Annotated in this window: 52 protein-coding genes (2 of these 52 running past the window's edge); 22 read left to right on the forward strand and 30 right to left on the reverse strand. The window is 62.8% G+C overall.

The window, feature by feature from the left end; all coding sequences use genetic code 11:
• Together AC07OO_RS07135 and AC07OO_RS07140 are read left to right on the forward strand one after the other, a co-directional pair.
• Window positions 1-330, forward strand: the 3' end of a protein-coding gene (locus AC07OO_RS07135; RefSeq protein ID WP_495081352.1) for a response regulator. It extends 357 nt beyond the left edge of the window; the window shows 330 of its 687 coding nt (coding positions 358-687); the start codon falls outside the window, past its left edge; it ends in the stop codon at window positions 328-330.
• Between the two features lie 83 nt (window positions 331-413).
• Window positions 414-2,291 carry a potassium transporter Kup gene (locus tag AC07OO_RS07140; RefSeq protein ID WP_495081353.1) on the forward strand — a complete coding sequence of 626 codons (1,878 nt, stop codon included), beginning with the start codon at window positions 414-416 and terminating at the stop codon, window positions 2,289-2,291.
• Here the strand turns inward: AC07OO_RS07140 and AC07OO_RS07145 are convergent.
• Entirely contained in the window at window positions 2,260-3,459 is a 1,200-nt protein-coding gene (locus AC07OO_RS07145) for a metallophosphoesterase family protein (protein ID WP_495081354.1), read from the reverse strand. The genes AC07OO_RS07140 and AC07OO_RS07145 overlap by 32 nt on opposite strands.
• Before the next feature lie 25 nt (window positions 3,460-3,484).
• Window positions 3,485-5,791, reverse strand: coding sequence for a TonB-dependent receptor (locus AC07OO_RS07150; RefSeq protein WP_495081355.1), 2,307 nt, complete (start codon window positions 5,789-5,791; stop codon window positions 3,485-3,487).
• A gap of 112 nt (window positions 5,792-5,903) precedes the next feature.
• Between AC07OO_RS07150 and AC07OO_RS07155 the strand changes: the two genes are divergently transcribed.
• From AC07OO_RS07155 to AC07OO_RS07180, 6 genes are all read left to right on the forward strand, one after another.
• Complete coding sequence (locus AC07OO_RS07155; RefSeq protein WP_495081356.1) at window positions 5,904-6,950, forward strand: TPM domain-containing protein; 1,047 nt, start codon at window positions 5,904-5,906, stop codon at window positions 6,948-6,950.
• A gap of 106 nt (window positions 6,951-7,056) precedes the next feature.
• Window positions 7,057-8,037, forward strand: a complete 981-nt coding sequence (locus AC07OO_RS07160) for a potassium channel beta subunit family protein (RefSeq protein ID WP_495081357.1) — start codon at window positions 7,057-7,059, stop codon at window positions 8,035-8,037.
• Between the two features lie 93 nt (window positions 8,038-8,130).
• Window positions 8,131-9,054 (forward strand): DUF2785 domain-containing protein, encoded by a 924-nt coding sequence (locus AC07OO_RS07165; RefSeq protein WP_495081358.1) that lies wholly within the window; start codon window positions 8,131-8,133, stop codon window positions 9,052-9,054.
• Window positions 9,051-9,512 (forward strand): hypothetical protein, encoded by a 462-nt coding sequence (locus AC07OO_RS07170; RefSeq protein ID WP_495081359.1) that lies wholly within the window; start codon window positions 9,051-9,053, stop codon window positions 9,510-9,512. The genes AC07OO_RS07165 and AC07OO_RS07170 overlap by 4 nt, the downstream gene beginning before the upstream one ends.
• Before the next feature lie 2 nt (window positions 9,513-9,514).
• Complete coding sequence (locus tag AC07OO_RS07175; protein WP_495081360.1) at window positions 9,515-11,362, forward strand: radical SAM protein; 1,848 nt, start codon at window positions 9,515-9,517, stop codon at window positions 11,360-11,362.
• A gap of 15 nt (window positions 11,363-11,377) precedes the next feature.
• Window positions 11,378-11,827 carry a hypothetical protein gene (locus AC07OO_RS07180; protein ID WP_495081361.1) on the forward strand — a complete coding sequence of 150 codons (450 nt, stop codon included), beginning with the start codon at window positions 11,378-11,380 and terminating at the stop codon, window positions 11,825-11,827.
• 43 nt (window positions 11,828-11,870) lie between these two features.
• On the opposite strand, the gene AC07OO_RS07185 is transcribed toward AC07OO_RS07180, so the two are convergent.
• From AC07OO_RS07185 to AC07OO_RS07210, 6 genes are all read right to left on the reverse strand, one after another.
• Window positions 11,871-12,812: an FAD:protein FMN transferase gene (locus AC07OO_RS07185; RefSeq protein WP_495081362.1), complete on the reverse strand. Its 942-nt coding sequence runs from the start codon at window positions 12,810-12,812 to the stop codon at window positions 11,871-11,873.
• A gap of 13 nt (window positions 12,813-12,825) precedes the next feature.
• Entirely contained in the window at window positions 12,826-14,025 is a 1,200-nt protein-coding gene (locus AC07OO_RS07190; RefSeq protein ID WP_495081363.1) for a DUF3570 domain-containing protein, read from the reverse strand.
• Between the two features lie 23 nt (window positions 14,026-14,048).
• Window positions 14,049-14,276: a DUF4266 domain-containing protein gene (locus tag AC07OO_RS07195; protein WP_495081364.1), complete on the reverse strand. Its 228-nt coding sequence runs from the start codon at window positions 14,274-14,276 to the stop codon at window positions 14,049-14,051.
• Between the two features lie 53 nt (window positions 14,277-14,329).
• Window positions 14,330-14,833, reverse strand: coding sequence for a TlpA family protein disulfide reductase (locus tag AC07OO_RS07200; RefSeq protein ID WP_495081365.1), 504 nt, complete (start codon window positions 14,831-14,833; stop codon window positions 14,330-14,332).
• Window positions 14,823-15,332 carry a hypothetical protein gene (locus AC07OO_RS07205; RefSeq protein ID WP_495081366.1) on the reverse strand — a complete coding sequence of 170 codons (510 nt, stop codon included), beginning with the start codon at window positions 15,330-15,332 and terminating at the stop codon, window positions 14,823-14,825. The genes AC07OO_RS07200 and AC07OO_RS07205 overlap by 11 nt, the downstream gene beginning before the upstream one ends.
• A 107-nt stretch (window positions 15,333-15,439) precedes the next feature.
• Entirely contained in the window at window positions 15,440-16,357 is a 918-nt protein-coding gene (locus AC07OO_RS07210; protein WP_495081367.1) for a tetratricopeptide repeat protein, read from the reverse strand.
• Between the two features lie 222 nt (window positions 16,358-16,579).
• On the opposite strand from AC07OO_RS07210, the gene creB reads away from it, so the two are divergent.
• From creB to AC07OO_RS07240, 6 genes are all read left to right on the forward strand, one after another.
• Window positions 16,580-17,338: a two-component system response regulator CreB gene (gene creB, locus AC07OO_RS07215; protein WP_495081368.1), complete on the forward strand. Its 759-nt coding sequence runs from the start codon at window positions 16,580-16,582 to the stop codon at window positions 17,336-17,338.
• Window positions 17,339-17,383: 45 nt separating this feature from the next.
• A complete protein-coding gene (creC, locus tag AC07OO_RS07220; protein WP_495081369.1) occupies window positions 17,384-18,874 on the forward strand; it encodes a two-component system sensor histidine kinase CreC in 1,491 nt (496 codons plus the stop codon).
• 153 nt (window positions 18,875-19,027) lie between these two features.
• Window positions 19,028-21,157, forward strand: coding sequence for a VIT and vWA domain-containing protein (locus AC07OO_RS07225; RefSeq protein WP_495081370.1), 2,130 nt, complete (start codon window positions 19,028-19,030; stop codon window positions 21,155-21,157).
• Window positions 21,158-21,183: 26 nt separating this feature from the next.
• A complete protein-coding gene (xrtQ, locus tag AC07OO_RS07230) occupies window positions 21,184-22,029 on the forward strand; it encodes an exosortase Q (RefSeq protein ID WP_495081371.1) in 846 nt (281 codons plus the stop codon).
• Window positions 22,026-22,613 carry a hypothetical protein gene (locus AC07OO_RS07235; protein WP_495081372.1) on the forward strand — a complete coding sequence of 196 codons (588 nt, stop codon included), beginning with the start codon at window positions 22,026-22,028 and terminating at the stop codon, window positions 22,611-22,613. Before xrtQ ends, AC07OO_RS07235 begins: the two co-directional genes overlap by 4 nt.
• A complete protein-coding gene (locus tag AC07OO_RS07240; protein ID WP_495081373.1) occupies window positions 22,610-23,986 on the forward strand; it encodes a biosynthetic peptidoglycan transglycosylase in 1,377 nt (458 codons plus the stop codon). The genes AC07OO_RS07235 and AC07OO_RS07240 overlap by 4 nt, the downstream gene beginning before the upstream one ends.
• On the opposite strand, the gene AC07OO_RS07245 is transcribed toward AC07OO_RS07240, so the two are convergent.
• Window positions 23,965-24,954, reverse strand: coding sequence for a hypothetical protein (locus AC07OO_RS07245; RefSeq protein WP_495081374.1), 990 nt, complete (start codon window positions 24,952-24,954; stop codon window positions 23,965-23,967). The two genes, AC07OO_RS07240 and AC07OO_RS07245, sit on opposite strands and share 22 nt — an antisense overlap.
• 312 nt (window positions 24,955-25,266) lie before the next feature.
• Here AC07OO_RS07245 and AC07OO_RS07250 point away from each other — a divergent pair, with 312 nt between their 5' ends.
• On the forward strand, window positions 25,267-27,369 hold the full coding sequence (locus AC07OO_RS07250; protein WP_495081375.1) for a diguanylate cyclase: 2,103 nt from the start codon (window positions 25,267-25,269) through the stop codon (window positions 27,367-27,369).
• On the opposite strand, the gene AC07OO_RS07255 is transcribed toward AC07OO_RS07250, so the two are convergent.
• The 15 genes from AC07OO_RS07255 to gcvA form a co-directional block, all read right to left on the reverse strand.
• Window positions 27,366-28,415 (reverse strand): MBL fold metallo-hydrolase, encoded by a 1,050-nt coding sequence (locus AC07OO_RS07255; protein WP_495081376.1) that lies wholly within the window; start codon window positions 28,413-28,415, stop codon window positions 27,366-27,368. The genes AC07OO_RS07250 and AC07OO_RS07255 overlap by 4 nt on opposite strands.
• 73 nt (window positions 28,416-28,488) lie before the next feature.
• Window positions 28,489-29,349 carry an SDR family oxidoreductase gene (locus tag AC07OO_RS07260; RefSeq protein WP_495081377.1) on the reverse strand — a complete coding sequence of 287 codons (861 nt, stop codon included), beginning with the start codon at window positions 29,347-29,349 and terminating at the stop codon, window positions 28,489-28,491.
• Window positions 29,350-29,491: 142 nt separating this feature from the next.
• Window positions 29,492-30,256: an enoyl-CoA hydratase gene (locus AC07OO_RS07265; protein ID WP_495081378.1), complete on the reverse strand. Its 765-nt coding sequence runs from the start codon at window positions 30,254-30,256 to the stop codon at window positions 29,492-29,494.
• A 102-nt stretch (window positions 30,257-30,358) separates the two neighbouring features.
• The gene (locus AC07OO_RS07270) at window positions 30,359-31,180 is read right to left on the reverse strand and encodes an acyl-CoA thioesterase (protein ID WP_495081379.1); all 822 of its coding nucleotides are present in this window, start codon (window positions 31,178-31,180) and stop codon (window positions 30,359-30,361) included.
• 64 nt (window positions 31,181-31,244) lie between these two features.
• Entirely contained in the window at window positions 31,245-32,438 is a 1,194-nt protein-coding gene (locus AC07OO_RS07275) for an acetyl-CoA C-acyltransferase (RefSeq protein ID WP_495081380.1), read from the reverse strand.
• 37 nt (window positions 32,439-32,475) lie between these two features.
• Window positions 32,476-33,027, reverse strand: coding sequence for a DUF4442 domain-containing protein (locus AC07OO_RS07280; protein WP_495081381.1), 552 nt, complete (start codon window positions 33,025-33,027; stop codon window positions 32,476-32,478).
• A 4-nt stretch (window positions 33,028-33,031) separates the two neighbouring features.
• Window positions 33,032-35,431: a 3-hydroxyacyl-CoA dehydrogenase/enoyl-CoA hydratase family protein gene (locus AC07OO_RS07285; protein ID WP_495081382.1), complete on the reverse strand. Its 2,400-nt coding sequence runs from the start codon at window positions 35,429-35,431 to the stop codon at window positions 33,032-33,034.
• 25 nt (window positions 35,432-35,456) lie between these two features.
• A complete protein-coding gene (locus AC07OO_RS07290; protein WP_495081383.1) occupies window positions 35,457-35,891 on the reverse strand; it encodes a DUF2147 domain-containing protein in 435 nt (144 codons plus the stop codon).
• A 49-nt stretch (window positions 35,892-35,940) separates the two neighbouring features.
• Window positions 35,941-37,737 (reverse strand): acyl-CoA dehydrogenase C-terminal domain-containing protein, encoded by a 1,797-nt coding sequence (locus AC07OO_RS07295; RefSeq protein ID WP_495081384.1) that lies wholly within the window; start codon window positions 37,735-37,737, stop codon window positions 35,941-35,943.
• A 36-nt stretch (window positions 37,738-37,773) separates the two neighbouring features.
• Complete coding sequence (locus tag AC07OO_RS07300) at window positions 37,774-38,478, reverse strand: TetR/AcrR family transcriptional regulator (protein ID WP_495081385.1); 705 nt, start codon at window positions 38,476-38,478, stop codon at window positions 37,774-37,776.
• A gap of 109 nt (window positions 38,479-38,587) precedes the next feature.
• Window positions 38,588-39,289, reverse strand: a complete 702-nt coding sequence (gene slmA / locus AC07OO_RS07305; RefSeq protein WP_495081386.1) for a nucleoid occlusion factor SlmA — start codon at window positions 39,287-39,289, stop codon at window positions 38,588-38,590.
• A 58-nt stretch (window positions 39,290-39,347) separates the two neighbouring features.
• The gene (locus tag AC07OO_RS07310) at window positions 39,348-40,799 is read right to left on the reverse strand and encodes a sensor histidine kinase (RefSeq protein ID WP_495081790.1); all 1,452 of its coding nucleotides are present in this window, start codon (window positions 40,797-40,799) and stop codon (window positions 39,348-39,350) included.
• Window positions 40,800-40,831: 32 nt separating this feature from the next.
• Window positions 40,832-41,560: a response regulator gene (locus tag AC07OO_RS07315; protein WP_495081387.1), complete on the reverse strand. Its 729-nt coding sequence runs from the start codon at window positions 41,558-41,560 to the stop codon at window positions 40,832-40,834.
• A gap of 62 nt (window positions 41,561-41,622) precedes the next feature.
• A complete protein-coding gene (argB, locus tag AC07OO_RS07320) occupies window positions 41,623-42,513 on the reverse strand; it encodes an acetylglutamate kinase (protein WP_495081388.1) in 891 nt (296 codons plus the stop codon).
• Window positions 42,514-42,870: 357 nt separating this feature from the next.
• Window positions 42,871-43,782 carry a transcriptional regulator GcvA gene (gene gcvA, locus AC07OO_RS07325; protein ID WP_495081389.1) on the reverse strand — a complete coding sequence of 304 codons (912 nt, stop codon included), beginning with the start codon at window positions 43,780-43,782 and terminating at the stop codon, window positions 42,871-42,873.
• A gap of 164 nt (window positions 43,783-43,946) precedes the next feature.
• Between gcvA and rarD the strand changes: the two genes are divergently transcribed.
• Window positions 43,947-44,843: an EamA family transporter RarD gene (rarD, locus tag AC07OO_RS07330; RefSeq protein WP_495081390.1), complete on the forward strand. Its 897-nt coding sequence runs from the start codon at window positions 43,947-43,949 to the stop codon at window positions 44,841-44,843.
• A gap of 100 nt (window positions 44,844-44,943) precedes the next feature.
• Here the strand turns inward: rarD and lysA are convergent, their stop codons facing one another.
• Window positions 44,944-46,197, reverse strand: a complete 1,254-nt coding sequence (gene lysA / locus AC07OO_RS07335) for a diaminopimelate decarboxylase (RefSeq protein WP_495081391.1) — start codon at window positions 46,195-46,197, stop codon at window positions 44,944-44,946.
• 81 nt (window positions 46,198-46,278) lie between these two features.
• On the opposite strand from lysA, the gene AC07OO_RS07340 reads away from it, so the two are divergent.
• The gene (locus AC07OO_RS07340) at window positions 46,279-47,340 is read left to right on the forward strand and encodes a LysR family transcriptional regulator (protein ID WP_495081392.1); all 1,062 of its coding nucleotides are present in this window, start codon (window positions 46,279-46,281) and stop codon (window positions 47,338-47,340) included.
• 21 nt (window positions 47,341-47,361) lie between these two features.
• Here AC07OO_RS07340 and AC07OO_RS07345 read toward each other — a convergent pair whose 3' ends face one another.
• Window positions 47,362-48,651, reverse strand: coding sequence for an NHL repeat-containing protein (locus AC07OO_RS07345; protein WP_495081393.1), 1,290 nt, complete (start codon window positions 48,649-48,651; stop codon window positions 47,362-47,364).
• Between the two features lie 236 nt (window positions 48,652-48,887).
• Between AC07OO_RS07345 and AC07OO_RS07350 the strand changes: the two genes are divergently transcribed.
• A complete protein-coding gene (locus AC07OO_RS07350) occupies window positions 48,888-49,712 on the forward strand; it encodes an ABC transporter ATP-binding protein (protein WP_495081394.1) in 825 nt (274 codons plus the stop codon).
• 23 nt (window positions 49,713-49,735) lie between these two features.
• Here AC07OO_RS07350 and AC07OO_RS07355 read toward each other — a convergent pair whose 3' ends face one another.
• Together AC07OO_RS07355 and AC07OO_RS07360 are read right to left on the reverse strand one after the other, a co-directional pair.
• Window positions 49,736-50,407: a hypothetical protein gene (locus AC07OO_RS07355; RefSeq protein ID WP_495081395.1), complete on the reverse strand. Its 672-nt coding sequence runs from the start codon at window positions 50,405-50,407 to the stop codon at window positions 49,736-49,738.
• Between the two features lie 20 nt (window positions 50,408-50,427).
• Window positions 50,428-51,264: a phytanoyl-CoA dioxygenase family protein gene (locus tag AC07OO_RS07360; RefSeq protein WP_495081396.1), complete on the reverse strand. Its 837-nt coding sequence runs from the start codon at window positions 51,262-51,264 to the stop codon at window positions 50,428-50,430.
• A 167-nt stretch (window positions 51,265-51,431) separates the two neighbouring features.
• Here AC07OO_RS07360 and AC07OO_RS07365 point away from each other — a divergent pair, with 167 nt between their 5' ends.
• A complete protein-coding gene (locus AC07OO_RS07365; protein WP_495081397.1) occupies window positions 51,432-51,638 on the forward strand; it encodes a hypothetical protein in 207 nt (68 codons plus the stop codon).
• Here the strand turns inward: AC07OO_RS07365 and AC07OO_RS07370 are convergent.
• Window positions 51,605-52,435 carry a DUF72 domain-containing protein gene (locus AC07OO_RS07370; protein WP_495081398.1) on the reverse strand — a complete coding sequence of 277 codons (831 nt, stop codon included), beginning with the start codon at window positions 52,433-52,435 and terminating at the stop codon, window positions 51,605-51,607. The two genes, AC07OO_RS07365 and AC07OO_RS07370, sit on opposite strands and share 34 nt — an antisense overlap.
• Window positions 52,436-52,598: 163 nt before the next feature.
• Here AC07OO_RS07370 and AC07OO_RS07375 point away from each other — a divergent pair, with 163 nt between their 5' ends.
• Entirely contained in the window at window positions 52,599-53,888 is a 1,290-nt protein-coding gene (locus AC07OO_RS07375; RefSeq protein ID WP_495081399.1) for a hypothetical protein, read from the forward strand.
• A 13-nt stretch (window positions 53,889-53,901) separates the two neighbouring features.
• Here AC07OO_RS07375 and AC07OO_RS07380 read toward each other — a convergent pair whose 3' ends face one another.
• Entirely contained in the window at window positions 53,902-54,810 is a 909-nt protein-coding gene (locus AC07OO_RS07380; RefSeq protein WP_495081400.1) for a hypothetical protein, read from the reverse strand.
• A 283-nt stretch (window positions 54,811-55,093) separates the two neighbouring features.
• Here AC07OO_RS07380 and AC07OO_RS07385 point away from each other — a divergent pair, with 283 nt between their 5' ends.
• Window positions 55,094-56,068: an ABC transporter substrate-binding protein gene (locus AC07OO_RS07385; protein ID WP_495081401.1), complete on the forward strand. Its 975-nt coding sequence runs from the start codon at window positions 55,094-55,096 to the stop codon at window positions 56,066-56,068.
• A gap of 17 nt (window positions 56,069-56,085) precedes the next feature.
• Window positions 56,086-56,598, forward strand: partial view of an ABC transporter permease gene (locus tag AC07OO_RS07390; protein WP_495081402.1) — the 5' portion only. The gene runs 312 nt beyond the window's last position; the window shows 513 of its 825 coding nt (coding positions 1-513); the start codon lies at window positions 56,086-56,088; its stop codon lies beyond the right edge, outside the window.

Genomic DNA, 56,598 nt, shown 5'->3' on the forward strand with positions numbered 1-56,598 from the left:
CGGGGCACCGCATTGGCAGCGGCCGTCACCGTGCATGCGCTGGATGACCTGCGGGTGGACCTGGGGTTGCACCAGGTGCAAAGGGCCGGAGAAACCCTGCACCTGACACCCACCGAGTTCAAGCTGCTGGCCCGCCTGGTGCGCAGCGCCGGCCGTGTCGTCACGCACCGGCAACTGCTGACCGATGTCTGGGGCCCCGAGTACACCGAGCACACGCACTACCTGCGCCTCTACATGGGCCAGCTGCGCGCCAAGATCGAGCAAGACCCGGCCGAACCGCGCCACCTGCTGACCGAAACCGGCGTGGGCTACCGCCTGGCCGTCGATTGACGCGATTCCGCCTATGCCCGCACTTATGCGTTCCTGATGCCCGTACGCCGACAGTGCGATCCTCTTCACAAGAATAGTTTGCAATGGCCAACACCACCCACAAGGAAAGCCTGGCGGCACTGACACTCGGTGCGCTGGGCGTCGTCTACGGCGATATCGGCACCAGCCCGCTGTACACAATGAAAGAAGTCTTCAGCCCGGCCACGGGTATCCCGTTGGATGCCACGCATCTGATCGGCGCCGTCTCCACCATCTTCTGGGGGCTGATGCTGGTGGTCACGCTCAAATACGTGGTGTTGATCCTGCGCGCCGACAACCGGGGCGAAGGCGGCATCATGGCGCTCACGGCGCTGGCCGTCAAAACCGCGGGGCAGACCCCACGCGCCCGGACCATCTTGCTGTTGACCGGCGTGCTGGGCGCGGCTCTGTTTTACGGTGACAGTGTCATCACGCCCGCCATCTCGGTACTCAGCGCCGTAGAAGGCCTGGAGGTGGCAACGCCTGCCTTCAAGCCCTATGTGCTGCCGATTTGCATGGCCGTCATCGTGGGCTTGTTTGCCGTGCAGCGCTTTGGCACCGGCGTGGTCGGCAAGCTGTTCGGCCCGGTGATCGTCGTCTGGTTTGCCGTGCTGAGCCTGGTGGGCGTGGTGGAGATTGCGCAGCAGCCCGCCATCCTGGCGGCTCTGAATCCCTTGAATGGCTTGGCATTTTTGTACGACCAGGGCTGGCATGTGTTCGTGGCGGTAGGCGCCATCGTGCTAGCCTTTACCGGCGCCGAGGCCTTGTATGCCGACATGGGCCACTTTGGCAAGCGCCCCATCCAGATCGCCTGGACCGGCCTGGTACTGCCCGCGCTGGCCATCAACTACATGGGCCAGGGCGCCTTGCTGATGCGCGACCCCACGGCACTGGAGAATCCCTTCTTTCGCATGTTCCCTGCGCTGTGGCTGATACCCATGGTGGTGCTGGCCACCATCGCCACCGTCATTGCCTCGCAGGCCGTGATCTCCGGCGCCTACTCCATGACCAAGCAGGCCGTGCAACTGGGCCTGCTGCCCCGCATGCAGGTCCTCTACACCAATGTGAAGGAGGCCGGACAGATCTACATGCCCGGCGTGAATTGGCTGCTGCTGGTCTCCGTGCTGCTGGCCGTGGTGGGCTTTGGCAGTTCGTCGGCCATGGCCGCGGCCTATGGCATTGCGGTCACCGTGACCATGCTGATCACCACACTGCTGACTTTCTTTGTGGTGCGCTATGGCTGGAACTACCCGCTGCCCGTGGCCCTGGCCGCCACTGGTGCCTTTTTGGCCTTGGACGCCTTGCTGGTCGCATCCTGCTCCATCAAGCTCCTGCAGGGCGGCTGGTTCCCTCTGGTGTTGGGCATGGCCATCTTCGCCATCATGGCTACCTGGCGGCGGGGCCGCGCGCTGTTGATGGACAGCATCCGCCAGGACGACCCCGAGCTGCTGCCTTTCATCACGGCGTTGTCGTCCGACACCACGCACCGTGCCTCGCGCACGGCCGTGTATGCGGTGGCCAACCCCGGCACCGTGCCCCAGGCGCTGATGCACAACCTCAAACACAATCAGGTGCTGCACGAGCGCAACCTGATCCTGACCGTGGTCTTCCACGACGTGCCCTGGATCGCCTTTGACGAACGCGTGCAGGTGGAGGCCCTGGTGCCCGGCTTCTGGCGGGTGCAGGTGAACTACGGCTTCAAGAACACGCCCGACATTCCCAAGGCCCTGGAACTGTGCAAGGCCCAAGGACTGGCGATCAACCTGTTCGAGACGTCCTACTTCCTGAGCCGCGAGATCATCGTTCCCACCAAGGGCTCGGGTATGAGTCATTGGCGCGAAGCACTGTTTGCGCTGATGTCGCGCAACTCGGGCAGCGTGGCGGACTTCTTCCGCCTGCCCAACAACTGCGTCATCGAATTGGGGACGCGGGTGCAGATTTGACCAGGCGCACGCGCTGCAACACCTTGGTGGGGCCGAAGGCGTCGCTGAAGCCATAGGCCGTGAGGTCGACCCGCCCACTGCGGCGCACATCGACCATGGCCCAGGCATAGGCGCGGTCGCTCTTGGGGTGCAGCGTCTCCTCCGTCGGCTTGGCCTCCCACGGAGAGCCGCCGGTGCCTGCCAGCACCTGCCATGCACCGCCCTGCGGTTGCACCAGATTGAACATGTGCTGGTGGCCACAGAAATAGGTGGCGCCGTACTGCTCGATGACGCGCCAGAATGCATCACGCGGGTCAGGAAGTTTATCCAGGCCCGAGCCTTCGGCCTTCTTGGGCTTGCGGGTATAGACGTAGGTGAAAGCCTGCTTGTGCCCAAACACGAAGAAGTGCCGTGCGCCTCGCGCCTGGGCCGCCTGCAGGTCACTAGCCAGCCAGGCAGTGGGGGCGGTGCCGTCCTTGCCAACGGGGTCGGTGTTGATGACCGCGAAGTGATTGTCCGCCACATCAAAGCTGTAGCTGAGCTGGGATTGGTCACTGACCAAACCGTCTTGCGCGGCATTGTTCTGCACATTGACGTTGGTGGCGTCTTGGCCGACCAGGGCTTTGAAGCGCTGGGTGTCGATGATCAGATCACCCATATTGGCGCGCCACGCGTCTTCGTTCTCCGACACGGCCTTCTTGCCCGCGGCCTTGGACTGCACTTCGTGGTTACCCGGCACCGGGACCACATAGGTCCCAGCCTCCATCAGGGTCGCCACCATGCCGCGCCAGAAGCCGTACTGGCGATAGAACGCCATCAAGTCTGACCCCACAACATCCGCCACAGCGGTAGATGCTGTGGGACCGGCCACGCCATAGCCCATGACCATGTCGCCGTTGAAGAAGAGCAGTTGGTTCTTCTGTTGGCCCACCTCGCGCAGGATGCGGCTCAAGGCCTTGCTGTTTTGCAGCCAGATGCTGTCTTGCGCAGACAAGGGGCCGGTGGTCGGGTCAAAGCCCACCGGGTCCTGGCGCGAGTCCCCCACGGTGGCAAAGCGCAGAACCACGGGGTCGGTCTTGGCTTTGCCATGCGGGGCGGTGTGGGTTGCCGCCTTTCCCTGGTGGGCTGCACCGACCAAGGCCAGGCCCAATACCAGGGCCCGTGCGAGTGTTTTTGCGACCATGCTCATGGTGTTTCCAGGACAAGCGGCTGCGTCAGAAGTCTGCCTTCAGCGACACCTGGAAGCTACGCGGCGTCTGGTAGACGTAGGTGTCGTAGTTGGTGGTGGTCCCCGTGCTGATGGCGGTCACGGCATTGCCATCCAGCACATTGAACACATTGAACTGCAGCTTGAGCTTCTTGCCAAAGGCGTTGGCACCGTTCAAGGTGTAGGCCACCGCTAGGTCCAGCGTGCCGTAGCTGGGCGTCTGGTAGTAGTCGTAGTAGGCCACGCCGTTGATGGGCGCCTTGCTGGCGGTGAAGTCCTTCTGGCGCACCGGCCCTGTCACCTTGTAAAGCAAGGAGCCCGACCAGGCTCCATCGTTGTACAGCGCCCCTAGCGCTGCGGTGAACTCGGGTGCGTTGGCCAGCTGCAGGCCGGTGTCCGTGGACTTGGCGTCATTCAGCGAGGCGTTCGCATAAGTCGAGAAGCCGCCGCCCAGCACGTAGGCCATCTGCCCTTCCAGCCCCTGGTACGTGGCGCCGCCGATGTTGGTGAAATAGCTGTCCGTGCCCACCGTCACCGACTGCAGCTTGTTGGTGAATTCAATACGGTAGATGTCGGCATCCCAGGTCATGCGGTCGGACTTGCCGACGATGCCGAACTGGTAGTTTGTGGTCTTCTGCGGATCGGTGCTGTTCAAGCTGGGGTTGGCCACGTACAGCGTGTTGAGGTCGGGTATCTGAAAGCCTTTGGCGTACTGGGCGTACACCGCCAAGCCATCGCCGATCTTTTGGTTGACAGTCAGAAAGGGCAGTGTGGAGGTATAGGTCACCGAACCGGAGTCGTTGACCAGGCGCGTGGTCTGCGCAACCGGCGAAGTGTGCGAACGGGTGATGCTGATGTACTTGACGCCTGGTGTGATCTGCAGGTCCGAGGTCACCATCCACTCGTATTCCACAAAGGGCTGCGCGGTACGTATCGTGGACTGCTGGTCAAACTTCACGCTGTTGATGGGGCGGGTGCTACCGGGCAGCGTGGCACTGGTCGGCACGCCGACAATCGCCTTTTCAATGCCGTTGTAGGCCATGTTGAGCACGTTGATGTCGTACTGGTGGCGATCCGTGGTGGATGTCTCCAGCCACACGCCGCTGCGCAATTGACCCACATCCCCTTGCTTGGTGAGCTTGAAGATGTCGCCCCACACCCGGTATTTGTTCTGCTTGTCGATACCGGGGATGACGGTCACCACACCGCCCACCAGGGTGCGCGGGTCTTTGGTGGTGGCCGGTGTGGTGCCGGTCCAGGTGGGGTCGTTGCTGGAAATGGTCTGGTTGTTGTAGGCGTAGCTGTACAGCGCGTTGTCGGTCTTCCAGCCATTGCCCCAATCGCTGCGCAGGCGCAGGTAGTCGAAGTCCGTGTCTTTGTTCGTGAAGTTGTAGCCCCAGTAGTTCAGGCTGCTGGGGTCGTTGTCCAACTGGAAGTTGCGGCCATACAGTGCGGTCTGCGATTGGGTTGCACCCTTGTTGCTGTCAGGCTGCTGGTACTTGGTGTTGTTGACCGATGAGAACAGGGTCAGCACCGAACTGTCGCCGATTTTGCGCTCGTATTTCAGCGTCAGGTTCTGCGCCTTGATGGGGCTGTAGCTCAAGTACCCGTCGGACTGCAGGTTCTGGTAATTGAGTTGCAGAGTCCCCTCGCCTGCGCCCTCCATGCGGCCACTCTCATAGCCCGCGCCCAGCAGGCGGGTGTTCCAACTGCCCAGTGTGGTGAAGAAACTGGCGGACGTTTCCTTGGACGGCTTCTTGGAGAACAGGTTGATGGAACCGCCAAACGTGGCATAGCCCAAGTTGCTGGCGTTGCCAGGGCCGCGTTCGACCACGGCACCCCCGATGATGGTGCCCGGGAAAAACGATGTGGAGTGGTGGGCCGGATTGTTGGTGTCACCCCAGGGGATTCCGTCAAAGGTGATGTTGTACTGATCATCACCAAAACCGCGCAGTGACACTTTGGTCTCCCCCAGGCCGGGGCCATTGGCCGCTTCCCCTGAAACACTGGGCGCGATGTTGACGATGCGGCTGTACTCGGTGGTCGGCGCCACCGACAGGTCCATGAAGTCCCGGGTGATGACGGATTGGGGTTGGGTCGCGTCCAGGCTGGCTTGGGTGGGTGCTATGGCTGACGCCGTACCTTTGGCGGCCGTTCCATAGGCGCCGGACTGCACGGTCACGCTGACGGGCGCCAACTGCAAGGTGGGTTCAGCGCCATCGGCGTAGGCGTTCTGGATGCCCAGGGCCAGGGTCGTGAGGGCAACGGCCAGAGGGGGGCCGTATTGGCGTGCAAAGCGCAATGGATGTGTCATGGTTAGGGGGTTGGTGGTTACTGTGCAAAGCCACCGACTATCCGAAATGGATGTGACAGCACCAAGACAATCAACGCGCGCCGTTGCGCAATGTTTTCTATACTGCAACACCGTGAAAGCCAAGCCCAAGAAAAAACCGCCCACCGCGTCGTCGACGCGTCTGCGGCGTGGGTGGTGGGTGGGGCTTGCGGTCGGTACCCTGCTGGCCGCGCTGGCTTCGCTGTTGCTGCAACGGCCACAAGCATCGGACATTCCCCCGGCGCCGGCCCATTACCTTGACGACCAGGCAGGCCTGCTGTCACCCGCATTTGCCGCAGCCAAGGACCAATACATCCAGCACCTGTCGCGGACCATGCGCATTGCACAAATCAATGTGGTCATACTGCCAACGGTGCCAGACGGTGATTTGGAGGGCTTCACCATCCGCGCCGCAACGGCCTGGAAAGTGGGGGTGGGTGGCGTGGACAACGGGCTGCTGCTGTTCATCTTTCGCGATGCGCGCATGCTGCGGCTGGAGGTGGGTTATGGACTGGAGTCGGTGATAACCGATGCCATGGCCTCTCGCCTGCTATCGGAGCAAATGGTTCCAGCATTTGCACAGGGGCGGTATGAAGTTGGAGTCGAAGACTTCTTGGACGCACTCGACAAGACCCTGGAAGCCTCGGAGGCGGCAGACCACCGCGCGTCACCCATCGCGGCCATGCTGCCCTTCGTGCTCAATGTCCTGCGCAACGCGCCACGTGTTGCGGCACAGGCCTGGCGAATGTTCGTTGCCGCAGACACCCAGGGGCGTATGGTGATGTCGCTGTTCGGCTTGGTATTGGCGGCCGTGCTGGTGCGCGCACTCGTGGGTGCGCTGGTTGGTATTCCCGCCCTGTTGATGCTCCCCGTTCGGCTGTACTCCAGCCCGTTGTGGCGTGACATCGGTACGGCGTCCGTGCGAGCACAGTTTTCTTCCAAGAATTTTCTCGCCCGACCACCACCCTTCTTGCTCACCGTATTCGAGGAGCTCCAGCTCGGCGAGATCATCCATGCGGTCTACCTTCTGGTGGGGATCGTAGTTGGCATTGCATTTCTATTCGTGGGTTCCAGCGCACTGATAGGGGGTTTGGGCCACTACGGCGGTGCGGGTGCTACGGTGCAATGGCCAACGCTCTAGGCAGCAAAACCCCTGCAGTTGGCTACTCTGCGCATCCACACCGTTTTGGCACTATGCTGAGACAATCCGTCCATCCGATTTACAAGCTATTTTCATAGGTGCATGCATGCAATACCGCCGTCTGGGCCGCAGTGGCCTCCAAGTCAGTACGCTGTCGCTGGGTTCCTGGGTCACGTACCACAACCAGGTTGATGTGGCCGCCGCCAAGGAGATGCTCGCCGCGGCCTATGACGCCGGCGTCAACTTCTTCGACAACGCCGAGGTCTACGCCATGGGCAAGAGCGAGACCGTCATGGGCGAGGCCATCAAAGCGCTGAACTGGCCACGGCTCAACTACGTGGTGTCCACCAAGTTCTTTTGGGGCTTGTCACGCGATGCCCAGCCCATCAACCGCAAGGACACGCTGAACCGCAAGTACCTGATGCAGGCCATCGATGGGTCGCTACAGCGCATGGGGCTGGATTTCATCGACCTGGTGTACTGCCACCGGCCCGACCCACACACCCCCGTCGAAGAAACGGTATGGGCCATGAGCGACATGATCACCCAGGGCAAGGCCCTGTACTGGGGTACCAGCGAATGGTCGGCCAGCGATATCCGGGCTGCCTGGGAGATCGCCGAGCGCCACCATCTGCACAAACCGGTCATGGAGCAGCCGCAGTACAACGTCTTGCACCGCAAACGTGTGGAGGTGGAGTACGCCCGCCTGTACGAAGACATCGGCCTGGGCCTGACCACCTGGAGTCCGCTGGCCAGCGGACTGCTGACAGGCAAATACCGCAGTGGCGTGCCCGAAGACAGCCGCGGCGCGATGAAGGGCATGGACTTTTTGCTCAAGGGCCTGACCGATGCCGCCCGCAACGCGGCTGTCGGCAAACTGGAAGCTGTCGCCTCCGAGTTGGGCTGCACCTTGGGCCAACTGGCGATTGCCTGGGCAGCACACAATCCCCGCGTCAGTACAGTCATCACCGGGGCATCGCGCATGGCCCAGTTGCAAGAGAACCTGGGCGCCTTGGATGTGGTGGCCAAGCTCACACCCGCGGTGCTGGAAAAGATCGACGCCGCGACCCTGTCACTGGCGGAGTAAGACGGCCGGAGCCCATCCCGGGCACGCCCGTCATGGCGGGCGATGCCCCCGCATGGCAAGTTTGCTACAGTGCGGCGGTATCTTGGAGCCACCATGCGACGCCGTCTGATGCAAAGCTTCCTGCTCTATGCCCTGGCCTGCGGGGCCTTGGCTTGCGCCAACGCGCAGGCACAATGCCCGCCCGCCCAGTGGCCCCGTACCGAGTTGGTACGCCTGAAAGCTGACAACTGGAAGCTGCCTGACGAGGCGCAACGCCAAGCGTTGGCATTGGCCTTGCTGCCTTGTCTGCGTCATCCCGATCCCGAACTGCGTGACGGCATGGCCTTTGAGGCACTGAGCACCCTGTTGCGTGGCAAGCAGTTGACACCGGCCAGCCAATTGGCCATTTACCAATCCCAACTGGCGCAACTGCAACCCACGGCCGGTGACCCCGCAGGTTTTACCAAGCCATTTGCCGCGCTGGTTTTGTCCGAGATCGCGCGGGCCGACAGGCTGGCCCCTTTCTTGAGTACCGAGCAGCGCGCCAAGCTGGTCGACACGGGCACGCTGTACTTGCGCAGCACCACTGACTACCGCGGCTTTACCACCGGCGAGGGCTGGCGCCACGCGGTGGCCCACGCCGCGGACCTGATGCTGCAATTGGCCTTGAACCCTGCCATCGATGCACCCCAACTGGAACGCCTGCTGCTGGCCGTGCAAAGCCAAGTGGCGCCCGCCGGTGAACACTTCTATGTCTACGGCGAGGCAGACCGCCTGACCCGCCCCGTCATCTATGCCGCCCGCAGAGGCCTGCTCGGCGCCGATTTTTGGAATCGCTACGTGGCCACGCTGGCATCGCCCACGCCCTTGCTCTCCTCGTGGGACGATGCGTTCACCACCCAAGCTGGCCTGGCCCGCTTGCACAATACCAAAGCCTTCCTGCGGGCGCTTGACGCTGCCGTGCGTGCCAGCGGCGATGCCGGCGTGCAGGCCGTTTTCGATACCGCCCTGCCACTTGCTCTGAAAGGACTGCCATGACACCCACTGCCTTCGCAACCTTCAAGTACCAGCACGCTGACAAGGCCCACCGCAGCAAGACCCGTATGGGGATCGCGTTGGGGTGTCTGCTGGTCGCTGTATTGTTGCTGGTAGCGGCCGGCTCCCCGTTCGGGATCATGTTGCTGGTCATCGCCGCGATCGCGTGGTTTTCTGCGCCACGGCAACTGCTACTGGGGCCGCGCTATTTGCTGTGCGGCAACACCATCGTCTACTTCGGCAACGTCAAACGCATGACGCTGGCGCCCGGACAGGGCAAGCTGCGGCTGGAATGCACCAATGGAAAATCTTTTGTGCTGGAACGTGACAAGTTTCCAACCGGCGCACGCAAGACCGACAAGATCGCCAAGAACAGGGCCAAGAAGTTTGACAAGGTGTCTTCCAAGATCATCGACAAGGTGAAGTCCGCTTCGACCAATGTTGTGCTGACGGGAGCTTGAGCATGAACGCCGCCCTGCCCACAACTGCTGTGCCCCCCCCTCCGGCCAAGGCTTTCAGCCGCTCCGTTCACCTGCTGTATGTGCCTACCCTGTGTTGCAACCTCAGTTGCAGCTACTGCTACCTGGGCAAGCAAACCACGGAAGCGGCACTCAAGCTGGATACACAGCGCGCGGTGCACACGCTGCGCCATGCGTTGACCGCGATGGAAGAGGCTGGCGTGCTGGCCTTCAACGTATCCCTGCATGGGGGCGAAGTCACGACGCTACCCCAACCCGTGTTGGCCGAGTTGTTTGAACTGATACGCGGCCACTACCTTGCAAACTTTGATGCCTTGAATGCCATGGGGCACAAGAAGTCATCACCGCACATCAAGACCAATCTGTTCAAGTTCGCATCGTTGTACGAGCTGCTGGACCAGCACAAGGTCTCGATCAGCGCCAGCATTGACCTACCCCTGGCCCTGCATGCCAAGCACCGCACCACGCGCGGCGGCACCGACTGGCTGCCCCGCACGCTGGACAACATCCGCTTGCTGGCCCAGTACCCCCATGCCAAGAAGATATCGGCCACGCTGTCCAGCGAGCACCTGCAAGACATACCGGCGCTGGTGAAGGACATCTGGTATATCCACCGCGAGCTGGGGTTTGACATGAACCAGTTCAACCTGATGTTTGCCTTCGGGTCCGAACTGAACCGGGCTGCCAAGGGCGAAGCTACCTTGACACCCACCACGCCGGCGCAACAGCAAGCGTTGTACGAGGCGCTGAAAGCCGAATTCACCGGCACCGAGTTGGAAGAGGGCTTGCTGCGCAACTGGTTTGACGAGTTCAAACCCTCGTACTGCACCAATGCATCCAACTGCGGCGAGCGCTTCTATTTGCTGCAAAGCGACGGTGCCGTTTACTCCTGCGTGCGCGGCCAGGGCATTGCGGAGTTCCGCTATGGCAATGTGTTCGAGGAGCCGATACTCGACATTCTGGACAACGGTGCACGCAAGATACGCCAGGTGCACCAATCGCTGGGTTTTGACAAGTCGTGCCAAGGCTGCGGCCATTTGTCGACCTGCCACACGGGCTGCCCGGTGGTCAAATACCAAAGCCGCAAGGCGCGCTCTTACACCTGCGGTCTGCAGAAGTCGATCTATGCGGACAACCCGCTGTCCTACCCGGCCGACAGCCCCGACGCGCAGCGGGACTATGCCCAACAGTATGCGCACAGCATGCACCCCAGTCTGGCCTTTGCCAATGTGCCCAAGTTGCCCTTACCCGACCGCCTGATGCTGCCCAACGATCTGGCAGATGCCAAGAACACGCTGCAGGCTCTGATAGCCAATGACGCCGTGCTGCAAGCCCTGTACAGCCCCACGGCCTTTGTATTGGAACTGGGTGAAGAGAGCTTAGCGCTAGACTCCCAACTCTTCAAACAGCAGCGCACCCAGCACACCCTGGTGGCGGGCGACCGCGTGGTGCTGCACCTGCGCCGCGACATCCTGCAGGCGCATTGCGACGAACCCGTACGCAACACGCTGTACCTGCAAATGCTGCGCGACACACCGGTGGTGTATGGCGATGAGCAGCGCACCAAGCAAGAGCATGTGTTCACCTACCAGATCTACAACAACTGCCTGCAGCCCAGCCAGCGCTATGGTGCGGACTACCTGGAATGCGATGTGTCCGGGCTGCTCGCACTGCACAGCGCCCACTACCTGCGTGGCGTGTTGAACAACCTGTTTGTGACCACCGGCTATTTGCGCGACTACCACTACCAAAAGCAGAAGAACAACGCCTTTTACCATGTGCAAACGGCCAATCTGCCGTTCCAGAATTTCGAGTTCCACTACCTGCCCTGACCTGGAGCCCACACCATGCCGTCCAACGACCTGCAACGCACCGCCTACACCGTCGAATGCTTTCTGAACGCCTTGCGTTTGGAAGATGGCTCGCACCGCACCGAACTGGAAGAGACCCTGGTGCGCTGGCTGATGGACGGGTCCCGACTGAAAGACGACCACCTGATCTACCAGGAGGGCGTCGTGTCCTGCTACAGCCGCGGCCAAGTGACCGCGCAACATGAAGTACCACTGGCTCGCCAAACCAAGACTCTGTGGTGCAATGCCGCCAAGTTGTCGGCCATTGACGGGCCGGCCTTTAGCCAGAACGCACAATTGGTGATGTTGGGGACGGGTGGATTGCTGCTGGCCATGCCGGGCTTGGCCGGTGCCAGTGCCAGTGCGGCAACATCTGCCAAAGACAAGCAACGAAGCAGTAATAACAATAACAACAATAATAACAACAACAATAACAACAACGGTTAGCCAGTCACCGGGCACGCCCCGTCTGCACGAGGCTCATGCGGCGTCAGGCCACAGCCGTATGCGAATCCTGCTGGGTGAAGACCCGCCCATCCTGCTGCACCGCCAGGTAGTGCACGCCCTGGGCCTGCAACCACGGCAGCGCGTCACCACCCTTGAGCATGGCGATCGTTGTCAATGCACCGGCCGATGTGGTGTTGGCGGCCAATACGCTGACCGACTGCCAATGGGCCACCGGCCAACCGGTGCGCGGGTTCAGCACGTGGCAGTAGCGCTGGCCATCCACCACGCAGTAGCGCTCGTAATCACCGCTGGTAGCCAGCCCACCCCGCGCCAGGGCTAACACGGCCAAGGGTGCGCTGTCCGCTTGTGTATTGGCGCGCGGATGCTGGATATGCACTTGCCAGGGCGCGTCCTGGCATTCCGGCAGCCCCCGCCCGCCCAGAGCATGCAGATCCCCACCCAGGTTGACCAGCGCATGGGCCATGCCATGGCTTTGCAGCACCGCGGCGGCGCGGTCCACCGCATACTCCTTGCCAAAGCCGCCAAAATCCAACTCCATGCCGGGCAGGGCCAGGCGCACGTGCTCAGCATCGCGCTCCACATGCTGCCAGCCGATCTGGGCCAATACCACTTGCAAGGCGTTGGGGTCGGGTAGGCGGCCGGCCTTGAAGTCCCAGACGCGACGCAACACACCGGAGGTGATGTCGAACAGCCCGCCGCTCTGCTCCCACAGCGCATGGGCAAAATCCAGCAGGCCGACGGTCTCCGCATCCACCGCTACGGCCGCGCGGCCTGCGGAGCGGTTGATGCGGCTGACAACACTGTCTTTGGTATAGCGCGAATATTTGCGCTCAATGCGCCGCACTTCATCAATGGCGGCTGCAGCGGCCTGGCGCATGACGGGCTCATCCTGGCCATCAATCTGCACACTGCAGGGCGAGGCCATGGCCGAAAACTCAAAACACAGGTTGCGCCAGCGGCCCATCGCTGTTGGTTTCTTAGAACCGGCGCGTCCAACCCAACTGCACAAAGTTGGCCCGGAACGGATCCAATCCGGGACTGCCCTCGCCACCCCAGTGCCAGCCCGCGGTTTGCTTGTAAGTCTCCAGCTTCAAGTCCAGCGTGGTGTCGGGCGACCAAGCGTACGCCAGCTTCAACGACAGTGTCAGCGCCCCAAAGGCGGCCAGGCGTTGGTCCGTGGACTGGTTGTCACCCTGGCGGCGGATGGCGCGCAGCAGCACGGCCAGGTTGTCGTACTGGCCTTGGGCATTGAGAATCGGGTCCAGATAGAAGCTGGCCGCGCTTTGGCTGTAGTAGCGCAGGCCGGGCGTCCAAGTCCAGGCGCCGGTGCTCTGCACCCACTCCACGCCCACCGTGTGGGACTGCACACCAAAACTGTCGTTGTAGTAGCGGTAGCTGCTGCGCAAGGCCGCGTCAAACGGTTCCAGGTAGTGATTCCAGCGGGCCAGCGCCACCCAGGCGTTGCGGTAGTCGGGCCGCGTGTCCAGGGTCTTGTAGGGGTCGTTGAAATAGCCGCTGCCCAGGCTGCGCGTCAGATTGAATTGCAGAATGTCGTTGGTGCCTACTACCTCGGTCCAGCCCAGCATGGCTTCGCTGGTCGTCTTGTGCTGGCCCACTGCGGCACCACCGGTGGAGGTGGCATCTATGGTGTCGTTGGCGCGGCCCAGGCCGAATGACCACGTCCGGTTGTTGTCATCGCTGGACCAGCGGGCCTCCACGCCCAGGGCGTTAGAGACATAGTCGTTTTCGACCGAACGCGCCACGTTTACGGCCAGGGCAGAGCGCGCCCAGTAACGCGTGAGCTTGACATCCCCCGCTCGGCGCTGCTCGTGCATCTGGCTGGCGCCGGACACGGCCGTGCCCTGGGTATGCCAGCGCGGGCTGGCGCCCGATACCGTGTCCATCGCAGCAGTGGCCTCCAGCGCCCAGTCCCCGGCGATGGGTGTCTGCAGATAGACCTGGGGCGAGACCGCGGTGACGCGCTCCCAACCCGGCTGGCTGTCGGTGTAGCTGCCGTATTTGATGGCCAGCGTGGTCTTGTCGGGGGCCGTCTCGGCCTGGACCGTGGCAGGCGCCACACAAGCCAGTGCGGCCAGGCCAGGCAGGACCAGGGAGGCCAAGAGCACCGTGGAGGTGGCAGTCGGTTGTTGCGTTTGGGTGGAGGGTTCTGTGGGCATGAATAGTGCGTCTCTATACATCATCAATTGCAACCGCAGCCACCGCCGCCCACGCCGTTGCCACCACTGGAGTTTTCCTTGCTGGTGTAGATGTGCTGCACAAAGCGCTGGTCCAGCGGATCGGCGTCAAAGGCCATGCCCGGCTTACTCAGATTGCCCTTCTCCCACGCCTGTACGGGTGCCATGTTGCTGCAGGCGCCCAAGCCCAGTACGGCACTCAGGGCCAGCAGGCTTGTCAAAATTCTGTGCATTTTCGTCACTCTTGTCTTTCTGTTTCAGAATGGGTTGGACCGCTCGGCCAGGCTTATGGCGGTAGCGCTTGCTGGATATCCTGCTCACGCTGCACGCGTTCGGCTTCGGTAAAGCCACGGTGCACCTGCAAGACCTTGCCATCGGGGCCAATCAACACCGAAGTCGGCATGCTCTGCACGGCGTAGCTCTTGGGCGTTTGGCCCGCGGCATCGAATGCGATATCAAAGCTTGCGGTATGGGTCCGCAAAAAGGCGCTGGCATCATCGGCCTTTTTGTCTACATTGATGGCCAGCACACGCAGGCCCCGGGCGGCGTAGCGGGCCTGCAGAGCATTCATCCAGGGGAATGACTGCTTGCAAGGGCCGCACCAGGATGCCCAGAAATCCAGGTATACGGTTTGCCCCTTGTAGTCACCGAGCTTGACTGTGGCGTTGCGGCCCGCGAGCTCAAACGCCGGTGCGGTATCACCCGCCACGACGGCCGCTGCGGGCAGACCCATCAACGCACCGCTGGTGAACAACGCAACGGTATGCCGCCAGCCGCGCTCAACGGCCATTGGGCAGCTGGTCCAGATAACTGCGTACCGTTCCCAGGTCCGTAATAGGCGCATTGGGCGTGCGGCTGTAGTAGATCCAGGCGTGGCCGTCCTTGGTCCCTACGTAGACGCCGGTGTCGGGGTAGAAGCGGTAGGTATAGCCCAGTTGCTGGCCCGTCTTCTGGCGGCGGGGGGACAGCAATTGGGGGAAGGTGTCTTCGCCCCAGTCCAGCAGGCGATCGGTATCGGTGCTATTGGGCAGGGCCAGGTAGGCGGCGAGATCCGAGATGGTCTGCGTGCCCAGGTCCACATAGACATTCATCTGCGGTGTGCGCTGGAAAGCTGCTGTCAGCTCGATGGGGTTGAAGCGGTAGGGCGTAAAGCGCGACGCCGTCACAGGATCGGTGTGGCAGCTTTGGCACACCGGGAAAACCAGCTTGCCCGCATCCACACTGCCGCTGGCCCAGGCCGGCAGCACCACGGCGACCGATACCGATAAACATGCAAAAAAACGTTTCATGGTCATCATCGTTTGTAAGTGAATGGCGCCGCGACGCGGCCCCCTATCCTACAAACGATGATGCCTAACAATCGGATGCAATAAATCAAATTTTTTAATCTAACCCATCAGTTATCCCAATCGCCGCCGCCATCTGAGCCGCCGCTGTCCCAGGAGCCACCGTCACTGATACCAAAGTCAGCACCACCCATATCGGGATTGCTATTACTCAAGGGTTGGTAGTCGTTGTCGTGCGTGCCATTGTTGTTCCACTGTCCGGCATCCGCATTGTTGTGGTGGCCCATCAGGTTGCGGCCGATGGCTTCGGCGGCCATGACACCGGCGCCCACGGCCAAGCCGGTTGCCACACCACCCAGGATGCGCCCACCCAACCCCGAACCGTTCGTTTGGGGGTTGCCGCCGGCTGGCGGATAGCCCGCGGGTGCAGCACCGCCACCCATGCCAAAGGTCTGCGGACCGTTCAAGCCACTACCCTGTGGGCCATAGGCGGCTTGGGGCACAGGTGCCGGATCACGGCGCCGGAAGATGAAGTAGGCGGCCAACAGGGCACCTCCCACCAGCAGCAGTGGCATACCCCAGGAGGTGGAAGATGCCCGAGGGCTGGACGGCGCTGGGCTGGTGTAGCCTGTATCGGGCAGGGTCGTCTGGCTAGGCGTTAACCCGCTTTGGACCCGCGGCGCGCTGCGGGCCGAAAGCTGCGCGCGCAGCGCCTGCACGGATTCCGGTTTAGCAAAGCCCAGACCGGGCTTTAGCTTGTCGGCCTTGGCCAGCGACTCGCGGGCATGATCCAGGTCGCCCTGGCGGGCATACAACTCGGCACGCACGTAGTGCGCCTTGGCGCTGTTGGGGTGGCTGATCAGCACCTGCTGGATCATGGTCTGCGCCTGGTCCAGCTTGCCGGCCTGCGCCGTGGCATAGACCTCATTCAACGTGGGTTCGGCCTGGGCCATGGCCAAGCCGGTACCCATGAGGGCGCCGACCAGAAGCCACTGGGCTACGCGTCGGGACAGGGAAGAAAACTGCATGGATTCATCTCCTTCGTCAAACAGGGTTGTTTGTGCTCCCCAGATGGCGGCGGGTGGGCTCAAATTCAAGGGTGTGGCGCGGTGCCACCGGCGGCTTCTATGCAGAATACTACGCTTTTAATAGCAATACAGGTATATTCCACGCGGGCTATAGGCTATTTTCACCAATGCCGTTTGCCGCAAAACGCCTGCTGGCAGGTCGCCCGTTACCATAGCGTCCATATGACGCCCAAACCCCGCATTCTTTTGGTGGAAGACGAATCCGGCATCGCCGACACGTTGCAGTACGTGTTGTCCACCGACGGCTTTACGCCGGTCTGGTGCAGCACAGCCACCGAGGCCCTGGCCCAGTTTGCTGCCGAACCACCCGCCTTGGCGGTGCTGGATGTGGGCCTGCCTGACCTCAATGGCTTTGAGCTGTTTCGCCGCCTGCAGGCCCTGCCCGGTGGCAACCAGGTGCCCATGCTGTTCTTGACGGCACGCAGTGACGAGATCGATCGGGTCGTAGGCTTGGAGCTGGGGGCGGACGATTACATTGCCAAGCCCTTCTCGCCGCGTGAACTGGTGGCCCGCGTGCGCACCATTTTGCGCCGCAGTGCCCGCCCGGCGGGGGCACCGACACAACCAGCGGCGCCCCCCGTGCCGGCGGTACCTGCAGCACCAAACCCCGGCGCGGCAACGTGGCTGCTGGATGAAGAGCGCCACCAGATCCGCTTCTATGGCCGTTTGCTGGAGCTCTCCCGCTACGAGTATGGCGTGCTGCGCCTGCTGGTGCAAAAGCCCGGCCGCGTGTTCACCCGCGACGAATTGCTACAAAAGGTCTGGGGCGATGCCAACGACAGCTTCGACCGCACGGTGGATGCCCACATCAAGACCCTGCGCGCCAAGCTCAAGACCGTAGCCCCTGGGCTGGAGCCGATACGCACGCTGCGCGGCACCGGCTATGCGCTGAATGAGGATCTGCCGGGAGTTCCACAGTGACGGGTGGGGGCAGCGACCCGTGCAGCGGCGAAGCGCGGGGGCCTATTGAGTAAAAGAACCCGTATCTTCCTGGGCATTCTGCTGATCTACGCGATCGGCATGGCCACCGTGCTGTACCACGTGGTCTCCGACCTGGACCCGCGCTACCGTGAGTCGGCCGAAGAGTCGCTGGTGGAAACCTCGCAATTGCTCGCCGCGCTGGTGGAGCAGGATGTGCGCGACGGAGCCTTGGATACCGGCCGCCTGGACACGCTGTTCAAGGCCGTCTACGCCCGCCAGTTCGAAGCCCAGATTTTCGACGTGCGCAAGACCCATGTGGAACTGCGGGCCTATGTCACCGACCGCCTGGGTACGGTTGTGTATGACTCCACCGGCCAGTCGATGGGTAAGGACTTCTCGCAATGGCGCGACGTGCGCATGACGCTGCGTGGCGAGTACGGCGCCCGCACCTCGCTGGACATTCCCGGCGACGGCAACTCGGCCGTGATGTACATGGCCGCGCCGGTGCGCTGGGTGGCCCATGGTACGCAAGGTGGCAGCGGCGAAATCATCGGCGTGGTCACGGTGGGCAAACCGGTACAGACCTTCGGCCAGTTTGTGGCCGCCGCGCGCAGCCGCACGCTGTATGCCGGCATGCTGTCGGTGGTGGCCGTGCTGGTGCTGGCGGTCACGGTGTCGGTGTGGCTGGTGCGCCCCTTTGGCCTGATCGCCGACTACGCACGCTATGTCAACGCACAACAAGGCTTTCATCCCTGGCGCCTGGTGCGCCGCGCCTGGCAATTGCTGCGTGCCGCCTATGACGAAATGCGCGACGCGCTGGCGGGGCGCAACTATGTAGCCGACTATGTGCAAACGCTGACCCACGAGGTCAAGAGCCCGCTGTCCGCCATACGCGGCGCGGCCGAGCTGCTGCAGGAGCCGATGGAAGAGGCACAGCGCCAACGCTTCCTGGGCAATATCCAGCGCGAGACGCTGCGCATCCAGGAGATGGTGGACCGCATGATGGAGCTCACCGCACTGGAAAGCCGCCGCGTGCTGGACACCGTGCAAGCCGTGGACTTGCTGCCCCTGCTCGAGGAGTTGGCCTACGCCTCGCAAGGCGTGGCCGCGCAGCGGCGCATCACCATCTCGGTGGCAGCCAGCGCCGACGCGCGGGTCGAAGCGGACGCCTTCCTGTTGCGCCGCGCCGTCAGCAACCTGCTGGACAACGCTCTGGACTTTTCGCCCGAGGGCGGTACGGTAGAGCTGGGTCTGCAGGCTGAGGGTCGCTGGGCCTGCATCTCGGTGCGGGATCAGGGCCCGGGCATTCCCGGCTACGCGCAGGACAAGGTGTTTGAGAAGTTCTACTCACTGGCCCGACCCCATTCGCGCAAGAAGAGCACCGGGCTGGGTTTGAGTTTTGTGCAAGAAATCGCCGCACTGCACCGCGGGCGTATTGAGCTTACCAACCGCCGCGACGCGGGCGACGGGTTAGACACCGTGGGTGCCATGGCCCGTCTGTGGCTGCCGCGCAGCATGGCGGCCAAGACGCACTAGGGGTGGGGTGACCGGGCAGACTCCTCTACGCCGGGTTCACCCGCACTTCACACAGTTTTCACAATCGCCGCCACCGGCTTCAAACTGCTTTCTCCCCCGCGCGGGATGCTCTCTCCACCGTGCAATGTCGCACAGCGTCTGGAGAACAGCACCATGGCCTTCGCAGCCCCGGCATCCGCCACACCAGCCCCGGCTTTTCAATCCACCCTCTCACCCATCGCAGCCCACAGCCCCCGGCACATCTCGCGCTGGCTGTGGCTGCTGACCACCACCTTATCGGCCACCTGCTTTGTGGCCCTGGTGGTGGCCAGCCCGGTCCACGCACAGGACCGTGATGCTGCCCCCCGCACCAAGACCGAAAGCCCCTACTTCTTTGTCAAAAGCGATACGCCCGGTGTAGACGCGCTCCCCCTCAAATCGACCCAAGTGGATGTGCGCGTCAGCGGCGTCATTGCCGACGTGACCGTGGTGCAAACCTACAAGAACGAAGGCCAACGCGCCATCGAAGCCAAGTATGTGTTTCCCGGTTCTACCCGCGCCGCGGTGTATGGCATGAATGTGCGCCTGGCGGACCGCCTGATCACGGCCAAGATCAAGGAAAAGCAGCAAGCCAAGATCGAGTACGACGCCGCCAAGCAGGCCGGCAAGACAGCCGCATTGCTGGAGCAGCACCTGCCCAATGTGTTCCAGATGAATGTGGCCAACATCCTGCCCGGCGACGACGTGAAGGTGGAGCTGCGCTACACCGAGTTGTTGCTGCCGACGGACGGGAACTACCAGTTCGTCTTTCCCACCGTGGTGGGCCCGCGCTACAACAGCCCGCAGAGTGAACAGGCCAACGCCACCTGGGTCGCCCAGCCCTACCTGCCCAAGGGCCAACACACGCCCAGCAGTAGCACGGCGCCGGCCTTTGACATCCACGTGACGCTGAACACGCCCATCGGCATCAAGGAGGTGCGCTCCAGCTCGCACGACATCAGCAGCTACCGCGAACAAAGCGGCGCCACGGTCGTGGGGCTCAAGACGGATGCCGGCCCTACGAACAACCGCGACTTCATCCTGGACTACCGCCTGGCCGGCGATACGATCGAAAGCGGTGTAATGCTCTACAAGGGGCAAGACGAAAACTTCTTCCTAGCCATGGTGGAGCCGCCCAAGGCACCACCAGCCACCGCCATCACACCGCGCGACTACATCTTTGTCGTCGACATTTCAGGCTCCATGCACGGCTTTCCGCTGGAGACCGCCAAGACCCTGTTGCGCGAACTGATCGGCAACCTGCGCCCCAGCGACACCTTCAATGTGCTGCTGTTCTCAGGCAGCAACCGCTTCCTGAATGATCACTCCGTGCCCGCCACCCGCGCCAACATCGACCAAGCCGTGCGCACCATTGAACAAATGGGCGGCAATGGCAGCACCGAGTTGATACCCGCGCTCAAGCGCGCCTTTGCCGAGCCCAAGGCTGCCGATGTTTCGCGCACCGTGGTGGTGGTGACCGATGGTTACGTGACCGTGGAGCGCGAGGCCTTTGAACTGGTGCGCAACAACCTGAGCAAGGCCAATGTGTTTTCCTTTGGCATTGGCTCCAGCGTCAACCGCCACTTGATGGAGGGCCTGGCCCGCGCCGGCATGGGCGAACCTTTCATCATCACCAAACCCGCCGAGGCGGCTGAGCAAGCCGCACGCTTCCGCAAGATGATCGACGCCCCCGTGCTGACGAATGTGAAACTGCGCTTTGAAGGCTTGGACGTGTATGACGTGGAGCCCCGCAACCTGCCCGATGTGCTGGCACAACGCCCGGTCATCGTGTTTGGTAAATGGCGTGGCGAAGCAAAAGGCCAGGTCGTGCTGGAAGGCAACGCCGCCAGCGGCCCCGTGCGCCATAGCATGGAACTGAGCGCCAGCAAGGGCACCGACACCGCCGCACTGCGCCAGTTGTGGGCTCGCCACCGCATTGCCGCACTCAGCGACCAGGAGTCACTGGAGGGTGGTAGCGCCTATGCCAAGGCCATTACCGACCTGGGCCTGCAATACAACCTGCTGACGCAGTACACCAGCTTCCTGGCCGTAGACCAAGTGGTGCGCAATACCAGCCCCGCAGATGCTGCCTCCGTCAACCAACCGTCACCACTGCCCCAAGGTGTAGAGAACACCGCCCTGGGTGCCGAAGTGCCCAGCACCCCCGAACCCGCGACCTGGGGCGCGATGGCCGTCACGTTGTCGGTACTGGCCATGCTGACCACGCGCCGCCGCCGTGCACGGGCTCACCACTTCACCAGTTGAGCATGAACCAACCCCGCGCCAACAAAATGTCCGCTTTACTGCAGAACCCGCAATTCGTGCGCTTCGGCATCACCATCGACTCCGCAGCCGCCTGGCGCTGGCTGGCCTTGCTGGCCGTAGCCCTGTGGCCCACCTGGTGGTGGATGGGCCAGCGCATGGTGGACGGATCCGACGACCCGCTGGGCGTGTTGGCATTGACCGCCTTGGGCGTACTGCTATGGCGGCACCGCACGCGGCTACGGGCCGCCCCGCGCCTAGGTCTGCAGATGGTGGCCCTGGCTGGTGCGGTGCTGACCACGGCCTTGCATGCGCAGTTGCCGGATATGCTGGTAGCGCTGGTGGGACTGTTGTCCCTGGCAGCCGGCCTTATCGCCTTCCTGCCAGCCCGTGTAGCGACCGCACCGGTGTTGGGTCTTTCCGTGCTGTCGTTACCGTTGCTGGCCTCGCTGCAATTTTATGCGGGCTTTCCGCTGCGGGTGGTTACGGCCGAAATCAGCCGCTGGCTGCTGTCGGCGGCGCACGCCGTGGAGCGCACGGGCAGCAGCCTCGTTGTCGATGGCCAATTGATCATTGTCGATGCCCCCTGCTCAGGCGTGCAAATGGCCTGGCTGGGCTACTTCACCGCCTGCGCAGTGGCCTTGGTCGTGGGTCGCAACAACCGCAGCTTTTTGATGCGCCTGCCCGTGGTCAGTGTGCTGGTGCTGCTGGGCAATGTGGTGCGCAACACGGTGCTGGTGGCTTGCCAGGCCACTGGGCAGGCGCTGCCCACGTGGGGGCACGAGGCTGTGGGTCTGTTCGTGCTGGCCATCGTCTGCACTGGCATTGCCGGCGCCATGGCCTGGCGGCCCCGCGCCGTGCTGAGTCACGAATGAGCCATCACACCATGAAGCTGCTGGAAAACCGATTCCTGAACCGCGTGCTGCACAAGGCCCTGTGGGCCACCGTGCTGCCGCTGTGTGCACTGGCGGGTGTGGCGCAGGCCGTCCACGACCACCAGCACGTTGCGGACATCGATGCATCGCGCACGCTGGCGCGGGCCGCAGGCGAACTGCCCATGCAATGGCAAGGCGCCACGCTGCGCCCACTGGCACTCAGCGACGTGGAGCGGCGCTTTGCTTGGCACTTCCCCGGCACCGTGGCCCGCTTGACCGACGAGCAGCACACGGTGGTGCTGCGCACAGTAACCCAGCCCACGCGCATGCTGCACCCCGCCACCGATTGCTACCGCAGCCTGGGCTACCGCATCCACAGTGAGCAACTGGAAGTGCAAGCCCCGAGCCAGGACCGCTGGCGTTGCTTTGTGGCCCAGCGCAATGGCCACAGCCTGCGCGTCTGCGAGCGCATTGAAGACGCCCAAGGCCAGGGCTTTACCGATGCCTCGTCCTGGTACTGGGCATCCATCGCCGGTCAATCCCACGGCCCTTGGAAGGCCATCACCGTTGCCACACCGCTATGAACACCACTTTGTTGTCCTTGCACAGCTTGATCCGTTCCAAGATACGCGCGCTGTACCGCCTGGCCTACTGGGTCGGCGTTGCAACTGCCAGCGTCTTCTGTGCGCTGCTGGTACTGTTCTTCGTGGCCCGTGCAGCAATACGCCCCTCGCCCGGCACCTGGGCCACGACGGTCTATGCAGGACCGGCGCCCGTCGAGATCGGTGTGGCCTCGTTGATCTGGCTGGGCACAACGCCATGGGTTGCTCAGCAGTTGGACGGCCACACACTGCCCTCACCCGCCGGGCCGCTGCACATGGGCTGGGACGCAAACACGCAGACACTGCGCCTGCGCTGCCAGCCCTGCAGCCTGCACAACGCAAGCTGGGGCACGGCCGCATTGCACCTGCCCGCCGTGGATGTACGCGTGCACCGCAGTGGCATGCAATTGCATGGCACCGTGGCCGCCGGTGCCGTCACGGCCACCTGGCACGGGCAATTGACCCATACCAACCTCTTGCTGGACATGGACTTGCCGCCCACACCGGTGCGCGATGGCTATGCCCTGTTTGCCGATGCCATGCCCGAGTTGGCCCAGACCCAGATCGACGGCACATTTGCACTGCGCGCCACCTTGAACCTGCCATCCCGCGCGCTGACGGTGGAGCCGCGCTTGGTGGGCATGGCCGTTCACGGCCTGGGCACCGAGCAATGGGCCAATGCACAGAGCTCCTGTGGCAGAGGGCTTGCGCCGCGCGCCCAAAACGTGGCCTTGGGTGCCAACAGCCTGCTGGCCCGCGCCGTGGTCGCGGCTGAAGACCAGCGCTTTTTTGAGCACACGGGCTATGACCTGGTGGAAGTGGTACATGCATTGAACAGCAACAACCGCCGTGCCACGGAAACCCCCGGCGATCCAGTCACGGGCCTGCGCGGCGCCAGCACCTTGTCGCAACAGGTGGCCAAGCTGTTGGTGACGGGCGGCGAACGCTCGCCTGTACGCAAGCTGCGTGAACTGCTGTATGCAGTGGAGATGGAACAGACGCTGGGCAAGGCCCGCATCCTGCGCCTGTACCTGGACAACGCGCCCTGGGGCGCATCCGGCCTGTGTGGCGCGCAGGCAGCAGCCCACACCTACTTCGCCAAACGCGCCGACCAGCTCACGCGGGACGAGGCCGCATGGTTGGCAGCCATGCTGCACAACCCGGCATTGGAAGCGCGCCGTTGGGCCGACACAGGCCACATCAACGAAGCACGTGCGCAGTGGGTGGCAAACGAGATGCGGATGACCGGTGAGAAGCACCGCGCATGGGTAGTGGGCTGTATCAGGCGTGCCGGTAGTGGGCAACCCTGCGCAGAGGACGTTCCCCGCCTTGGTCAGGTCCAGGTGATCCGATAGTCCAGCGAATGCCCGATGCGCTCCGAGAAACGGGCAACCGACTTGGCCGCCATGCGCTCGGCGACACCCACCGGTATCCAGTTGATGAGCCGAGCGCCCAAGCCCTGGGGCTCGCCCTGCGGCATATGCGCTCCCGACGCGGACGTGTAGCCTACGGCCGCTTCGCGCTTGCCCGCCGTGCCCAGCAACGCGTACAGATCGCGGAACAAAATAAACGATGTATCGTTCTGGTGTACCGACCAGTTGGCCACAGGGAGAAAGTCCACCAGGTGGATGAGCTGGTAGTTCAGCGCGACCCAGAGATCCTCTCCACTGAGCGTGATCCGCGCGTTGTCAATCACCCGGTGGAAGGAGATGGAGGCCATGGCATCGGGGCGGTGGATGTTGTCCCGCAGCTCCCGGCGCAGGGGGCCTGCGTAGAGCAGCCGCAGCACAGAGGGAAAGGCCTCGACCTGCGTCCACTCCCAGGGCGTCATCAGCGGGCGCAGCGCGGGGATCTTGTCCACGGTCATCGCAAAGGTGTTGGTGCCAGTGCCGAGGATGGAGTGCAAGAACATCACCAGCGGTGAGTGCTGGGGGTAGTGCTGCACGCTGTACTCGAAGCAGAAGTACAGGTGGTCCAGAAACGAACCGTCGGCATGCTCCACATCGAAATCGCACTCGTTCACCAGGAATTGCATCAGCTCCGGGCTGACCGCTGGCAACGGGTGCGCCGCGCGGGCGGCCGCATACTCGGCTTGCACAGCCCGGGCCGCAGCAGTCTCCCAGTGGGCCTCCTTGCCCACGCGGCTTTCCATCACATAACGGGCGGCGCGACCCTCCAGGGTCTTGAAGATGGTGCGGTCCAGGTCAAAGTTGGGAATCGGCTTGATCTGAACCTTGCCCGTGTGCTCCAGCGCTGCGCCGCGGGCAATAGCAGCCTTGCGTTGGCTGGTGGGGTCAGGACGTTCGGCTGCGGACTGCTTCATGGGAAAAGCTCCTTGCGAGGGGTGGTGCGGCTACTGTATCTGCCCACAAGGGGCTGGAATATTGTCTTGCATTTTCCAAGTAACCATGGGCCAGTGCCGAGCACCCAAGCCACTACACTAGGCCAACCGCACAACCCCATGGGCATCGCTACGCGCTTTTTGAGTGATCTATCCATGCAATCTATTGAGACCAGACTGCAGCAAGCGATTGAGAGAGCCACATTCCGCCACCCGAAGAAGCTGAGCGCGGTTCTATCCAAACTACGGCTCGCCCAGCAAGCGCAAGGGATCGCAACCCCATTCTCGACCGCCGTGTTGTACGCAAACTTCCGCTGCCTGGAGGTTCTGGGTCAATCGGCGATCTTGCTGGACGAACTGGTCGACGCTGCAGCATTGGCCCGCTCCAACGGCTGGGGTCTGGAGCTTTCCATGCTGTTGTGCGCCATGGGCCGAATTCGCTATACGCAGGGCGACTACCGGGAAGCCGCCACGCTATGGGGCCAGGCCATTGATGTCAGCAGGCTGTGCGGCGCACGCGCAACCGAGGTTGAGGCCCGCATAGGACTGGGCCAGGTCTACGACGCGCTGGGTGACGGCCGCACCGCGGCGCGGCTGCATGCCGATGCCGCTGTGCTCGCAGAGCAAACCCAGGACGCCTACCTGATCAGCAAGGTAGCTCTCAACCAGGGCTTCAACCACCGCATCATCCAGGACCCAACGGGAGCCGGCACATACTTTCAGCGCGCCCTGCAGGCCGCGACCGAAGGCAAGGTGCGGCACTACATTGCGGAAAGCCATTGGCAACTGGCTGCACTCCATCTGGATTTGGGAGACCTGGCGAACGCCCAATTGCACAACACCATGGCCATGAACCGCGCGCAATCCGCGGGTTATGGCTGGCTCATCAGCGGCACCACCCGCACCCAGGCCGACATACTGCGTAAACAAGGGCTCTTGCAAGACGCGGCCTCCAGCTACGAAAGGGCGTTGCGGCTTGCTATTCAATCGGGCGCCAGGCGGCAGCAGGCGGATTGCCATGCGGCTCTGTCGGAATTGATGGAGCAATTTGGTGATTACCCCTCGGCCCTGCAACACAGCCGGGAATCGCACAAGTTGCAAAGCGCCATTGTTCAGCAGTTGAATGTGGCCGAACACCTGGAGGCCCTGCGCCAGTACGACCTGAGTGAGCAGACTCCTTTGGAAACGCTGCTGGCCTTGAGCCATGAGCCCAGTATCCAGGGGGCGGACAAACAGGCCGGACTGCAGTTGCTGTGCAACGTGGGGGTGCGTGTGCTGCAGGCCTATAGCGTTGCGGTGTGGGAGCGCAAGGACTCTGGCATGCAGCTTGTCGCGCGGGAAGCCGACGCGTTGGAGCCTGCCATGCAGATGACCGACGACCAGATACGGCATCGCAGCACGCTGCTTGCAGAGCTGGAGCAATTGACAGAACCCCGGGTCCTGGACGATGTGCGGCTGCACCCGCGGTATGAGGCCCTGCTGGCCCATGGCTATCCCGACTTCATCCAATCATCCATCGAAGTGCCTCTGCGACGGCAGGGCGAATTCAAAGGCGTCCTGGTCGTTGCCAACCGCCAGGAGCACAGGCCCTGGTCCCGCGAAGGCGTGCTGTTTGCGTCCTATCTAGGTGCGCTGGCGTCCCAACTGCTCGCGGTCCATGAAATCCAAAGCATGGCCAACCAGCTGAGCCTGGCGAACACCGAATTGGAGAGGCGCGTGATCGAACGCACGGCAGAGCTCGACCAAGCCAACGCCGCGCTCGTCCAGGCCAACCAGGCCTTGAATGACGCCAGCCAGACCGATGCACTGACTGGCCTGCACAACCGGCGCTACCTATCGCTGCACATGGACAGCGACGTGGATTTGGCCACACGGGATTGGCCCGCCAGCGAGCGGGGCCTCGTGTTTTATCTGGTGGACATAGACCATTTCAAACGCGTCAATGACGACTTTGGCCACGATGGGGGTGACCGGATACTCGTTCAGGTGGCCGAGCGCTTGCGCCGCTCCACCCGAAAGTCCAGCCATGTCGTTCGCTGGGGCGGTGAAGAATTTCTGGTTATCACGCGCAATGCCGAGGCCAAGCACGCCCATCTCCAGGCAGAGCGCATATGCCAGGCATTCCGCGAACAGCCGTTTGCGGTAACCGCCCAGGAGACGCTTGCAGTCACCTGCTCGATCGGCTTTGCCACCTTCCCCATGCCGCGTGCCAACGGGTTTCTGCCGTGGAATGAGGTGTTGGACCTGGCCGATCAGGCGCTCTACCACGTCAAGCGCCAAGGGCGCAACGGCTGGATGGGGGTGACGCCCCGCGCCGGCTCAGCCCTTCCCGAGGCCAGCCTGCCGCTGGACGCGCTCATTGCCAGCAAGGCCGTCACACCGGTGAACCCCAGCTAGGGCCTACGCCCTGCCACGCTTCGCGTCTCACCGATCTTCAATACCGAAAAAGTCCCTTCACTGATGCCCTTCGCCGCCCGCGCTTGCGCGAGGTCGATCGGCGGCTGGTCCAGTGGCTCATCAGTCAACGCAAACGTGCCCCAGTGCATGGCAACACTGCGCTTGGCGCCCAAGTCCAGGTGGATCTGCACCGCCTCTTCGGGGTTGGCATGCTGCTCACGCATGAACCAGCGTGGCGCGTAGGCGCCTATGGGCAGCAGCGCCAGGTCAAAACCGCCGCCCAAGACTTCGGTCTGGCGCGGTGCGAAGTGGGTACGGGTGTCGACGAAGTCCTTGCTGTAGCCGGTGTCGCCACCAAAGTACCAATGCAGATCGGTGCCCAGTACCGCCCAGCCGCCCCACAGCGTTTCGCTGCGGTCACCCAGGCCGCGGGCGGACCAGTGCTGCACGGGGGTCAGGTGGAATGCAACACCGTTCACGTCGTGGTGTTGCCACCAGTCCAGCTCCACCACGTTGGTGATGTCCAGCTTCTCCATCCAGGGTTTGAGACCCAGCGGTACCAGGAACAGCGTCTTGCCGCCGCCGCGCGCGTTCAGTTGCGCAATGCTGCTGCGGTCCAGGTGGTCGTAGTGGTTGTGCGAGACCACCACCACGTCGATGGGCGGCAGATCGTCCAACGCCACGCCGGGCGGCTGGGCGCGTTGGGGACCCATGATCTGCAATGGCGAGGCGCGTTCGCTGAACACCGGGTCGGTCAGCACGTTGAGGCCGCCGGCCTGCACCAGCAGCGTGGCATGGCCTATCCATGTGACAGCGGGCGGACTGCCTGCACGATATCCCTGGATCAGCGGCAGATCAGGTGCGATGGTGGGCGTGGGCGCCTGCGGCGGCTTGGGATTTCCGTCACGGTAGGCCTCCCACTGCCAACGCAGCACATGCCCCAAGGGCTTCACCACCGTGTCGCTGTAGTTGTTGCGAAAGCCCTCACGCGTGTGGTGGGGCTTGGTGGCGTCGTAGTAGGGGTTGTCGGCGATCGCTTGGGTCATGCTTGTGGCTACCAGTAGGAGCGCCGCCAGCACAGGGTGGAAGGCCGCCATGGCCCAATGTACCGCCTAGCCCTCAGTCCACAAAGAAGTCAGGGACAAAGTTCTTCGTGCCGGGTGTGACCGAATATTTTTCCAGATCGGTGATGCCGTGTTCGGCCAGCAGGCTGTCGTCAATGTAGAAATTGCCGGTGTTGCTGCTGGGGCCGGTGAGTATCAGGTAGGCGGCGTCGGACAGTATTTCGGGCGTGCGGCACAGCGCAATATCCACGCCAGGGATCATCTGCATCGCAGCGGTGGCGATGGCTGTGCGCGGCCACAGGCTGTTGACGCCAATGCCGAACTTCTTGAATTCACCCGCATGACCTAGCGTGCACATGCTCATGCCGTACTTGGCCATGGTGTAGGCCGTGTGATTCTGGAACCAGTGCGTCTTCATGGACAGCGGCGGCGACATGGTCAACACATGGGGGTTGCGGCCGGCGGCGGCGGACTTTTTGAGCTCCGGCAGGCAGGTGGCCGTGCACAGGTAGGTGCCGCGCGCGTTGATGCCGTTCATCAGGTCGAAGCGCTTCATCGGCGTGACTTCGGTATTGGTCAGGCTGATGGCGCTGGCGTTGTTGACCAGGATGTCGATGCCGCCAAAGGTTTCCACCGCCTTGGCCACGGCCGCGGCGACGGCGTCGTCTTCACGGATGTCCACGGCCAGCGGCAGGGCCTGGCCGCCTGCAGCCTCCACCTCCTTGGCCGCGCTGTAGATGGTACCGGGCAGCTTGGGGTTGGGGTCGGCCGTCTTGGCAACGATGACGATGTTGGCGCCATCGGCCGCTGCGCGCTTGGCAATGGCCAGGCCAATGCCGCGCGATGCGCCGGTGATGAACAGGGTCTTGCCCTTGAGACTGCCCGCCGTTGCGGGAGATGCGGTTTTGGTATCCATGCTGGTTGTCTCCTTGTTGTGCAGCAATGCTATTTGCTACTGTTTTAATAGCTACTTAATAAGCCTGGACGAGGGCTACATGCTTTTTTTATTCAGCGCATAGCGATTTAACCCCAATTTGGGTAAGTTTGGGGTATTTACCTTACACCTTGGAGAAGTCAGGCTTGCGCTTCTCTAGAAACGCGGTGAAGGCCTCCTTGGCCGCGGGCTCCTGCAACAGGCGGGCAAAGTTGGCGCCTTCTTCCGAGATCTGCGCCAGCACCTTGTCCATCTGCCCCTTCTTCATCAGGCGCTTGGTTTCGATCAGCGATGCCAGGGGCTTGGCCGCCAGCTTGCGAGCCAGCGTCTGGACGATGTCGTTGACCTCGGTGGGTGGCACGATGCGGTTGACCAGGCCGACCTCCAAGGCCGCCTCGGCCATGAAGGGCTCGCCCAGCAGCAGGGCCTCAGCCGCGCGGTGGTAGCCCATCATCTGCGGTACCAGCAGGCTGGAGCCGGCCTCAGGGCACAGGCCCAGGTTGACGAAAGGCATGGAGAAGGCGGCGTTGTCGCCCGCATACACCAGATCGCAGTGGAACAACAGCGTGGTGCCAATGCCCACGGCCGGGCCGCAGACGGCCGCGACGATGGGCTTGGGATGCGATGCAATGCCGCGCAGGAAGTGGAACACCGGCGATTCTTCGGTGGACGGTTTGCGCTGCAGAAAATCGCTGATGTCGTTGCCGGCGCTGAACACGGTCACATCACCCTGGATGACGGTGACGCGGATGGCGGGATCATTCTTTGCCTGCTCCAGCGCGTCGGCCATGGCGCCGTACATGGCCTGCGTGAACGAGTTCTTCTTGTCCAGGCGGTTGATGGTGAGGGTCTGCACGCCGTCGGCGGTGTGGATCAGTATGTCTTGCATGGTTTCAGTCTCCTGTTTGTTGATAGCGGTCTGTCCCGCAAACCTTAATCAGTTGGGGACAGAGCTTGCCGCTACGCGGCTGCGGTCTGTCCCGCAAACACATTAATTCTTATAGTAAGCAACCTGCTGCGTGGTCACCAGCAGGACACCGGCCTCGTTCCACAGCTGTGCCGTGTGGTCGAAATAGCCGTTGCGAAAGGCCTGGGCCTTGGCCTGGGCCAGCAGGTAGCCGCTACCGGTGGCCTGCAGTTGCGCGGTGTCGGCATGGAAGTACACCGTCATCGTCACCGTACCCACGGGCACAGCGGTGGCGCGGCGCACATACAGGCGCGGGAAGAAGATGTCGGCCAGGCCGATCAGTGACGCAAAGTCCAGCGGGCGCGGTGGCTGGTCGCGAACCCACTGTTGGGTCAGGCTGCTATCACCGCTGCCATCCCACTTGGCGGGCATGCCGCCGGTGATGGGGCGCATCTCGTAGTTCTGCACCCAGGCCATGGGAATGCCGCCCGCGACGAGCGGCACGTCGGCAGGGCGCGGCACAGCCGGCAGCATCTGCTCGTCCAGACTCCAGGTGTCGCGGCGCACGGCGGTGAAGGCCGTGGCAGTCAGCACGGTCTCGCCGTTTTGCTGCACAGAGATGACCCAGTGCTGTGTGGAGCGATTGGTGCGTGCGGGGCGGGCGTCGATGGTGAAGGGGCCGTCGGCCAGCGCCGCCGCAAAGTTGATCGTCAGCGCCACCGGCTCGCCCAGGCGCTGGGGGTGTAGCAGCACCGCGTTCATCACCTGTGCGGCGCTGATGCCGCCAAAAGGGCCGACCATGTTGGCGTAGGCCGGGCTGGTGTGGCCGGCAAAGGTGCCATCGGCCTGCGGCTCCAGCGCTACCGCTGCGTCAAAAGCATGTTGGTGTTGTGTTGCCGTCGTCAAAGTCTTGTCTCCATGCAAGCAAGAAAGAAAAAGGCCACCCGCAGGTGGCCTTGTGCAGCGACGATCAGACGCGCTCGAAGATGCCTGCAGCGCCTTGGCCGGTGCCCACGCACATGGTCACCATGCCGTACTTCAGGTTGTGGCGGCGCAGCGCGTGCACCACCGTAGCGGCGCGGATGGCACCAGTGGCTCCCAGCGGGTGGCCCAGGGCAATGGCACCACCCATGGGGTTGACCTTCTTCGGGTCCAGGCCCAGCGTGTTGACCACGGCCAGCGACTGGGCCGCAAAGGCTTCGTTCAGTTCGAACCAGTCGATGTCGCTGTGCTGCAGGCCGGCATAGCGCAGTGCGGCGGGAATGGCTTCGATGGGGCCAATGCCCATGATCTCGGGCGGCACGCCGCGTGCAGCAAACGATACGAAACGCGCCAGCGGTGTCAGGCCAAACTGCTTGACGGCCTTTTCGCTGGCCAGGATCAGCGCACCGGCACCGTCGCTGGTTTGCGAGCTGTTGCCGGCGGTGACGCTGCCGCGGGCGGCGAACACGGGCTTCAACTTGGCCAGGCCTTCGAGTGAGGTGTCGGGGCGGGGGCCTTCGTCCAGGTTCACGGTGCGGGTCTTGGTACGCACTTCACCCGTCGCCAGGTCGGGCGTGCGCTCGATGACGTCGATGGGTGTGATTTCGTTGGTAAATTCACCAGCCTGCTGGGCCTTGATGGCGCGCAGGTGGGATTCCAGCGCAAAGGCGTCCTGCGCTTCGCGGCTGACCTGCCACTTCTGCGCCACCTTCTCGGCGGTCAGACCCATGCCGTAGGCGATGCCGATATTTTCATCGCGCTCGAACACAGCGGGGTTGAACGATGTCTTGTTGCCACCCATGGGCACCATGCTCATGGACTCGGCACCGCCGGCGATCAGCACATCGGCCTCACCCACGCGGATGCGGTCAGCCGCCATCTGGATGGCGGAGATGCCGGAGGCGCAGAAGCGGTTCACGGTGATGCCGCCGACGGGGTGGTCAAATGCCAGGCCGACCGCGATGCGGGCCATGTTCATGCCCTGCTCACCTTCGGGGAACGAGCAGCCGATGATGGCGTCTTCAATCGCCTTGGGATCCAGCGTGGGCACCTGCAGCATGGCGCTCTTGATGGCGGCCACCAGCAGTTCGTCGGGGCGGGTGTTGCGGAAGTAGCCGCGGCCGGAACGGCCGATGGGTGTGCGCGTGGCCGCAACGATGTAGGCGTCTTGAACTTGTTTCATGGAGTAACTCCTTTTCGGGTCTGGGTGGGTGCCGGCATCAGGCCGGAACACTGCGGGTCTTGGGGGTGGCGGCCGCCTTCTTGGTGGTCGGCACCCAGGCCCAGATGAATTCACACTGGATGGGCTCTTCACCCGAGGCATCGGTCACGGTCACGGGGACCACGACCTCGCCCTTGTCTTGCGTCTGCATCAGCTGGCGCTGCTGCGCGCTCAGCTGCGCCACGGCGCGCATATCACCCTTGGTGCGGCGTTTGAACTGCACCTTGAGTTCCTTGGCCAGCGGCAGGCAGTCGTCGCGCACATTCATGCCGACCACCATGCCAGTGGCCGTTTCGGCCAGCAGGGTCATCGCAGCGGCGTGCACGCCCTGGATATGGTTCTGCACACGGCGCTGGTTGGCTATTGCGATCTCCACCTTTTCGGGCGTCATCACGGCAAAGTCCAGGCGGGCTGTACCGGTGAAGGGCACGGCGCGGCGCAGCACCAGGTTGCGCACCAGCGGGCGCAGCGGTGCAGGCACCTTGTCCAGCTGGGCCAGCGTGCGTGCCAGGCGGTTGGGGCCTGCCTTGGGTGTCTTGGTCGTGGACATGGCGTCAGTTGCGCACGGGCTTGCCAGTGCTCATCATGCCCATGATGCGTTCCTGCGTCTTGGCGTTGGTCAGCAGCGATGTAAAAGCCTTGCGCTCCAGCGTCATGACGTATTCCTCGCTGACCAGGGTGCCGGCATCCACCTGGCCGCCACACACCACCTCGGCAATCAGCTTGCCAATATGGAAGTCGTGCGCGCTGATGAAACCACCGTCGCGCATATTGACCAACTGTGCCGTGATGGTGGCAATACCACTGCGGCCGGCTACCGGGAACAGGCGCTTGTGCGGGGCACGGTAACCACCGGCAGACAAGGCCTTGGCCTCGTTGATGGCGACGAACAGCAACTCGTCCTTGTGTGGCACGATGACGTCGCTGTCCAGCAGATAGCCCAGCTTGCGCGACTCCAGCGCGCTGGTGCCGACCTTGGCCATGGCGGCACACGTGAAGCCTTCGGTCAGGAAGGGCAGCAAGTCTTTCGAAGTGGACAGCGCCATGTTCTCGGCCGCACGGCGGGCGATGTAGGTCAGGCCGCCGGCACCGGGCACCAGGCCCACGCCGACTTCCACCAGGCCGATATAGCTCTCCATGGCCGCCACGCGCTTGCTGGAGTACACGGCCAACTCACAGCCGCCGCCCAGGGCCAGGCCGCGCACGGCGGAGACCACGGGCACGTTGGAATAGCGCAGCTTCAGCATGGCCTGCTGCATTTCATGCTCGGCACCGTCGATGGCGGCGGCGCCACCCACCATGAAGGCGGGCAGCATGGATTGCAGGTCGGCACCGGCGGAGAACATCTCGTCCGGCGACCAGACCACCAATCCCTGGTAGTCCTGTTCGGCAAGCTCCAGGCCCTTCAGCAGACCTTCGACCACACCGGGGCCGATGGCGTGCATCTTGGTCTTGATGCTGGCGATGACGATTTCGTCATCCAGCGTCCACAGGCGGATGTCATCATCCTCATGCAGCGTCTTGCCGGCTGTGGTGGCGGACGGTGCATTCGCACCCAGCACGCTTTCGGGGAAGTGCTGACGGGCATACACGGGCAGGCTGCGCGGGGCAACAAATTTGCCGGTGCTGGGGTTGAACGAACCTTCGGGCTGGTGCACACCACCGCGTTCGGCGACAGGGCCTTCAAACACCCACTTCGGCAGCGGTGCCTTGCACAAGGCCTTACCGGCGTCGATATCTTCCTGAACCATCTTGGCCACTTCCAGCCAACCGGCTTCTTGCCACAGCTCGAACGGGCCTTGCTGCATGCCAAAGCCCCAGCGCATGCAGAAGTCCACATCGCGGGCGTTGTCGGCAATCGATGCCAGGTGCACGGCGGCATAGTGGAAGGCATTGCGCAGAATGGCCCACAGGAACTGGCCCTGCTTGCCTTCAGCATTGCGCAGCAGTTTCAGGCGTTCGGCGGCAGGCTTCTTCAGCATGCGGCCATAGACTTCGTCGGCCTTTTCGCCGGCGGGCACGTACTCTTTACTGGCCAGGTCAAAGCGCGACACATCGCGGCCGACCTTCTTGAAGAAACCGGCCTTGGTCTTCTGGCCCAGGTTGCCCATCTCCAGCAGAGTCTTCAACACCGCAGGTGTTGCAAAACTTTCGTAGAACGGATCGGTCTCGATGGAGAGGGTGTCCTGCAACGTCTTGATGACGTGGGCCATGGTGTCCAGACCGACCACATCCGCGGTGCGGAAGGTTCCCGATGATGCGCGGCCCAGCTTCTTGCCGGTCAGGTCGTCGACCACGTCATAGGTCAGGCCAAAGTTCTCGACCTCTTTCATCGTCGTCAGCATGCCGGCGATGCCGACGCGGTTGGCGATGAAGTTGGGGGAGTCCTTGGCATGGACCACACCCTTGCCCAGGTTGCTGGTCACAAAGGCTTCGAGATCGTCCAAAACCTTGGCTTCGGTCGTGGGGGTGTTGATCAGCTCCACCAGCGCCATGTAGCGTGGGGGGTTGAAGAAGTGGATGCCGCAGAAACGCGGTTTGATTTCTTCGGGCAGCGCTTCGCTCAATTTGGTGATCGACAGGCCCGATGTGTTGGACGCCACGATGGCGTGCGGTGCCACAAAGGGTGCGATCTTCTTGTACAGATCCAGCTTCCAGTCCATGCGCTCGGCAATGGCCTCGATGATCAGGTCGCACTCCTTGAGCACGTCCATGTGCTCTTCGTAGTTGGCCTGCTGGATCAGCACCGCATCTTCGCTCACGCCGAGTGGTGCAGGCTTGAGTTTCTTCAGGCCTTCGACGGCCTTGGTGACGATGCTGTTCTTGGGGCCTTCCTTGGCGGGCAGGTCAAACAGCACCACCGGCACCTTGACGTTGACCAGATGGGCGGCGATCTGCGCGCCCATCACACCGGCGCCGAGCACGGCGACTTTTTTGACTTGGAAACGGGACATGAGGGTGTTCCTGCTATAGGGGGAGTTACTGGACGCGGTTCCAGATTTGCGTGCGGTAGAAGAAGCCGATGTAGCCGCGCATCTGCAGCTTCTTGCCGCCTTCAATAGGGGTTACGGTGGCCTTGTAGACCTTGCCGTTGTTGGGGTCGAGGATGTTGCCGCCTTCCCACAGATCCTTGCCATCGGCCTTCTTCAGGCCGCGCAGGATTTCCATGCCCAGGATGGGCTGGTCCTTGCGTTCGTCGGTGCACTCGTTGCACTTGGCGTCCGGCTTGGACTTGGGGTCAAGGATCTTGTCGATCTTGCCCGAGACCACGCCGCCACTCTCAACGATGCGGATTTCCGACTTGACGGTGCCGTCTTTGTCGTCAATGGTTTGCCACACGCCCACGGGCGACATCTGCGCCATGGCTGAGACGCTGAAACCACACACCAGAACTGCAATGACGGAACGCAACATGGAAACTCCTCGGTAGAAAGTGTGAAAGAAGGGGCGGCGTGCCACCGTATCACGCCAGGGCCAGATCGGTGTCCATCAACACCTTGCTGCCGGCACGTGCGTTGCGCATCAGGGTTGCGGTTTCGGGGAACAGCTTGCCGAAGTAGAAGCGCGCGGTCTGCAGCTTGGCGCCGTAGAACGGGTCGGTGTTGCCAGCCGCGATTTCGCGCAGTGCCACCTGTGCCATGCGGGCCCAGAAGTAGCCGAACACCAGGTGGCCGGCGACGCGCAGGTAGTCCACCGCAGCGGCGCCCACTTCGTCGGGGTTTTGGAAGCCCTTGAAGCCGATCTCGGTTGTGAACTTGGTCATCTGGTCACCCAGGATGGCGATGGGGGTGATGAACTCGGCCATCTTCTCGTTGACGCCTTCTTCTTCCACCAGCTTGCCCACCAGCTTGCCAAACTTCCTCAGCGTAGCACCGTTGTTGGACAAGATCTTGCGGCCCAGCAGGTCCAGCGACTGCACGGTGTTTGTGCCTTCGTAGATCATGTTGATGCGGTTGTCGCGCACGAACTGCTCCATGCCCCATTCCTTGATGAAGCCATGGCCGCCGAAGACTTGCATGCAGGCGTTGGTGGCGATGTGACCGTTGTCGGTGATGAAGGCCTTGACGATGGGGGTCAGCATGGCCAGCATTTCGCCGGCGTCCTTGCGCACCTTCTCATCGGGGTGGCCGTGCTCTTTTTCCAGCAGCATGGAGCAGTAGGCCTGCAGCACGCGGCCACCTTCGGCGTAAGCCTTGGCGGTCAGCAGCATCTTGCGCACATCGGGGTGCACGATGATGGGATCGGCCGGCTTGTCCTTGGCCTTGGGGCCAGACAGCGAACGCATCTGGATGCGGTCCTTGGCATAGGCCAGCGCGTTCTGGAACGCCACTTCGGTCAGGCCCAGGGACTGGTTGCCCACACCCAGGCGGGCGGCGTTCATCATCACGAACATGCCCTGCATGCCCTTGTTGGGCTGGCCCACCATGGTGCCTACGGCGTCTTCCAGCACGATCTGGGCGGTGGCGTTGGCCTTGATGCCCATCTTGTGTTCCAGGCCACCGCAGTAGATGCCGTTGCGCTCACCCAAGGATCCGTCCTTCTTGACGTGAAACTTGGGCACGATGAACAGGCTCACGCCCTTGATACCGGGGGGCGCATCGGGCAGGCGGGCCAGCACCAGATGGATGATGTTGTCGGCCATGTCGTGTTCGCCGGCGCTGATGAAGATCTTGTTGCCGGTGATCTTGTAGGTGCCGTCGGCCTGAGGCTCGGCCTTGGTGCGCATCAGGCCCAGGTCGGTACCGCAATGGGGTTCGGTCAGGCACATGGTACCGGTCCATTCGCCGCTGGTCATCTTGTGCAGGTAGGTCTGCTTCTGCTCGTCCGTGCCGTGGGTGTGCAAAGCGGCATAAGCACCGTGGGTCAATCCGGGGTACATGGTCCAGGCCTGGTTGGCACTGTTCAGCATTTCATAGAACAGGCCGTTGACCACCAGGGGCAGGCCCTGGCCACCAAACTCGGGGTCGCAGCCCAGCGCAGCCCAGCCGCCTTCAATATACGTCTTGTAGGCTTCCTTGAAACCCTTGGGTGTGGTCACCGCATGGGTCTTGGTGTCCAGGGTGCAGCCTTCGGCGTCACCGGAAACATTCAAGGGGAAGATCACCTCGGAGGCGAACTTGCCGCCTTCTTCCAACACCGCATTGATGGTGTCGGCGTCGATCTCCGCGTGCTGCGGAATCTGCTTGAAATCGTCCACGACCTTGAGCACTTCGTGCATCACAAATTGCATGTCACGCAGGGGAGGGGTGTATGTAGGCATGGTGTTTACTCCTTGGGGAACGGTGAACCAGAAAAGTCAGGATTTGGTGGGTGTGGATGGGGCCTTGGCGCCGTATCGCGCCAGGATGTTGTCGAAGCCTTTGTTGGCGCGGGCTATCGAGCCAGGCTTGTTCAGGAAGCGGGCCTCGTAATGCAGGGCCAGGATCAGGCCGTGGATCTCGAAAGCCATTTGTTCTTCGTCAGCATCGGCACGCAGGTCGCCGCAGGTCTTGGCCAGCACGATGGCGCGGTTCATCGCGCCCAGCCAGGTCTGCACCGAGGTGGCCAGTGCATCACGCACCGGGCCAGGCCGGTCGTCAAACTCGACAGCGCCGCTGATGAAGATGCAGCCGGACTGGATTTCGATGGCGACCCGTTTCATCCAGTTGGAGAACAGCGCCTTGACCCGCGGCAGTCCGCGCGGCTCGGACAGGGCGGCGTAGAACACATCCTGCTCAAACTGCGCAAAGTATTGGTGAATAACGGAGATCTGCAGCTCCTCGCGGGAACCGAAGTGGGCGAACACGCCCGACTTGCTCATATTTGTGGCCTCGGCCAGGGCGCCGATGCTCAGGCCCTCCAGGCCGATTTGTGTGGCCAGACCGAGGGCGGCATCCACGATGGCCAGCTTGGTTTGCTGGCCCTTTTGCAGGGCACGCCCGGATGGGGCTTTGGTGCCCGCACGCTTGGCCGCGGGGCTGGCCTTGCGGATCAACTTGGCAGACAGAGACGCGATAGACATGGATGCAATGCATAACAAAATAGAACGATCGTGCTATTTTGCAGCATTACTTGCCACCCTTGCAAGCTTTTTACAGTTCTAGGGGCGTTTTTCTAATCAACAGCCGGGTTTACCCCAGCAGCATCTGCAAAGAAGCCTCCAGGTGCTCGGAGGGCAGGCGCTTGTAACCCGAGCGCACAAAGCGCTGCAGCCGACCACCCACAAAGGCGGCCAGCATGGAGGCCCGCACCTGGGCGTCCACGGTGGGCGTGGCCGAGGCTTGGGCGGCGGCCCCATCACGCAGGCATTGCTTGAGCGTGGCTTCTATCTTGTCGAAAAACTGGTTCATGCGGGCAATCAGGCGCTCGTTTTCGAACACCAGGGCATCGCCCACCATGACGCAGGCCATGCCGGGGTTTTTCTCGGCGAACTGCACGAGCATGGCGATGATCTTGGCAGCCTGGCGCCGGCCCGCATCGGCCGCGCCATCCGGGGCAGCCTGCTCGCGCTCCAGAATCTGGTTGACCAGGGAGAAGACGGTCTGCTCGATGAACTCGATCAGTCCTTCAAACATTTGCGCCTTGCTGGCGAAATGGCGGTACAGCGCCGCTTCGCTGACATCCAGCCGGGCCGCCAGCGCGGCAGTGGTGATGCGGTCGCCGCTGGGCTGCTCCAGCATGCTGGCCAGGGCCTGCAGGATTTGCACGCGGCGTTCACCCGGCTTTGGTCGCTTGCGCACCACCGCGGCGGCTGGCGCCGGTGGCTCCAGCTCCACCGACTGTGCGTGGTCTTCTAGGGGCTCAGTGGGGGACTGGGTGAGGACGTCTGGCATGGTGCGCAAAGCGGTGGTTGTAATTTTTATTCTCGCATAGGGGCGGCAAGGGTTTTGCCTAAGTTGGTATCACCAGCCGCATGCGCAAGCCTCGACCGCCGTGCCCTTCCAGCACCAGCAATTGGCTGTTGTGCACACGGGCGATTTCCTCGGCGATGGCCAGGCCCAGGCCGCTGCCTTCACCCATGGTGCCGGCGACACGGTAGAAGCGCTCCAGCATGCGGGCGCGCTCGTGCACGGGCACGCCGGGGCCGTTGTCTTCCACCTCCAGCATGGGCTGCGTACCCTGGTCCGGCGTCACGGCCATGGCGCAGCGCAGCGTGACACAGCCCCCCGCGGGGGTGTAGCGAATGGCGTTGTCCACCAGATTGCCCATGAGCTCACGCAACAGCCACTCATGGCCGGTGGCGTGCACATCGGCCACCTCCAGCCCCAGGTCGATCTGCTTGGCGCTGGCGGCATCCAGATGGGTCTCCAGCAGCATCTCGCACAGCTGGCGCAAGTCCACGCGCTGCATCGGTTGGGTATTGGCGCTGCGCGCATCGGCGCGCGACAGGGCCAGCAACTGGTTGGCCAACTGCGAGGTGCGCCGCGCGGCCTGGCGCAGCTTCAAAACCTGGCTTGCTTCCAAAGTAATAGCAGCATTCTCAATTTCGACGGGGGCTAGGTGGCTATCTTCTCTGTAGATGTGATCGGGGTGGGCCTGCGCGGCGCTGGAGCCCAGCCCCTGCGCCCAGGCCTCTACCTGGGCCTGCAGACCGGCCAAGGGGGTGCGCAACTGGTGGGCGGCATCGGCCACGAAGCGGCGCTGGCTCTCGGCCTGGGCATTGACCAGATCGAACAAGCGGTTCAGCGACAACACCAGCGGCCGCACCTCGTCGGGCGAGCCCTGCGCGTCCAGCGCCGACAGGTCGCGCGGCGAACGGCGCTCCACCGCCTCCTTCAATTCGATCAGCGGACGCAGTGCGCGGCGCACGGCCCAGTTGACGGCGAAAAAGGCCGCCACCACCAAGACCAGGTTCGGCAACCCGACCTTGACCCACAGCAGGCGCAGCCATTGCTGGCGTGGGTCCGAGCCATCGGCCAGGCGCAACACCAATTCACCGGCCGCCGTGTTCATGCGCTGGCTGACAATGCGGTAGGTCACGCCATCAAACTCCTGGCTGGAGAACTCGGGCTCGCCGGTAGCCGGGGGCATGCCGCTGAGCCAGCTTTCGCCGGCCAGCACGCTGCCATCCTTACCCACCAGCGCAAAGGCCGACATCGCGGGGCGATCGTGCAAAAAATCTTCTATGGGCGGGGCGATCAGCAGCACCGGCGGATCGGACTCAGTCAAGCCGCGCCCTACCACCGAGCCCGCCAGCATAGGCACCAAAGACAAAAGATGCCGGTCTTGCTGCAGCGCCGCGCTGTCGGCCGAGCGCAGGTCGAACCAGGCGTTCAGCGCCCCCAGCAAAAACAGCGGCACCAGCAATAGCAACAGCAACCGCCGCTGCAGGCCTGACGCCATGCCGCTGTGCACCGACGGTGATGGCGGCGTATTCACAAGCCCGACGCGCGGGGTGCGGCAGCCGATGCAGTGGTATTGGGCGCCAACAGTTCCAGCCGGTAGCCAAAGCCGCGGATGGAGCGCAGCGCCAGGCCATGGGGTTCGAGCTTGCCGCGCAGGCGCGAGATGTAGACCTCCACCGCATTGGGTGTGATCTCTTTGTCCCAGCCGGTCAGGGCCTGCAGCAGCTTGTCTTTGTTGGCCGGCTTGGGGGCCTGCAGCATCAGATACTCCATGACCGTCCACTCGCGCGGGCCCAACTCAATGGGCTGGCTGGCGCCATCGCCGCTGCGGATGCTGGCTTGGCGCAGCGCAGTGTCCAGCTCCAGCGGACCGAAGCTCAGCGTGGCCGAAGTCGCTGCTTGTGATCGGCGCAGCAGCGCGCGCAGGCGGGCCAGCAGCTCGGGCAGCTCGAAGGGCTTGACCATGTAGTCGTCACCTCCCATGTCCAGCCCCTGCACCCGATCCTGCAGCGCGTCGCGTGCCGTGAGTATGAGTACGGGCATCGCGTGGCCGGCCTTGCGCAGGCTTTGGGTCAGCACCAGGCCGTCCATGCCGGGCAGGCCGATGTCGATGACTGCCAAGTCAAAGGTTTCGTCCCGCGTAACCTCCAGCGCGCGCTCGGCGCTGCCCACCCAGTCCACCGCATAGCCGGCGCCCGTGAGCCCCAGCTTGATGCCGCTGGCCACCATCACATCGTCTTCCACCAACAAGAGTCGCATGACAGATTGACCTCCAGCCCTCGCGGAATGGGCTTAAGTAGCTATTAAATAAGTAGCGCCACTCAATGCGAGCGGATCATGGTACCGAAAGCCTGGTCCGTGAGGATTTCCAGCAGCAACACGTGGGGCACACGCCCGTCGATGATGTGCACCGCGTTGACCCCGCTCTTGGCCGCGTCCAGCGCGCCAGCAATCTTGGGCAGCATGCCGCCGCTGATGGTGCCGTCGGCAAACAGCTCGTCGATGCGCCGCGCGGTCAGGTCGGTCAGCAGCTCGCCGTTCTTGTCGAGCACACCGCTGATATTGGTCAGCATCATCAGCTTCTCGGCCTGCAGCACCGTGGCCAGCTTGGCGGCTACCACATCGGCGTTGATGTTGTAGCTCTCGTTGTTCTCGCCAAAGCCGATGGGGCTGATGACGGGGATGAAGGCGTCATCTTGCAATGCCTTGACCACGCTGGGGTCCACGCTGATGATGTCGCCGACCTGGCCCACGTCGTGCTCGACATTGGGGTCGGCGTTGTCCAGCATCTTGAGTTTTTGCGCACGGATCATGCCGCCATCGCGCCCGGTCAGGCCCACGGCCTTGCCGCCGGCCTGGTTGATCAGGCCCACGATGTCCTGCTGCACCTCGCCGCCCAGCACCCACTCCACCACTTCCATGGTTTCGGCATCGGTGACGCGCATGCCCTGGATGAATTCGCCCTTCTTGCCCAGGCGCTTGAGTGCGTTCTCGATCTGCGGGCCACCGCCGTGCACAACGACCGGGTTGATGCCGACCAGCTTCAACAGCACCACGTCTTCGGCAAAGTCGGCCTGCAGGCCGGGGTCTGTCATGGCATTACCACCGTACTTGATGACCATGGTCTTGCCGTGGTACTTGCGGATATAGGGCAGGGCTTGGGCCAGGATTTCGGCCTTGTCGCGGGGCGGGATGTGGGCGGTATCAGACATGGTGAATGGTGTCGCTCAGAGGGGTTGGAGGAAATTGACCGGATTGTGCCGCATCATGCGCTGGCAAAGCTGACCGCAAGCCGACAGGGCGGTTTGTGTCATCGCCCGCAACTGGCTTGGCGCCCGTGCCGCCGCTCCGTGTCCCCCGCCCTTCGGGCTCCTCCTTTACCTGCGCGGCGACACGGGCGCCAAGCCAGTTGCTGGGGTTTCGGCTCTCACATCTGCAAGCACAAGCCACGCCGTATCAGTCGGGTAGCGGGTTTTGCGTAGGTAAAGGAGGAGCCCGCATAGCGGGCGGGGGACACGGAGCAAAACCCGCTACCCGACTGATACCAACGCCAGAAGATCAGCTGGAACTTAGGCCACCAGATCCCCCGACCGAGCCCTAAAGCGCTCCACCTCTCCCCGCAGCCATTCCAAAAAAACAGCAACCTGGGGCTTGTCCCGCGCGCCGGGCGGGCAAGCCAGGTAGTAGTGGTTCTCGCTTTTGACCGCCACATCGAACAAGCGCAGCAAGTTGCCCTGTGCAATCTCCTGCTCCGCCACCACATGGCGCACCAGGCCTACGCCTTCGCCATCCAGTGCGGCGCGGATGACGAAAGACATATCCTGGAAACGCACGCCGCCCGTGGGCTCGGCCATGGCCACACCGGCCGCCTGCAACCACGGGCTCCAAGGCTCGTCGGACAGCAGCAGACGCGCCCGCTTGAGCTGGGCCGGCGTCTTGGGCAGATCACCATTGCGGTAACGCGGGCTGACCACCGGGTAGTAGGAGTCGCCCAGCAGCCTCTCCACCTCCATGCCCGGGTACTGGCCGGTGCCAAAGCGTATGCCCACGTCGATGCCGTCGCGCACCAGATCCTGCAGTTGGCCGCTGGACTGCAACACCAGCTCGGTGTCGGGATGCGCTTCGATGAACTGGCCCAGGCGCGGCGCCAGCCAGCGTGCAGCAAAGGACGGCAGGCAAGACACCGTCAGACGCTGTTGCTGCCCATGGGCGCGCACCTGCTGGACACCCTTGGCAATGTCGTTGAAAGCATTGCGAACGGTTTGCGCTAGCAAGGCGGCCTGGGGCGTGATCGCCAGGCGCTTGCCGTGGCGGGTGAACAGGGCCACGCCCAGCTCGGCCTCCAGCGCACGCACCTGGTGGCTGACAGCCCCGTGTGTGACATGGATTTCGGCGGCAGCACGTGAGAAATTCTCATGCCGCGCCGCTGCTTCAAACACACGCAGCGCAGCCAGGTTGGGGAGTCGCAAGGGTGCGTTCATGGCCGCCATCTTAATGTGAGCCATATTCACAAGACAAGCGAAGTTTTATCGTTTAGCAAACCCGGCCAAGCGCCGTACTATTGACAAAGCAAGCCGCCGCGCAGGGCCAGTCGCCCCAGCGCCTTCCCACCAGCGCGCACACGCGCCAAAGCCCAAGAGCAAACATGAATCCTGGAGTCGTTTACGCCCTGCTCGCCTACATGATCTGGGGCATGTTCCCCCTGTATTTCAGGCAGGTCGCCGACGTGCCCGCGCTGGAGGTGGTGATGCACCGCACCGTGTGGTCGCTGTTGTTCGTGATGCTGGTCCTGCTGGTGCTCAAACGTTGGGCCTGGCTAGGCCAGGTTGCGAAACAACCCAAAGTATTGGGCGCCTTCGCGCTGTCAGCGCTGCTGCTGTCGAGCAACTGGTTGATCTATGTGTGGGCCGTGCAAAACCAGCATGTGCTGGATGCCAGCCTGGGCTACTTCATACTGCCCTTGGTCAATGTCTCGTTTGCCTACGCCTTTCTGGGTGAACGGCCGCGCCGCGGCCAGTGGATCGCCGTGGGCCTGGCCGCGCTGGGTGTGGTCTGGCTGACCGTGCAGACCGGGCGCCTGCCGTGGGTGGCCCTGATGCTGGCGCTGACCTTTGGCTTCTATGGCCTGCTGCGCAAGGTGGCGGTGCTGGGCGCGCTGGAAGGGCTGACCCTGGAGACCATGATGCTGGCGCCGATCGCGGCGGCCTATCTGGCTTACGGTGTGTGGCAAGGCGACAGCGCGCTGTTGCATGGCGCCAGCGGCTCGGTGGGCTGGCTGGTGCTGGCCGGACCGCTGACCGCCATTCCCTTGTTGCTGTTTGCGGCAGGTGCCCGGCGCATTCCGATGACCACTCTGGGCCTCTTGCAATACGTGTCACCCAGCCTGTTGTTTCTGCTCAGCGTGCTGGTGTTCAACGAGCCGCTGCAACTGCCCCGCCTGATCGGCTTCGCGCTGATCTGGGGTGCACTGGTGGTCTACAGCCTCGAGGGGCTGTTCAACACCCGCCGTGCCCGGCTGGCACCGGCGGGTGGCACGGCCTGACATCCGCGACCGAAGGGCTATTTGAGGCAAGTGGCTTGAAGAAATTCAGGCTCCAGCCCTCGTCATGCTTACCTCATGCGCTATCACTTAGATAGCAACTCTAGATCACTTCCAGCGCAATCAGCTCCGCCACCGTCTGCTTGCGGCGTATCAGCCGGGCTTGGCCATCGACGTCCACCAGCACCTCGGGAATCAGCGGCCGGGTGTTGTAGTTGGAGGACATGGACGCGCCGTAAGCCCCCGTATCGTGTATTACCAGCAGATCGCCAACCTGGGCGGTCGGCAGGTCGCGCTGCAGCACCACGCCGCCCTCGCCCTGCGTGAACACATCGCCGGATTCGCACAACGGCCCGGCCACGACGGTGGGCTGGGTGGCGCCCGTGGCGGCGGTGCCGTCAGCGTGGATGATCTCCATGCCATGGTGGCTGCCATACATGGACGGACGCATCAGGTCGCTGAAGCCCGCGTCCACCATCACAAAGTGCTGGCTGCCCTGGGCCTTGGTGGCGCGCACCTCGGCCACCAGCACGCCGGATTCGGCAACCAGATAACGGCCGGGTTCCAGCTCCAGCGCAACGGCGTGGCCCAGGTCCTGGGCAATCTGCTGGCGGGCATCGTTCCAGCACGCAAAGTAGTGGGCCGTATCAATCGACGGCTCGCCTGCCTGGTAGGGAATGGATAGGCCACCGCCGGCAGAAATGGCACGCAGATCCATACCCTGCGCCTTGACCGTTTTCACAAGCCCCACCATTGCACCGCAAACTTGCTGCAAATGCCCATAGTCCACGCCCGAACCGATATGCATGTGCAAGCCCTGCAGCGCAAGCCCGTTGCTGCGGACCTTGGCCAGCGCGGTCACGAGGTCGCCATGCCAGATGCCGTGCTTGCTGTGCTCGCCGCCGGTGTTGGTCTTGTTGCTGTGGCCGTGGCCAAAGCCGGGGTTGATGCGCAGCCAAACCGGGTGGCCTTTGCTGACAGCACCCAACTGGTCCAGCATGTCGATGGAGCCGCAGTTGACAGGGATGCCCAGTTCGACCAGACGAGGCAAGGTCGTACGGTCCAGCAGGTCGGCGGTAAAGACGATTTCGGCATGACCGTTGTGCAGGCCGGGCGTGTAGCCAGCCGCCAGCGCACGTTCGACTTCGCCCAGTGACACGGCGTCCACCATCACCCCCTGGCTTTTCAGCAAGCGCAGCAAGTGGGTGTTGGAATTTGCCTTCTGCGCAAAGCGCACCACATCAAACTGGCGCAGCGCCTGAACGCGGGCCGTGATGGTGGCGGCGTCATACACCCACAGCGGCGTGCCGTGTTGTTGGGCCAGGGATGCGAGGGTGGAGGGCGTAAATGGGTTCATAAGACGGATGATCCCAGCCCCTATCTATTCAATCAATGCCAATTTTGTTAAACGATTATTCAAATTGGATATAGTTAACCCATGCCCCGCCCTACCAAGCCAGCAGCGACCACACCCCCAGGAACCTGGGCGACTGGGCGTTTTGCGCAGGTAAAGGAGGAGCCCGCAAAGCGGGCGGGGGACACGGAGCAAAACGCCCAGTCGCCCAGGCTCCGAGCGCGCTCCGACCCAGCTCCATTACTAACCCACCGCCAGCTAACCCAATTCAGAGCCATCATGCTGCACGGCAACCTGAGCCGCGCAGCAGACGCCACCAATTCCAGCCAACCCACCCTGAGCCGTGAACTGGCCAGACTGGAATACCTGCTGGGCTTTCCCCTCTTCGACCGCGTACGCGGCCGCCTGCGCCCCACGGCACGCGCGCTAGCACTGATGCAGGAGGTAGAACGCTCCTTCATCGGCCTGGAACAGATAGCCGCCCGCGCGCAAGAGCTGCGCACCCTCTCCACCGGCCGCCTGCGCCTGGCCTGCCTGCCCGCGCTGGCCCACGCGCTGGTACCCCAGGCCCTGCAGCACTTCAGCAAGGCCCTGCCCGAGGCCAGCGTCAGCGTCGTACCGCTGGAATCCCCCTGGCTGGAGCAGGCCCTGAGCGAGCAGCGTTTTGATTTGGGCCTGGGTGAAACCACCGAGGCACCCACCGGCGTCGAATTACGCCCCCTGCTCACTGCCAACGAAGTCGCCGTATTGCCCACGGGCCACCGCCTGTGCCAGCGCAAACTGTTGCAGCCGCAAGATTTTGAGGGCGAGCGTTTCGTGAGCCTCGCCGAAGGCGATACCTACCGCCAGGCCATCGACGCGATGTTTCTAAAAGCCGGTGTGCAGCGCGCCACACAGCTGGAAACGGTCAGTGCAGTCGCCGTATGCGCCATGGTGCAGCAAGGCCTGGGTGTGGCCATCGTCAACCCGCTGACCGCGGCGGCCATGGCAGGGCCGCAACTGGTGGTGCGGCCCTTGGCTATGGCCATTCCGTTCAGCGTGGGTCTGTTGCTGCCGCAGGTGGCTACACCGCATCCGCTGCGCGAAGCGCTGGTGGCGGCCATTGCGCAGAGCGCAGCAGGTGTGTCCGCCGTAAACAGCGCCTGATCCCCACTGCACAGCCTTGAATCAGGGCCGCACTTTCAAAATGGATTGGCTGACGGTGCCGGCAAAGTAAATCGTGCCCGTACCGTCTATCGCAGGGCCATTGAGTGGCTCGCGCGCTGCGACGCCGATGTCCAGGGATGACACCCGCTTGTCAGTGGCATATTTGAATAGCTGGCTTTTGGAGAAAAGTACTGAATGCCCGCCGCCCGTGTAACGCAAAACAGCCCGGGCTGCGATGTATAGATTGCCGCCCCCATCCACCACGACGCCTGTAGGCAGGCTGTAGCTGCAGGCAAGAAAATCGCAGTCACTGGCAAATGCGGACCCCAATTGCAGGGTTGTAACCTGACCTTCGGGAGATATCTTGCGCACCGCAAGATTGTTGGAATCCACGACATAGACATTGCCACCGGCATCTACGGCAAGCGCCTGCGGTCCGTTGAAGCGTGCGCCTGCGGCCGATCCATCCACGAAACCTGCAGTGGGATCCCCTGCAACTGTTGTGAGCGAACTGCCCGGCACCAACCTCTGAATGGTGTTGTTGCTTGCGATGTAGAGCGTACCAGCACCATCCACTGTGAGGCCTTGCACAGGATCGGGAAGCTGCACCAGGAATACCATGGCGCCGGTTGGCGAGACCTTCCAAATAACCGACGCATCCACGACATAGAAATTACCTGTCCTGTCGGTAGCCACATGTTTCAGCGCGGAGAAGGTCCGCAATGGAAGGCCATACTGGTCGTTCACCACCGTGGTCCCGCCAGACGCAGCAGTCTTGGTGATCGTGTAGGTGTCCGCCGCATACACATTTCCAGCGCTGTCCGCAGCGATGCTTAGCAGGCTGGAAAAGCCCGTTGCCAAGGTGCTGACCGAGGTGGGCGTCGGTGCGGGAGCAGCAGGCGGCGCCGGATCGCAGCGCACGATGACCGATTGCACGGCAGCCGATCCTACAAGGCCCTCGCCGTTAAGAATCTCGCAGCGACGCCCGGAGGGCAGTGGGCTGGCGAGCGTCACGGAGTAGCTGGCGCCTTGCGCAACCAAGTGGGGAAACGTAAAGGATGTGGCTTGCGGGCTGATGCCCAAAAAATCTATGCCATTGTGCAATGCCAGCCCAGCCTCATCACCCAAGCCGCTGATAGTGCCACCGATGCTGTACGACTGGGCGGATGTCGGCGTGGACGTAGGGGTGGGTGTTGACGCAGGGGTTGGCGCAGTCTGCGCGTTGCCAGACCCGCTGCCACCGCCACAGGCCGATAGCAATACGATGGGGCATAGCAAGACGGCGGAACAGAAGTGTTTGAATGCTTGCATGAAGGTCGTGAAAATTGAGAGCCGGGCCAAAAGTCTTGCCGCTACCTGACCTACCGTCCGTAGGGGGCTTCTTTTCCAGGCAGCCCGCGCACTGTAGCGAAGGCGCAAGACATCCGACATCCCATAAACAGGTGGCAACCGAGCCCAAGGTGTAAGCGTTTGTAGGCCCCATACCCGAGGGAGGAATACCGTCGCGGCTATCATCTAGGCCGCAACCCGCACGCCGCTGCTCTTCCATGACAACTCCCTCCACGCACCCCTCCTTGGTTGAATTCCAGGACCTGAGCTTCGCCTACGACGACCACTTGGTCCTGGATAAGGTCTCGTTGCGCATCCCCAAGGGCCAAGTCACCGCGCTGATCGGCCCCATGGGCGCTGGCAAGACGACCACGCTACGGCTGATGGGCGGTGAGCGCAAGGCGCAAACTGGTCAGATGCTGTTTGACGGCCAGGACGTGGGCCGCATGGATACTGAGCAGCTCTATGCCGCACGCCGACGCATGGGCATGCTGTTCCAGTTTGGCGCGCTGTTTGCCGACTCCACGGTGTTCGACAACGTGGCCTTTCCGCTGCGCGAGCACACAGACCTGCCCGAGGCGTTGATTCGTGACATCGTGCTGATGAAGCTCAACGCCGTGGGCCTGCGCGGCGCGCGCGAACTGTTCCCCAGTGAAGTGTCGGGCGGCATGGCCCGGCGCATTGCATTGGCCCGCGCCATCGCGCTGGACCCCGAACTGGTGATGTATGACGAACCCTTCTCGGGCCTGGACCCCATTTCGCTGAAGACGGCGGCCCGGCTGATACGCCAGCTCAATGACTCCATGGGCCTGACCAGTGTGTTTGTGTCGCATGAACTCAAGCAGACGCTGGAGATTGCCGACCACGTCATCGTGCTGGCCAACGGCAAGGTCGCAATGGAAGGCACACCAGACGCCGTCCGAAATAGTACGGACGCCATGGTCTACCAGTATGTGAATGCCAAGCCCGATGGACCGGTGCGCTTCCACTTCCCGGGTCTGGCCGTGGAGGAAGACTTTGCACTGGTGGATAAGGCCTCTTGAGGCGGATAGTTAGCAGACAGAAGTTACCCGCCCCTGCCAACCAGTCCCCGCCACTGCGGGCGCGCAAAGAAACCGACCGCTACCCAGCCCGCGACGATGTGCAGGCCAATCACCGCCGCAAAGATTTGGGGGTGGCCGGCCAACCATTGCTCCGGCCCTGCAATGGTAGGGGCGTAAAAAGTCATGGCCCCGGCATTGAACAGCACGATAACCGCCAACAATACCCAGGAACCCCGAAACACCCACCAGCACCAGACGCCATAGGCGGTCTCCACCGCCAGTGCCAGCAGGGGTAGCGCATACAAGCCGGATCCTAGCTTCGGCGCATCGACACCGGGCGCCCAGGCGATGTCATGCACATGGGTCGCCAAATCCAGCACGATGTGGCTCGCGACCGCTACGGCCAGAGCCGTAGCCCAAGCAGGCTTCTTCCACCATTTGGCGACCACCCACCAGACCACGCATGCCAGCACCACGGTACTGGCGATGGAGTGCGAATACGGCATGAAGGCCAGATGGATATCGTTGATGGCCCGCACTGCGGGTTCGGTCGTCGTCACCTCAATGCCCAGCAGATTGAACGCCACCCATAGCACCTCAACCAGTTGAACCGACAGCAGTACCAGCAACATGGGCACACCAGGCCACTTGCGGTTGATGGCAAGCGCCGTCGCGGCGTGGTTGATGGCATTCATAGGATTGGGGAGGTGCTCATTCAGAAGCCACGCACGGGAAACTCCGCGCCGCGTTGGATCCAGTTAGCCGCGGAATACTGCGCCGTGGCATCCGTCACATGCAAGGTGTAGGCATGGCGTGACGCACTGGAACGGTTGGGCGCGCTGTAGTGCGGCAGCAATCCATGGAACACCACCAAAGCACCTGCCTCTACTTCCAAGGGGATGGCCGTGCTGGTGTCTGGCCATGGTGTCGCGTCCAGCTTTTGCATGGTGACATGATCCCCTTGGCGCACAAAGCGTTCACGCAGCGGGCTGCGGTGGGAGCCCGGTTGGGTCCACAGACAACCGTTGTGGACCGTCGCGTCTTCCAGGGCAAACCAGAAGGTGGTCACGCTGATAGGCGTGGTCTCAAAGAACGTGGCGTCTTGGTGCCACCCCACTTCACCGCCGATACCGGGTTGCTTGAAGATATACATGGATTGCCAGATCTCAGGCCGCGCCAGGCCCAGGTCGTGGGCGAGCTGCCGCAGTTCCGGCCCGCGTGAAAAATCAGAGAAAACGGGGTCTATGTCATGCATGGCATGCCCGATCTTGTTGATGGACAGCGCCTTGGCCTGGCGCAGTTCACCCTCCGGTCCGAAGGCTTCCTCTTCAAAAAAGCAACTCGTGTTGGCAGCCGAATCCAGAAAGTAGCGGTCAATCGACCGGGCCTGGTCATTGGTGGTGAAAATGGTTTTGGTGCCTGACGGTACAAACGCATCCACGATCTCCCCCGCCCGCTGGCGCAGAGCCTGTATGGCAGCGGGAGACTTGAAGTGCGGCAGCACGAGGTAGCCATCGCGTCGGTACGTAGCTTGTTGTTCGGGTGTCAGCATGCTTGGGAGCTCAGTTTTGAGCCGCCCAGTATAGGCAAGCCGGCTGGTGGAGCACCCGACAGATTCTTGTTACGCCGTGTATCTGTGTGGGACACCGTACAGATGCGCGGCGAGGCCGCGCCTACCGTTGGTCTTGCTTTTGACCAACCCACTGACGGACGGACGATATGAACACCCTCATTTCTGACGTTGCCAAGCCACTCCCGGCCAAGCTTGCAGCGCTGTACCACGGCATGCGTGCCCATGTGGTGCAGGCGGTGGCGGGCTCAGACAAAGGTACCGTGCGCGCAACGCTAGCCTATGCGGCCCTGTGGGTATTGGCCGCGCTGTCCGCGCTGGCCTACATCACACATCTATCCGCGCTGTTTCGGTAAGGCGGCGGGTTCACGCCAAGAGCGTGCAGCACGGCCAAGGCATTGGTCAGCGCAGCGCCAGACGCCGTGTTGTCGAAGATCAGCCACGCAGCCTCCGCACTCCGGTGCGCATGCTGGGCCAGCTTTGCCGCCAATTGGGCCAAATAGTCGTCGGGGTAGGACGAGTAGTAGATGTTGGGTGAGCCATGCAAGCGCATGTAAATGGCTGCCGTCGTGGGCTCGTGCTCTCCGGGCTGGCCCTGGGGCGGATCGGCTACCACGCGGGTAATGGCATGGGCCTCCAGTATCGCCGTGGCCTCCGCGCCAAACCACGACGGGTGGCGCGCCTCGCAGGCGAGCATGCAAGGGAATTGCGTGCGCATTTTTTTAAAAAAACTGTCAGCCGCCAGCGTATCGAACTCCAAACTGGGAGGCAGTTGCACTAGCACGCAGCCCAGTTTTTGGCCCAAGCCATCGGTCTCGTCCTTGAACTGCGCAAGCAGCGCATCCGCGCGTGCCAAGCGCAAAGCGTGGGTGACGGTGCGCAGCAGCTTGACGGAGAAACGGAAGTCTGACGGCACAGACGCCGCCCACCGCGCGTACGTGGACTGGCGGTGGGCGCGGTAAAAAGAAGAATTGATTTCAACGGCAGGGAAGACCGCGGCATAGCGCACCAGTTGACTGCCCTCCATGGCAGAAAACAGCGGCGCGCCGGATACCTGGCCCCAACCCGCGCAACCGACCAGCGCTGCCGGGTAGCCAGCCGGCACAGGCAGCGGAGCCACAACAGGCTGTTCCAAAGCGAAGAGCGTATCCATAGCAGAATCAGTCTACGTATTTGCCGTCAACCATCCGTATGGCGGCGCACAGATCAGGCAGACCGGGCCCGCGCGGGACACCAACGGTTACAAAAATCGAGGCGCCCCATGGCAAAACTCCGTATCGACCGACGAAGATTCGTACTGGATTCGAGAGGTCACTATGAAGTCAAAAAACAGCATGCTTGCCTGCACCGCTTGGGCGGCAGCAATGGTGTCGTTGGGCGCGCCCTTGCAGGCGCACGCCGTGGATTCGTTTGACGCGGGCAGCAAGCTGCTGTCGCTGGACAGCGTGTCCTTGGCGGGCACGAGTTACAGCCAGGTGCGGGCCACCATCAATGCCTACACGCTATTGGGTGTGGACGGCGGCACACCGTCGGCCGATACATTCGACGCCTCCACCAATCTGTTGACGCTGGGTGCGGTCAGCTTCCAAGGCACCACCTACAACAATGTACGCGTCCGCATCAACTCCTATGCCTTGCTCAGCGTAGGCAGCAGCGCACCGGGCACCGGTAGTGGCTCTGCGGTCTACGCCAACCTCAGTGGCGCCAGTCTGGGCGCGGGTGCCAGTCTCAATGGCGCCATCCCCTTCCCCGCCAACAACGCCTGGAACACCGATGTCTCGGGCGCCGCGGTAGACCCGAATTCCGACGCACTGATTGCCAGCATAGGCCTGACCCGGGGCCTGCACCCGGACTTTGGCTCCGGCCTGTACGAGGGCGCGCCGATTGGCATTCCTTATGTTGTCGTCTCCTCCGCGCAGGCCAAGGTACCCATCACCTTCACCGACTACGGCGATGAAAGCGACCCCGGTCCCTACCCCGTACCGGCCGATGCGCCGATTGAAGGCCAGTTGGCGAGCGGCGGTGCCTTTGGCGGCGACCGCCATGTGCTGGTCATAGACCGCGATGCCAATCGCTTGTACGAAATGGGCAACTCCTATCCGCAAAGCAGCGGCGCCTGGCGCGCCAGTGGCGGCGCCGTCTTCTACACCGACTCCAACACGGTACGCCCCGGCGGGCGGCCGGGCTGGACTAGTGCAGACGCTGCAGGCCTACCTATCTTCCCGGGTTTGGCGCGTTATGACGAAGCATCCACCGGCGTGATCCGCCACGCGCTGCGCTTCACAGTCAGCACAACCCGCAAGGCCTATGTGCCCCCGGCCACGCATTGGGCATCCAGCAATACCAGCGCCAATGTGCCCCCCATGGGCATGCGGGTACGGCTCAAGGCCAGCTATGTGATTCCGGCCAGCTTCAGCACCGAGAGCAAGGCCATTTTGCAAAGCATGAAGACCTACGGCATGTTCGTGGCCGACAACGGCTCCAATTGGTACGTCAGCGGCGCCCCCGATCCACGCTGGAACAATGACAAGCTGGTGTCGGAGTTGGGTAGCGTCAAGGGTTCCAGCTTTGAGGTGGTGCGCATGGACGGATTGGTAACGCCATAACCCCCGGCCTCGCCTAACGGGTCGCGGTGGGTGCGTGCGCCAGGTCTTCGTGCTTTTGCGCCAGGTATTCGTCCAACGTCAATTCGTGCAGTTGCGCCGCATGGCGCTCGGACAGCGCAAACCAGGCGCGCAGGCGGGCATCCATCTGGGGTTGGCCCGGCGCGCCGGGTACGCTGGTGTAAGCCAATAGCGCCAGGTAATTGCGGATCACATTGCGCTCGATAGAGCCGCGCTCGCCCTGCACAAACTGTGGCTTGCCATCCTTGCCGGTGCCGGTCACGCTGAAGCCGATCTTGCTGCGCCCTGCGGTCGCCAAGTACAGCCCCAAGGCCATGCGGGCCATGGTGCCGTAGCTATAGCCATAGCCAAAGTGCAAAAACGTACGCTGGCCTTCCAACGGTGTGATTTCAAAAACGATGCGGTAATCCGATGTGGACAAGGGCCCACTGGCCGCCGTCAGCGCCACCCGCACGTAATCGGCGGTAGACGCTTCCACGCGCATGCTGTAGTTCATCGTGTAGATGGACCCGCCCGTCACGCCCTGCTTGGGGCCTGCGGTCAAGACCAAACCATCGCCACTGGCGCCGCGCGTGGGCTGGCAAGCGCGCACATTGAGGTGCAGAAACATCACGCCGCACAGCGAGTCCGTCGCGCTGAGCAGGCTGCCAATCTGTGCGAACGGCAAGGACAACTCGGTGTACACGTCGGCCTGCAGATGGCTGCCCGTGTCTTGTGACACCAGATGCACCGGCTCGCCCAGGGCCTTGGCCTGCAGCTGGGGTTGGAACTCGGCGTGCTTGGCCATCAGCGTGGTGGCATTGCCCACCGGCGCGGGCGCGGGAGCCGCCCAGGCCGTGGATATACAGGAAGCCCATAGCGCCAACAGCAGCGCGGGGGCCATCAGGAGAGAACTACGGGCCATGGTGTCGTGTGTGTCCATTTCTGTTGGTGGGCAATCGCTGGGCCATCATGCAATGCCCCGGTGGGTTGGTCGGTGCGCCAACCCACGGCCCCATTCTGGCATCACTTTCAGCTCGCGCGAAAACCCGGAATCACCGGCGACAGTTCTGACATTTCGCACGGACCGAGTCGCATCACCGCCAAAGACTTCTTTGAAATCAATGACTTAGCGCTACATCACCGCTGGCACGGAGCGTGCAAAAGCATGGATGGTCTTTGTTCGCTGTACTTTCATTGGAGACAACATGACGATTAAAAAACTGCTGATGGGCGCTTTGGCGCTGTCCGCCCTGTGCACCGCGACCGCCCAAGCGCAAGAAGTGGTCCGCCTGGGGAATCTGAAATTTGCGCACTACGGCGCGATCTCCTACATCAAGGAGATCGCGCCCAAGTGCGGCATCAAGGTCGAGGAGCATGTCTTCGCCAAAGGCCCGGACGTGATGCAGGCCATTCTGGCGGGTGAGCTGGACGTGGGCGCTACGGCCTCCGAAGGCGCCATCTCCGGCCGCGCCAACGGTGCCCCCATTTACGTGGTGGCCGGCTTTGCCAAAGGCGGCGCGCGCCTGGTGGCGCGTCCCGACGCCGGCATCAAGACCGTCAAAGACCTCAAGGGCAAACGCGTGGGCGTGACCCGCGGCGGCATCCACGAGGTGCTGCTGGCCGCGGAGCTGGGCCAAAACGGGCTCACCATGTCGGACCAGCCCGGCAAGGACGTGCAGGTGGTCTACCTGGCCTTTGCCGACCTGAACCAGGCGCTGTTGGGCAAGAACCTGGACGCCATCATGCAGAGCGAACCCCAGTCCTCCCAAGCCATCAACAAGGGTTTTGGTGTGGAGGTCATGAAGCCCTATGACACGCCCATTGGTGAACCCGTGCGCACGCTGGTCATGACCGAGAAGTTCTATAAAGAGCGTCGCCCCGTGGCCGAGAAATTCATGCGCTGTTTTGTCGAATCCACCAAGGGTTTCATCGAGACCAAGGGCCTGGCCGAGAAGTATGTGCGCGAGACCATCTTCAAAGGCCAGATCACCAGTGAAGACTTTCAGGACGCAATTGCCAATTCACCCTACTCGTTTGACATCACGCCCACGCACATCCAGACCACGACCGACACCATGACCAAGTACGGCGTGGGCAAGATGGCCAAGCCCCCGGTGGCCTCCGACTGGGTGCGGACCGACCTGCTGGACCAGGCCAAGAAAAGCCTGGCCATCAAGTAGCCACAAGGAGCGATAACATGAAGAAGGCATTCAATGGACGCGCCATTGCCTCGGGGCTCATGGTCCCGGTGGCCGTGATCGCGCTGTGGCAACTGGTGTGTGTGCTGGGCTGGGTCAGCCCACTCAAATTGCCATCGCCCTGGGCCGTGGCACTGCGCTGGGTGCAGTACATCAGCCCGGCCGAGGCTTATGCTCCCGACGCCGGAAGCTGGATCAGTTGGGCCCTGTCGGGCGAATTGCTGCGTGACGCCCAAGGCAGCATGTACCGCGTGCTGATCGGCTTTCTGATTGGTGGGGGTCTGGCCTTGCCGATTGGTATTCTGATGGGGGCCAACCAGCGCATCTACGACAAGCTCTACATCCTGGTGCAGGTGCTGCGCCCCATTCCGCCCAGCGCCTATACGCCGCTGGCTATGCTGTGGTTTGGTCTGGGCAATCCGCCGGCCGTATTCATGATTGCCATCGCGGCCTTCTTCCCGGTGCTGATCAATACCATCGTCGGTGTGCGCCAGGTCGACAGCATCTACCTG

It is taken from the genome of Rhodoferax sp. GW821-FHT07G04 (assembly GCF_059418585.1).

What these genes read in the sequence shown, in the direction of transcription:
- argB (WP_495081388.1), bottom strand. Translation starts at nt 42,513, where the DNA reads ATGTCTGATACCGCCCACATCCCGCCCCGCGACAAGGCCGAAATCCTG.
- AC07OO_RS07300 (WP_495081385.1), bottom strand. Translation starts at nt 38,478, where the DNA reads ATGTCTATCGCGTCTCTGTCTGCCAAGTTGATCCGCAAGGCCAGCCCC.
- AC07OO_RS07240 (WP_495081373.1), top strand. Translation starts at nt 22,610, where the DNA reads ATGAACACCACTTTGTTGTCCTTGCACAGCTTGATCCGTTCCAAGATA.
- AC07OO_RS07365 (WP_495081397.1), top strand. Translation starts at nt 51,432, where the DNA reads ATGAACACCCTCATTTCTGACGTTGCCAAGCCACTCCCGGCCAAGCTT.
- AC07OO_RS07165 (WP_495081358.1), top strand. Translation starts at nt 8,131, where the DNA reads ATGCGACGCCGTCTGATGCAAAGCTTCCTGCTCTATGCCCTGGCCTGC.
- AC07OO_RS07350 (WP_495081394.1), top strand. Translation starts at nt 48,888, where the DNA reads ATGACAACTCCCTCCACGCACCCCTCCTTGGTTGAATTCCAGGACCTG.
- AC07OO_RS07175 (WP_495081360.1), top strand. Translation starts at nt 9,515, where the DNA reads ATGAACGCCGCCCTGCCCACAACTGCTGTGCCCCCCCCTCCGGCCAAG.
- AC07OO_RS07225 (WP_495081370.1), top strand. Translation starts at nt 19,028, where the DNA reads ATGGCCTTCGCAGCCCCGGCATCCGCCACACCAGCCCCGGCTTTTCAA.
- AC07OO_RS07360 (WP_495081396.1), bottom strand. Translation starts at nt 51,264, where the DNA reads ATGCTGACACCCGAACAACAAGCTACGTACCGACGCGATGGCTACCTC.
- AC07OO_RS07275 (WP_495081380.1), bottom strand. Translation starts at nt 32,438, where the DNA reads ATGAAACAAGTTCAAGACGCCTACATCGTTGCGGCCACGCGCACACCC.
- AC07OO_RS07205 (WP_495081366.1), bottom strand. Translation starts at nt 15,332, where the DNA reads ATGAAACGTTTTTTTGCATGTTTATCGGTATCGGTCGCCGTGGTGCTG.
- AC07OO_RS07295 (WP_495081384.1), bottom strand. Translation starts at nt 37,737, where the DNA reads ATGCCTACATACACCCCTCCCCTGCGTGACATGCAATTTGTGATGCAC.
- AC07OO_RS07150 (WP_495081355.1), bottom strand. Translation starts at nt 5,791, where the DNA reads ATGACACATCCATTGCGCTTTGCACGCCAATACGGCCCCCCTCTGGCC.
- AC07OO_RS07210 (WP_495081367.1), bottom strand. Translation starts at nt 16,357, where the DNA reads ATGCAGTTTTCTTCCCTGTCCCGACGCGTAGCCCAGTGGCTTCTGGTC.
- slmA (WP_495081386.1), bottom strand. Translation starts at nt 39,289, where the DNA reads ATGCCAGACGTCCTCACCCAGTCCCCCACTGAGCCCCTAGAAGACCAC.
- AC07OO_RS07170 (WP_495081359.1), top strand. Translation starts at nt 9,051, where the DNA reads ATGACACCCACTGCCTTCGCAACCTTCAAGTACCAGCACGCTGACAAG.
- AC07OO_RS07375 (WP_495081399.1), top strand. Translation starts at nt 52,599, where the DNA reads ATGAAGTCAAAAAACAGCATGCTTGCCTGCACCGCTTGGGCGGCAGCA.
- AC07OO_RS07195 (WP_495081364.1), bottom strand. Translation starts at nt 14,276, where the DNA reads ATGCACAGAATTTTGACAAGCCTGCTGGCCCTGAGTGCCGTACTGGGC.
- AC07OO_RS07190 (WP_495081363.1), bottom strand. Translation starts at nt 14,025, where the DNA reads ATGCCCACAGAACCCTCCACCCAAACGCAACAACCGACTGCCACCTCC.
- AC07OO_RS07245 (WP_495081374.1), bottom strand. Translation starts at nt 24,954, where the DNA reads ATGAAGCAGTCCGCAGCCGAACGTCCTGACCCCACCAGCCAACGCAAG.
- AC07OO_RS07345 (WP_495081393.1), bottom strand. Translation starts at nt 48,651, where the DNA reads ATGCAAGCATTCAAACACTTCTGTTCCGCCGTCTTGCTATGCCCCATC.
- AC07OO_RS07145 (WP_495081354.1), bottom strand. Translation starts at nt 3,459, where the DNA reads ATGAGCATGGTCGCAAAAACACTCGCACGGGCCCTGGTATTGGGCCTG.
- AC07OO_RS07260 (WP_495081377.1), bottom strand. Translation starts at nt 29,349, where the DNA reads ATGGATACCAAAACCGCATCTCCCGCAACGGCGGGCAGTCTCAAGGGC.
- AC07OO_RS07160 (WP_495081357.1), top strand. Translation starts at nt 7,057, where the DNA reads ATGCAATACCGCCGTCTGGGCCGCAGTGGCCTCCAAGTCAGTACGCTG.
- AC07OO_RS07265 (WP_495081378.1), bottom strand. Translation starts at nt 30,256, where the DNA reads ATGCAAGACATACTGATCCACACCGCCGACGGCGTGCAGACCCTCACC.
- AC07OO_RS07180 (WP_495081361.1), top strand. Translation starts at nt 11,378, where the DNA reads ATGCCGTCCAACGACCTGCAACGCACCGCCTACACCGTCGAATGCTTT.
- AC07OO_RS07200 (WP_495081365.1), bottom strand. Translation starts at nt 14,833, where the DNA reads ATGGCCGTTGAGCGCGGCTGGCGGCATACCGTTGCGTTGTTCACCAGC.
- AC07OO_RS07290 (WP_495081383.1), bottom strand. Translation starts at nt 35,891, where the DNA reads ATGTTGCGTTCCGTCATTGCAGTTCTGGTGTGTGGTTTCAGCGTCTCA.
- AC07OO_RS07370 (WP_495081398.1), bottom strand. Translation starts at nt 52,435, where the DNA reads ATGGATACGCTCTTCGCTTTGGAACAGCCTGTTGTGGCTCCGCTGCCT.
- lysA (WP_495081391.1), bottom strand. Translation starts at nt 46,197, where the DNA reads ATGAACCCATTTACGCCCTCCACCCTCGCATCCCTGGCCCAACAACAC.
- AC07OO_RS07385 (WP_495081401.1), top strand. Translation starts at nt 55,094, where the DNA reads ATGACGATTAAAAAACTGCTGATGGGCGCTTTGGCGCTGTCCGCCCTG.
- gcvA (WP_495081389.1), bottom strand. Translation starts at nt 43,782, where the DNA reads ATGAACGCACCCTTGCGACTCCCCAACCTGGCTGCGCTGCGTGTGTTT.
- AC07OO_RS07185 (WP_495081362.1), bottom strand. Translation starts at nt 12,812, where the DNA reads ATGGGCCGCTGGCGCAACCTGTGTTTTGAGTTTTCGGCCATGGCCTCG.
- AC07OO_RS07355 (WP_495081395.1), bottom strand. Translation starts at nt 50,407, where the DNA reads ATGAATGCCATCAACCACGCCGCGACGGCGCTTGCCATCAACCGCAAG.
- AC07OO_RS07340 (WP_495081392.1), top strand. Translation starts at nt 46,279, where the DNA reads ATGCCCCGCCCTACCAAGCCAGCAGCGACCACACCCCCAGGAACCTGG.
- rarD (WP_495081390.1), top strand. Translation starts at nt 43,947, where the DNA reads ATGAATCCTGGAGTCGTTTACGCCCTGCTCGCCTACATGATCTGGGGC.
- AC07OO_RS07380 (WP_495081400.1), bottom strand. Translation starts at nt 54,810, where the DNA reads ATGGCCCGTAGTTCTCTCCTGATGGCCCCCGCGCTGCTGTTGGCGCTA.
- AC07OO_RS07310 (WP_495081790.1), bottom strand. Translation starts at nt 40,799, where the DNA reads ATGGCGTCAGGCCTGCAGCGGCGGTTGCTGTTGCTATTGCTGGTGCCG.
- AC07OO_RS07280 (WP_495081381.1), bottom strand. Translation starts at nt 33,027, where the DNA reads ATGTCCACGACCAAGACACCCAAGGCAGGCCCCAACCGCCTGGCACGC.
- AC07OO_RS07235 (WP_495081372.1), top strand. Translation starts at nt 22,026, where the DNA reads ATGAGCCATCACACCATGAAGCTGCTGGAAAACCGATTCCTGAACCGC.
- xrtQ (WP_495081371.1), top strand. Translation starts at nt 21,184, where the DNA reads ATGTCCGCTTTACTGCAGAACCCGCAATTCGTGCGCTTCGGCATCACC.
- AC07OO_RS07285 (WP_495081382.1), bottom strand. Translation starts at nt 35,431, where the DNA reads ATGTCCCGTTTCCAAGTCAAAAAAGTCGCCGTGCTCGGCGCCGGTGTG.
- AC07OO_RS07255 (WP_495081376.1), bottom strand. Translation starts at nt 28,415, where the DNA reads ATGACCCAAGCGATCGCCGACAACCCCTACTACGACGCCACCAAGCCC.
- creB (WP_495081368.1), top strand. Translation starts at nt 16,580, where the DNA reads ATGACGCCCAAACCCCGCATTCTTTTGGTGGAAGACGAATCCGGCATC.
- AC07OO_RS07315 (WP_495081387.1), bottom strand. Translation starts at nt 41,560, where the DNA reads ATGCGACTCTTGTTGGTGGAAGACGATGTGATGGTGGCCAGCGGCATC.
- AC07OO_RS07140 (WP_495081353.1), top strand. Translation starts at nt 414, where the DNA reads ATGGCCAACACCACCCACAAGGAAAGCCTGGCGGCACTGACACTCGGT.